Origin of the sequence: Modestobacter sp. VKM Ac-2984, assembly GCF_026967985.1 — a bacterium.
GTDB lineage: Bacteria > Actinomycetota > Actinomycetes > Mycobacteriales > Geodermatophilaceae > Modestobacter.
The window spans coordinates 1-56,997 of record NZ_JAPVBJ010000011.1; the positions used below are offsets into that span (position 1 = coordinate 1).

A 56,997-nucleotide genomic window follows, 5' to 3' on the forward strand; every position below is an offset into this window, starting at 1 on the left:
GCCGGTGACGCCCACGAGCACCCCGCCTCGGCGACGGGACGCCCCTTCGTACCGCAGGTGCAAGAGGTGTGTCGGACATGATCTTGCTTGTTCGGGGGTGCCGCCTGATCGGGGTGACTGACCGATGGGTGTCCTTCGGGGTGAGCACTTTCAAGGGCGCCTGCTCATGTTGAGGCCGACGCGCGTATCGGTTCGGTGCCGATCCGGGTCTCGTGCCCGGCAGCTGTTCTGGACCTGCGGTCGCCTGCGGGCTGCCTCGCTCCTATCGGGTTGGCGCCGCTACGGATTGCCGGCTTCACCCCGGCGGCCGGTCACCGCCGGTCGCGCATAGGAGAGGTCGTCGGATCGCCTGGGCTGGGTGACGCAGCCAGGTGCTGCGGCGACCTTGCTGTCAGGCTGTACCGGTGAAGGCTGACCGGGGGCCAGGCTGGTCTCGTTCGCAGTGGATCATGTATGCGAGCTTTCTCGTTGTGGCGTTGGTCGGTGCGATCACGACCTGGACCATCAAGGGCGAGCCTGGTTGGGGCTTCCTTGGGATGGCCACGGTCATCTGCGTCGGGCTCGTAGTTCAAGCAGTCCTTTGGCTCCGACGGCGACACTCGGCGCGGACCCGCAAATAACCTCCTTTATCAGCGGATTGGTTGTTGTGCGTTCGACGGGCCGGGATGTGTCGCCCGCCGCGGCTACGGTGCTGGCCGTGGCAACTCCTAGACCGCCGTGGCCAGAAGGAGTCATCGACTCGCTGAGTGGGGTGCTAGCACAGACGAACTGGCCGGGGCTAAAGGGGCCAGAGATCGGCCGCCTGCTCGAGGTGGTGAACATCGATGACCCGTGGCCGACAGCCACGAAGCACAAGCGGCTCGGAGCAGCGTTGGTGAACCGTCAGGTACTTGATCAGTCGAGTCACCGACTGATCACCTTCATCGTGCAGGCGATGGCACCCTCGCGGTACATCAGCGATCCCGACCGCTTTGCCGCCCTGCAGGCCGGCGTCAACGAGGTCCTCTCGATGGTGGGGTTGCGGATCAACGACCGCGGCCAGATGGCCAGGGCGACGCAGTCGCGCACCCTGGATGAGGTCGCCCAGCTCACTGGTCGCCTGCGCGGTGAGCTCACGCGTCGCGGCGTACACACGGAAGTGCTCCGCTATTGCGAGCATGAGCTTTTAAGGCGCTCGACCTTTCATGCCGTCTTCGAAGCCGCCAAGGGGTTGTCTGAGCGACTGCGTCAGATGAGCGGAAGCACGCTCGACGGCGCAGACCTAGTGAACTATTGCTTTACCAAGCAGGCGCCAGTCATATGTATCAACAACAACGCGACGCGGAGCGAGGTTAGCGAACAGGTCGGCTTTGCCAACCTGTTGCGCGGTATCGTCGGTACCTTCAGAAATCCGACCGCCCACACTCCTCGTACCGAGTGGTTGGTGAGCGAACCCGACGCGCTCGACTTCTTTGCGATGCTTTCCTATATGCACCGTCGCCTCGATGGCGCTGCGGTTTCCAGGCGGATTTGATGGAGTTGCGAGAATCATGCCCATGTCCAGCCCCTGATCCCCGAAGGTTGAGCGCCTCGGCTCAAGCCACTGATTTGGGTGGGGCCGAAAAAATCGTCGTCCCTCATGCCCCAGCGCCCGTGGCGAAGCACATGCTCGCGGCAGCTCGTCGACAGGCGGCAAGTGGTCTTCGAGCGCGTAGCGAGGGTGAGCACGATGATGCCGCGCTTCACCTCGGCACGATGATCGAGTTACTGGCAAAGTCCTATTTGGTGCCCCTCAATCCAGCGCTGATCGCTGAGGAGAAGAGCGACATCGCGAACATCGTCCGAGTGACGGGGCACAGTCATCGGTTGATTAAGTTGGAGCCGATGAGGACAGTCGGAGTCGAGGCGGCCCTCGTCAGGATTGGTCTGCTGCATCAGACCAACGGGCAACTGCGCCAGCTCGTGGACCTACTGCGTCCCGTTGGCCAGGCCCGGAACGGCGCAGCACACGTCGGGCGGGTCGGAGTCGACCCCGATGTGGTCGCCCAAGCCGCCTTGCGTGGCGCTAAACTGCTGCTTCCGCTAGTAGGAGACAACCTTGAAGTGTTCTTCGGCGACTACGCGGACGCGGCCGCCGTACTCCTGGACGAGCGCGCTACGGTGCTCCACCGGGCGCTCGAGCTCCGCGCTGGGCGCGGGAGCGAGAACTTTGAAAAGCGCTTTGGGCGAGTACCGCTGGACGCCGATCAAGGGCTGGCCTACGGACTCATCAACGTGCCGGCACTCGTCGACGATAGGCATCGGCTTTGGAACTGCCCGGCCTGTCTTCAGCAGGGTCTTCTCAGCGGCGACGTGCAGGTTGACGTCGACCATGAGGTGGCTTCAGAGGACGGCGTTCAGTACAGCTACGTTGTCGGCGCACAGGTCATTTTCTTCGCGCGGCGTTTCAGTTGCCCCTACTGTGACATGTCGCTCGTCGGACCGGAGGAGCTCGACTGGGGGCTCATGCCACTAACCGAAACCATTCGAGAGGCGACCGAACTAGACTTCGAGAGTTACGCCGACGCGATCGTTGAAAGCATGGACTTCGGCTGATGTGTTGCGCAGGGACAATAAGTCGTCCGGCCCTAAGTTAGAGGACGTGCGCATTCGTTGGACGTGACCGCGTCGACCCATAGGAAACGTCCTTTATCTGTGGGTCTGAGGTGCATCCGACTGAGTGCGGGGCTGGTCAGACAATCTTGACAGGGGCACCCGTGCGCTAGCAGCGCACCGACTAGGTGAAATGATGCGTCTTCTTAAGGCAAAGAACAGAGCGCATCTTGTCGCCGTGGCGCTCACCCGCGTACGATCATCGCCCACTGACCGAGGGATCTCGTGAGAACTTCCAAGAACCGTCTCGTCCGCGTATCGGTCTACCTGTTCGCCGGTCTGGCCGCCGCCTTATATTCGATGCTTGCCGAGTCGCCGAGGCTTTGGGTAATGATTCTTGTTGCTGGCGTCGCGACTATTATCGGAGAGTCTGCGGTGTCGTGGTGGGAATCTCGAAAACTGGGTCAGGAATAACCACTCCTGGACCAGAACCCCGACTCTCAAGAGGCCGGGCTGCGTGCCGCCGGCGCGGTGCGCGTGTTCGTCGACCACGGCGAGTCGAGCCGCGTCGCCGACCGGCCGCAACGGAGCGCGAACGAGCAGCGATTCTCCAAGCCTTGTCAGCCGTCGCCGACTGCGTCGGCATGACCGGCCCGCAAAGGTCGTGAGGTGACGGATTCGGGCCGTTGATTTCGGGCATGGGTTCTGGGCCGGTTGACTAGTCGGCCGACCTGCACGAACGTCCCGTGGTTGTGTCGAGGTTGAGGGCGGCTCAAGAACGGGCGGTTCTGGGCCGGGGACTGTCATAGCCTGCGCAGATGGAGCGCGAGGATGGCCTTGGCGGTGCAGAGCGGCAGCGGTTGGTACGCCTCGCCCTGGCTGACTGGCCCGAGGCTGCCGAGGCCCGTGTCGACTCCGTCCTCGTGTCGAAGAGTCGGGCGGTCGTGAACCTGCTCGTCAACGCCGACTACGAGTACTGCATCTACTTCATGCGAGATCGGGATGGGCATGGGAGGAAGCCGGGTCCTCCAGCGGTCATGCGGACCACGCCTACCTGGACGCTCAAGACCAGGAGGCTTGAGCGAGTGAGCTGGATGGCCCACGCCCTTGAGGCACCGCTTGCACCAACGGCACTCTCCCCGTTGATCTTTCGCCGCTGCCGATAGCGCCCGTTACGTCAGGACAGGATGCCAGGTCGGTCCCTACTGGCTCCGCTGGGAGCTAGATCTCAGCGCCCGACGATTGGCTGGTCCGGTGCACCGTGTTGCTAACTCGAGGCGACGGCAGCGGCTGCGGGACCTGCCGGTGGCCGGGCCGGTGGAGCTGGTGTGGGTCAAGCGCCGATGGTTCTGCGACGAGACCCGCTGCCCGCGGAAGACGTTCAGCGAGGTCACCGCCAGGTGCCGGCCTACGCCCGCTCGACCGCCCGGTTGTGTCAAGCGCTGGTCGCCGCGATGGCCGGTCTCCGGCCCGGCGGCCAGCGAGGTCGCCCGCGCACAACGGGTCTCGTGGTGGCTGGCGCAGTCGATGCTCACCGCCGCCGCTGACCTGCTCACCGACCCCGACGACGTGCTCGTGCGTCGGCTCGGGGTCGATGAGCACCGCTACCGGTCGGTGCGGTCTTACCGCGAGCCCGACGGGGCCTGCTGCCGCTACGAACCGTCGATGACCACCTTGGTCGACACCAGCACCGGCCGCCTCCTGGGCGTGGTCGACGGCCAGGACTCCGCCGGCGTCGGGACCTGGTTGGCCGCGCGCAGTCAGGCCTGGCGCGATCCCGTGGAGGTGGTCGCGATCGACCCTTCGACGGCGTTCCGCAAGGCGCTACGTGAGGACCTGCCGGCAGCGGCGGTCAGCGTGGACGCCTTCCACCTGGTCAAGCTGGCCAACGACATGGTCACCGCCGTCCGCCAGCGGGTGATCCGTGAAGCCAAGGGGCGCCGCGGACGCTCGAGCACCCGGCACTGGGTCAACCGGCGGCTGCTGCTGCTGCGCGCCGACAACACCTCAGCCCCCGGGCGCTTGCCCGGCTCAAGGCCACCCTCCGCGCCGACGACCCCACCGATGAGATCGGCGCCGCCTGGGGCATCAAGGAACAACTTCGCGGGCTGCTGACCAGCCGTTCCCTCGCCGACGCCCACGAAGCGAAGATGCGTCTCGGCGTCTCGGTGCTCGCCGCGGACATGCCCGAGACCTACCGCCTCTGGACCACCATCACCGCCTGGTGGGAGGAGATCGAGGTCCTCGCCGTCACCGGCGTCACCAACGCCCGCACCGAGGCCGCGAACACCAGCATCAAGCAGATCGAGCGCACCGGCCGCGGCTACCGCAACCCGGCCAACTACCGCACTCGAGTCCCGCTCGCCAGCGCCGCCCAGACGACAGCGTGAACACCCTTCTCAACTGGACCTTTCACCGAGAACCGCGAAGAGCCCGATTAGTCGCTAACTCGGCCCGGCGTGCTGCGTTAGTGTTTATATCGCGAGCCCCCCAGTAGATTCTTCCAATCTTCGACGACAGTCCGCCTCAGAGTGATACTCGACCGGACTCCCTGAACCTCAATTCCAGGGAATCTCCACCTACCAAAATAGGTCACCTTAGGCGGCTTGGTGAGGTACAAGACTGCTAAATCGACTAAATCTTGCAGTGCCGATTCGACCTGACCGTCCGAAGCCTCGTCGTTAAATGAGAGGTTGGCGTATCCACCGTCCACGCCCAAGCGGATCCAATTATCTCCAGAAGTGGATACCCAACACCACCGTTCGGGATTCGATTGCACCGACAGGTGCATTCCTGCCATGTCGTCGGTTATCCTCACCTCCGAAATAATATTGGGCGTGGGGGGCTGAATTCGTCGCAGGATCGCCCCTGCACTGGCCGGTGTCATTGAGGTACCCAGTCTCCGTAATACCACACGGTGCGCGGCTTGGAGCCTCGGAACGAGGTTACAGCTCCGCGGGAGCGCTCCAAGTGTACGTGAAAAGGTTGCAGTCTCTGTCGCCAAGCGGGCATTTGCTTCCAGTACTTTTCGGCCCCGCCCGCCGATATGCGAAATGCTCCATCCTTTCCCTTGTTTCCCATTCTCAGGACACTGTTATTCTTGACCTTATTCTTGGCCTTTGGAACCACATTATAACCAGCTCGCTTGCTATTGATCCACTTCACTGCAGCACGGACACCTTTAGCACAAAAAGCCCGACACAAGTACGCCGCTACACACCACGGGCAACGACCGTCGATGTCGGTCACGTTAATCGGGTCTGCATTGACGTACTCGTAGTCGTTGGCGCTGCCGCCGTGGACGGGGTCGACGGTGAGGAAGCGGCCGAGGGCGGGGGCGTAGAGGCGGACGCCCATGAGGGTGAGGCCACCGGGGATGCTGGCGTCGCGCTGGTGGGTGCCGAGCCAGCTGTAGCGGGGTGCGGTGGTGCCGGCGGCGGGTTGGGTGCGGGATTCGCCGTATTCGGTGGTCTCGGTGACCTTCATGTCGTTGGGTGTGGCGGCGGTGAGGGGCATGGTGGCGGCGATGTCGCCGTGCAGGTTGGCCAGCTGCATGGTCACGACCGGGCTCTGGGTGCCGGCGAGGGTGACGACGGCGGCGAGGCCACCGAATGAGGCGATGTTGCGGGTGTAGCTGTTGTCGGTTTCCTTGACGACGTCGGGGTTGTCATCGTCGCCGGAGTAGTAGCTGACGGCGGGATTGGAGCCGCCGGTGTCGGTGCGGATGGTGCGGCGGGCCGCGGCGTCGAGGCCGAAGGTGGTGGTCTTGGTGCCTTGGGTCATCTTGGCGACGAGGTCGTCGACGTAGTAGTCGATGGTGACGTCACCGCCCTGGTCGGTGGTGTCGGTGGAGGCCAGGACGCGGGTTCGTCCGAGGGTGTCGTAGCGCAGGCCCGTGCGGGCGCCGGTGGGTTGGAGCCGGTCTGCGGTGTCGTAGCTGTAGGTGTCGGCGGCGGGGACGCTGGTGGGGCAGGTGCCGGCTGGTGCGCCTGCGGTGGCGGTCTGGGTGAGGCCGGTGCGGTTGCTGTTGGCGTCGAAGGTGTACCGGCGGGTGCAGGACGGCCCGGTGGGCAGTCCGTTGGCCCCGAGCTGGGTGGTGTCGGTGACGGTGGCGAGCCGGCCGATGTTGTCGTAGCCGTAGCGGTTGGTGCGGTCGGTTCCGTTGGCGGTGGCCAGTCGGTAGGAGTCGACCTGGTCGAAGCCGGTGATGGTGGCGGTGGAGCGCAGCCACTCGAGCAGCGGACGCCACCAGCGAGGCCGACTCCGCCACTGCCGAGGCGGAGTCGGAGGCAGAAGCAGCGCAGGCGCTGGCCGAAGCCCAGGCCCAGGTCGCGACATTCGGGGAGGCGGAGTTGACCCGTGGCCGAACCGATCTCGCCGCGGACGCGGCGCACTCCCAGGCCTTCGGGCAAGTCATGCACGACTGCTTGTCAGCGGCAGGCATCGACAGCACCGTGCTGGGCGAAGGCCTCAGCGTGTCACCCGAGGACCAAGCGGCGACCGACGCCGCCTTCGCGGCCTGCCAGCAGCAGACTGGCTACCCCGCCGACAGCCGGCTCAGTGACGACGCCTACCGGGCCTTGTACGCCGACTATGTCGCCGTCCATCAGTGTCTGGTCGCCAACGACTACAACCCGACGGCTCCGGCGAGCGCTGACGCCTTCATCACCAGCGGCGGTAGGGCCTGGCTGCCCTATGACGGCCTATCGGCACGAGTCATCCAAACGTCGCAGTCCGTCTGCCCTCTCCCCACGTACTGACGGATGGGAGAGGGGGGACCACTCCAGCAGTCCCTCGGGGCGCCCCGTCGTCAGGCTGGTTCCGATAGGGGCGTTCTGTCGGCTCGCTTCAACGTGCTGTCCATAGCGCGAGGACCAGTCCTGGGTCGCATCAGACGCCGAGTTGCTTGTCGCCGTGCCGTCGCTGGCTGGCATCGGGCTCCTGATGTCTCCCGACGGACGACGGCGCTCGGACGAGGAGGCCAGTCGTGGCGCTAGCTCAGCCCGTCTGGCCGAGTGGTGAGCGGCGCATTGAGGTTCGAAGAAGTGGTGCTCAGTCCGCAGCCAGTCCGCAAGAAGTCCGCAAAGCGGTCGATCTCACTCAGCAGGCCCCAACGTCACCAAATGGCAAAGTGCCAGCTCAGGGGCTTGTCCCGTTGATCATCGTCGACGTCCGAACATCCCGTCGACGTTCCGCTTCAACGTCTAGGCGCCGGCCGGTGCTCGGCTCTGAGCGAGGCAAATAGCCCCTTCTTACCTCGCTGTTCGTGTTGAGAGTGTTGAGATGCCGTGTGCCTCGACATGCCCGCGGATGCCACTGCTCACAGGGATCGCGTGTCATTTCAGTCTGCAAGGTGTTTGGTACCGGCACGCCCTGCTCTTGCTCCCTCAGCGCCAGGAGTAGGGAACACACGTTGGTCAAGCCGCCGATCAACTTCAGGTAGGCCGTTGCGTCGTCGGTCCCTGACTCGGCCACGCAAACTGGCCGCCACGGCCGGCCCGAGCTTGGGGCCGTCTCCACCGTCCTGCATGGCGGTCAGGATTGCGATGGCTCATGGAACGCCGCTCAATCTCTCACTCATGGCAGGACGCTATGAGGGCGCGGACGTTGGCGCTGCCTGAGCGCGCCACCTGGCCAGGGTCACGCGGCGCTGGGTCGGGTCGAGTCCACTGGCATGGAGTGTGTCCCACCGGCCGAGCACGGACACAGCCATCACCGGTCCCACACCGGGATCCCGTCCGCGGTACCGACCCGTCAGCGTGGCACGAGCACCGACCAAGCGTGGTGCTCCACCCGCCACGTCCGGCGGACCACTCCCTCCTCGAGTTCGCCGTCCGCGACCAGGTCGACCGGGTCGCCCGACACGGTCACCTCCCGCCCCCGCACGACGAGGACGTCGTCGCGTTCGACGTGCCGCCCGGTGCTCAGCGCCGCCGCGAAGGTGGCCCGCGCCAGCAGACCTGTCGCGGTGGACACGACGACATCGAGGAGTCCGTCGTCCACCAGCGCGTCCGGGGCCAGGGGGGTGGACCCGCCGACGGTCGGTCCGTTGCAGACGCCGACCATGAGCACGCTCGGGGTCCGAGCGGGCGACGACCCCGCGGCGTGGGGTACGACACCCCGGCCGTCGACCTCGACCCGTAGGTGCCAACCAGCGGTCGTCACGCCGGCGATGACGGCGCCCAGCGGGTACGCCGCCGACCCCAGTCGGTCCTTGAACCGGGCCGCCTCCGCGCCCGCCCGAGCGCCGGCGCCAAGGTGGACGGCATTGACGACCAGGCCACCGGCGTCGTCCCGCACGACGTCCAGCGGTCGAGGAGCTCCCGTCAGAACGACGGCGGCGCTCTCCACCGGATCCAGCGGCAGCCCGAGCGCCTGGGCCAGGTCGTTGCCGGTCCCCCGCGGGATGATCCCGACAGGATCATCCGCGTCCAGGCCTTCCACCGCGTCCAGTGCCGCGACCGCCGCATGGACGGACCCGTCGCCACCGATGACGACCAGCCGCCGGTCACCTCGACCTCTCACCGCCCGCAGCAGCTCCTCGGGGCCTGCGGTCGCTGCCACGGTGACGTCGGCACCCTCGCGGAGGGCGGTCAACGCCGACTCCACCGAATCGTCATCCATGTCTCCCGCGGCACGATTCACCACGGCCAACAGTTGCTGCACGGGAGAGGCCTCCGTTCCCCGCAGATCGCGGCTACCCAGTCGGGCGATGGGCATGAAGGACCTCGCATACGGTAATCACGATGCACGACCTCACCCCCGCCGGCCAGCCGATGCCCCACCTGGCTGGTCTCCCGCTACGCGGCTCCCCGTACCGGACCCATCGGTCGAACCCGAGCACCAGGCTCTCTGGGGCTCCCCTGGCGAGGGCGGCGGTCAAGTCCGCTGGCGTGGCGTGTGACGACTTCCGCGTGATCTCTTGTCTGGTCAGGCGCTGAGCGCTGGGATGGTCGTCTGAGGGGTCACCTCCTCGGTCGTGCTGGCGGTGTCGGTGGCCGGTCGGATGCGGCAGCGGGCGAGGACGTCGAGGCCGAGGTAGCGGCGGCCTTCGGTCCACTCGTCGTGTTGTTCGGCGAGCACGGCGCCGACCAGGCGGATGAGGGAGTCGCGGTCGGGGAAGATGCCCACGACGTCGGTGCGGCGGCGGATCTCCCGGTTGAGCCGCTCGCTGGGGTTGTTGCTCCAGATCTGGCGCCACACCCCCTTGGGGAAGGCGGTGAACGCGAGCACGTCGGCGCGGGCGGTCTGGAGGTGCTCGGCCACGCGTGGGAGCTTGTCGACCTGGGCGTCCAGATCCTTGGCCATCTCGCTGACCTGCGACTTCGACAGCCGGGTGATCCCGAGGGACTCGACGAGCTTCTCCATCCGCCGGGTGGAGACCCCGAACAGGTAGCAGGTGGCGACCACGGTGGTCAGCGCCCGTTCGGCCCGCCGGCGGCGCTCCAGCAGCCAGTCGGGGAAGTAGGACCCGGAGTGCAGCTTGGGGATCGCGACGTCCAGGGTGCCGGCGCAGGTGTCGAAGTCCCGGTGCCGGTAGCCGTTGCGGGTGTTGGTGCGCTCGGCCGAGCGGGCGCCGTAGTCGGCGCCGCATGCCGCGTCGGCCTCGGCTGACACGAGCGCGTCGATGAACGTGGTCGGGCGCGCGGCCCCGACCTGGGCGCCGGTCCGCGGCGGCGAACGATCAGTGCCAAGGTGAGCACCCGACGTGGCGACGGCGTCGGTGACCGCACCACTGCCCGTACCTGGAGGACCTGCACATGGTCGTGGCGCACACCGCGATAGCGATCGCCGTCATCGTCCTGCTCATCATCAAGGCCAAGGTCGACCCGGTGATCTCGCTGATCATCGGGTCGCTCTACCTCGGCCTCGCGACGGGTGTCGGCTTCGCGGCGACGCTGGCGGCGATCGCGACCGGCTTCGGCGAGATCATGGCCGAGGTCGGCCTGCTCATCGGCTTCGGCGTGCTCATCGGGGCCCTGCTCCACGCGGTCGGCGCCTTCCGGAAGATGGTGGCGCTGCTCGTCGACCGGGTCGGGGCGCAGCGGCTCCCGTACGCGTTGACGGCGGCGATGTCGACGATCTTCCCGTCGATCTACGTGGACGTGCAGGTCGTGCTGGCCTCTCCGGTGGCGCGGTCGACTGCGCCGTTCATCGGCCGGACCGGGTTGCCCCTCATGGCCGGTGCGCTCGGTGCCGGGATCTTCGCCGGCTACGTCTTCGTGATCCCGGGGCTGGCCGCGATCTCCATCGCGGGCCTGCTCGACGTCCCGCTCGGGACCTGGCTGGTCTACGGCTTCGTGCTGGGGCCGTTGACCGCGATCGTGACGACGATCGTCCTCCGGCTGCTCCTGCGTGGCCGCTACTGGAACTCGGCCACGGACGAGCAGGTGGACGAGGCGATGGTCGAGCAGGAGAGCGCTGAGCTGGTCGAGGAGGAGAGGTCGACGCCTCCGCTGCTCGTGAGCCTGCTGCCGATCCTCGTGCCGCTGGTGCTGATCGCGTTCGGCGCGTTCGCGGAGCTCCTGGAGTTCTCCAACGACTTCATCGCCTTCCTCGGCGACGCCAACTTCGCGCTCTTCCTCGGCCTGGTCGGGGCCTACGTGCTCTGTCGGCGCACGCTGGGCTCGGCGGGCACGGAGGCCGCGATGAGCGAGGGCTTCCACACCACCGGCGCGATCCTGCTCATCACCGGCATCGGCGGGTCACTGGGTGCCGTCATCGGGGAGACCGGGCTCGACACGATCCTGGCCGGCCTCTTCGCTGCCGACGCCGCGGCGCCGGTCGTCCTCAGCATCCTGCTCGCCTGGCTCATCGCGGCGGTGCTGCACCTGGCGATCGGGTCGGTGTCGGTGGCCGCGATCGCGGCCGCCGGGATCATCGGCCCGGTGCTCGGGTCGATCGACGTGGCGCCGATCGTCATCGGTCTGGCCATCGCCTCGGGCGCGATGTTCGCGCTCCAGGTGAACAGCAACTTCTTCTGGATGTACAAGTCGCTGCTCGGGCTGTCGACCCAGGGGACCTTCAAGACCCTGACGATGGGCACCTCCATCGCCTCGGTCGTCTCGCTGCCGATGGTCATGGCGGTGGCGCTCATCGCATAGGGGAGAAATCGGGCGACCAGCAGGCCGCTGCGCGCGATGCTGTGCCGGTGGACGTGGGGGAGCCGGTCTGGCAGGACCTCGAGAGTCCGCGCGACCTGACCAGGGACGAGCGCCGGTTGATCGAGCAGTTGGTCGGCGTCGTCGGCGAGTCGGTGCTGCAGCGTCAGCTGGCCGCCGCCGTCGTCACTGCCGGCTGCCGCTGTGGGTGCTCCTCCGTTCGACTGCACAGCACTGGCCCACCCGTGGCGGAGGAACGGGTCCGCCACTTCTCGGGCCTCGACCGATCGGACCACTTCTCCGTCGACGCACGCAGTCGCGCTCCCGGGCTCCCGGACGTGCATGTCGTCCTGCACGTCGTGAACGGGCTGATCGCCGAGCTGGAGCTGTTCGCCGGAGAGGAGGGGGTCGCCGTCTCGGCCGCCGAGCTCGCCGACCCGACCGGCATCACCGTGACGTGAGCGTCCCCGCGCCGAACGGGGGCCGGCCAGAGGTCGGCCCCCGAAGGCCTCCGACGGGGTCGCTGCTGCGGGGGGCGCGGTCAGCCCAGGGTCGCGGTCATGACGACGTTCTCGGGCGTGACGGTCGTGCACTCGAGGCTGAGCGGCCCGGCCGACACGGTCTCGCCCTCGCTGCAGGAGACCTCCTGGCCGGCGATGCCGACGGTGGCCTGGCCGTTCTCCACCTGCCCGAGGGTGACCGTCTGGCCGAGGACCTCGACCTCGGTGCCGTCACCGGACAGCGTGACGACGCAGGAGCTGCCGGTGCACTCCACCCCGGACTCCATGGCCATGGCGTCGGTCTCGGTCGCCATCGCGTCGGTCTCGGTGGCGGAGTCCTCCGTCATCGTCGGCTCGCTCGTCTCCCCTTCGTCGGGGGTCTCGATCGCGGTGTCCAGTGCGCTCGTGGCGTCGTCCACGGGCTCGTCGGAGCAGGCGGAGAGCGGAACGAGCAGCAGGCCGGCGGCGGCGAGGCCGGACGCCAGGCGGCGGGTGGGTGTCGGAGAAGTGGCCATGCCAGGAGCGTAATGTGATACAGGTCACTTCGCGCCCGGTGTCGGGAAAGTGTCACGTCAGCGTGACCTGCCGGCCACCTGTGGCCCGCCCGGGGGCCTCCTGCGGCGCGCCTGACTGATGCGCGGCCTCCTGGAGCATCATCCCGGCATGCCGGTCGCCCTGCAGCTCACCGACGTCCTGGCCGCGGTCGAGGACGTCGACGTCGTCGTCGAGGACGACATCGCGGTCAGCGAGGCCCTCCAGGCGCTGGCGGTCTTCCTCGCCTCCATCCTGCTCGCGGTGCTGCTGCGGCGGCTGCTGGTCCGGGCTCTCGACCGCGACGCCAACCGGCACGTCGGGCTGGTCGCCGGCCGGTTCCTCGGGTTGCTCGCGGTCGGCCTCGGCGTCGTCTACGCCCTGGACCTGCTCGGTGTGCAGATCGGCCCGCTGCTCGGTGCGCTCGGCGTGGGCGGCATCGCCATCGCGTTCGCGGCCCAGGACATGCTGCAGAACCTGATCGCCGGGGTGATGCTGCAGATCCGGCGTCCCCTGCGGCTGGGCGACCAGGTGGCCAGCGGCGACTTCGAGGGCGTCGTCATCGACGTCAACCTCCGGACGACGGTGCTGCAGACCTACGACGGCCTCATCGTCTTCCTGCCCAACGCCGAGGTGTTGAAGAACCCGATCATCAACTACACCCGCACCCCGCTGAGCCGGACGACGCTCACGGTCGGGCTGGCCTACGACACCGACCTGGAACGTGCCCGGGCGGTGCTGCTGCGGGCGTGCGCGGCCGCCGACGGCGTCGCGGACACCCCGGCCCCGGAGGTGTGGGTGGAGGAGTTCGGCGACTCCTCGATCAACCTCGCCGTGCGCTGGTGGCACCCCGCGGACATCGCCAGCCGCTGGCGGGTGCGCAGCGGTGTCGCCATCTCGGTGAAGTCCGCGCTGGACCAGGCCGGGATGACCATCCCGTTCCCTCAGCGGGTCCTCTGGTCGGGAGAGCAGGACTGACTGCGCGGAGCCCGCATCAGGGCCGGATGACGACGTCCGTGCCCCGGGTCCGCAGCACCAACCCCTCCTCGGCACCCTCGATCGCGGTCAGCTCCTGACCGAAGGGCAACGGGTCCAGTGGCACCCGTAGCGAGAAGCGCTGGCCGAGCAGGAGCCGGCTGGCCTCCGCGAGGTCGATCTCGGTGTCCAGCGCGGTGGGCGCGATGGACAGCGCGCCCATCTCGGGGGACAGCTGCGCCAGGGCGGAGGCCGAGACGGACTGGCCGAGGAGGTCGACCGTCCCGGTCAGCCGCACCTCCTCGCCGGGCGCCGCGCCGATCGTCACCGGGCGCCCGGTGACCTCCAGGTAGCGGTTGAGGTCGTCGTAGCCCAGGAACGCCTCCCCGATCGACCGCTCGATCCACACCGCCGCCGGGTCCTGGACGAGGAGGTCGTGGAAGGAGACGTGCACGCCGCTGAGCCGGGCCTCCACCCGGTCGACCGACATCGGCCCCGACGTCACCTCGCGGACGGCGACCTCCACGTCGTCGTAGCGGCCCTGCACCGCCTGGAGCAGGAAGAACGGGCCGTTGACCTGCACCGACGGGCGTACGGAGACGCCGGTCGCCTGCTGGATGTCGCGCGCCAGCAGGGACTCGGCCGCCCACCGGGCCAGCCGGTCGGACCCCCACAGCAACAGCAGCGTGCCCAGCACCACCGAGACGCCGAGGGCCACGGTCCGCCGCGCCGGCCGAGGTCGTGGCCGGGCGGCCGGGCGGGTGACCTGGCGGGCGGTCGCCCCGCCGTCGGAGTCCACCCAGCCGTCGTGGGCGGGTTCGCCACCACCGGTCACCGTCCGCCCACCTCCGACCCGGACGGCTGGCTCTCCCGAGCCTCCTCGTCCCGTGCCGTGTCCTCCCGTGCCTCCTGCTCCAGGGTCTCGTCCAGGACCACCTCCGGGCCTCCGATCCGGGCTCCCGCGGCGCCGGTGCGACGCAGCTCGTCGACCGGCACCGACTCGGTGCGCACCCGCCTGCTGGGCCAGCTGGCCGCCCGGCCCAGCAGGGTGAGCACGGCCGGGGTGAGCACCGGGCGGATCAGGAACGTGTCGATGAGCAGACCGGCGGCCATGGTGAAGGCCACCTGCCGGAACGTCTGCAGCGGGATGATCGCCACCATCCCGAAGGTGGCGGCGAGGATCAGCCCGGCCGCGCTGATCGCCCGGGACGTGCTCGGCATCGCCAGCATGATCGCCTTGCTGAGCGGATGTCGCGCAGCCGCCTCCCAGATGGAGCCGACGGCGAACACGTTGTAGTCCGACCCCAGCGCCAGCAGCAGCACGGCGGTCGCGAACGGGACGTAGAAGGCCAGCCCGGGGTCGCCCAGCACCACCTGGAAGAGCAGGACGCTCAGCCCGAGCGCCGCCGCGACACCCAACGCGCTGCACGCCATCAGCACCAGCGGCGCGCAGAGCGCGCGCAGGTAGACGATCAGGATCAGCAGCTCCACCAGCAGAACCGCGGTGAGCGTGATCCGCAGGTTCTCCCGGGTGATCGCGGCGAGCTCACCGGCGATCGCGGTCTGCCCGGTCACCGCCACCTCGGCGTCCGCCAGCCCGGCCTCCGCGGCCAGGGTGTCCAGCTCGTCGCTGAGCTGGCGCAGGTCGCTGATCGCCGGCGCTGCCAACGGGTCGCTGTCGAGGATCACCACGAAGCGGGCGGCGTCGCCCTCGGAGGAGAAGACGACGCCGTAGCCGTCGGGGAGCGGGTTCTGGGCCGGGCCGAGCACCTCGGCGACCCCGGGCTGGGCCTCGATGGCCGCCTGCAGCCGTTCCAGCGCCGGCCGCTGCTCGATGACCGCGTCGCCCTCGACGATGACCTCCGTGGGGGCGATGACGCCCCGGATCCCGGAGTCCTCGAGCACCCCCGCGCCCCGGCTCACCGGGTCGTCGGCCGGCAGGCCCGAGGTGAAGGACAGGTCCAGGCGCATCTGCAGCAACGGCGCCGCGGCGAGGACGAGCACACCGGTGGCCAGCAGTGCCGCCACAGTCGCGCCGCGCCGGTTGACGACGATCCGGAGCAGCCAGCCGTTCCCTCGGCGACTCGGGCGGCGGGGTGAGGGGCGCCGGGTCCCCAGCCCGAAGAGCCGCTCGCCCAGGATCGCCATCAGCGCCGGCACCAGGGTCAGCGACACCAGCACCCCGATGACGACGGTCAGCGACAGCGCCGGCCCGAACGCCTGGAACAGCTGGAAGTCCGCGGCCAGCAGCGCCGCGGTGCCGGCTGCGACCGTGATCCCGGCGACGGCGATGATCGGCGCGTTGGTGCGCACCGCCCGCCGGGTCGCCTCCAGCCGCGGCAGCCCTCGGTCCAGCTGCTGGCGCAGACCGGCGAAGAACAGCACGCAGTAGTCGGTGACCACCCCGATCAGCAGCGCGGCGATCAACGGCTGCAACTGGTCGGGGAGCGCGAAGCCCAGGGCGGCAGCGAGCACCCCGAGGCTGCGGATCGCGACCAGGTAGCCCAGCCCGGCGGTCAGCAGCACCACGAAGGGCGCCACGACCGAGCGGAAGGTGAGCCCGACGACGATGGCGATCAGCACCAGGGTCGCGACCTCGAACAGGTGCAACCGGGCCTCGAGGTAGTCGGCCTGGGCGACCTGGGCCGGGACCACCCCGGTGACGTAGGTCTGCACCGAGCTCTGGTTGTGGAAGTGGGAGGCGTACTCGCGGGCGAGGTCCCTGGTCCGCTCCAGCGACGTGTAGTTGGAGACGTACAGGTAGGTGACCACGGTGTCCGGCGTCGACGTGGGCAGCGGGACGGCGGCGACGATCTGCCCGCGCCCGGGGGGCACGGTGCCGTCCAGGTAGGCCTGGGTGTGGGTGGCTGCCCAGAGCGCCACGTCGGCCTGGGTGAGGAGGCTGAGGCCGTCGGGGTCGTGCACCACCACGGAGACCTGGGAGAGCACCGGCACGTCGAACAGCTCCAGGGAGCGGTCCTGGACGGCGGCCGCCGGGCTGTCCTCCGGGAGGAGGTTGCCGATGTCGGCCCCGCCGCCCCCACCGGCCGTGGGGAGGAACGCCGACACCACCACGGTCAGCAGGATCCAGCCGGCCACCACGAACCAGCGGGCCTTGACGACGGCGTCCCGGTAGCCGCGGGCGGCCCGCCGCGTCGCGAACCGGACCGGTCGGGTCACCCACCGGGCGGCACGGGCCAGCCCGGAGAGCCGACGCGTGACGGCCGTGGCTGGCACCGGGGCCTCCAGCCTCGCGGTCCTACCGATTGAGCTGAGCAGCCGTAGGCTACCGGCGGTTGTGCGCCTGCGCTCGACGGTGAGAGGACGACCATGGCCGATCCCGAGACCGATCCCGAAGACAGGCCCCCCGCCGACGGGACAGGCCCCGGTCGTGCGGTGCGCTGGTGGCTGGCCGCGGCCACCTTCGTGGCCGGGATCTTCCTCGGAGGGCTCGTCGTCGGCCTGCTGAGCGAGGGGTCGGCGCCGGTCCCGATCGCTGCCCAGGACGCTCCCGCCACCGATGACGCCGTCCCGCTGCCGGAGGCCCCGGCGACGGGGGAGACCGCCGAGGTGGTCGTCAACGCCGCCTGCCTGCGGGCCGTCAACGGGGCACAGGACGTCGTCGCCGTCATCGACGACCTGGGTGAGGCGGTCAGCGAGTTCAACGCCGCCCGGCTGGACGAGGTGGTCCGGCGGCTGCAGCCCCTGCAGGGACGGCTGAGCGCCGACATCGCCGGCTGTCAGGTGGTCGGCGAGGTCCAGGAGGCGACACCTTCCGGGACACCTTCCGGGACGCCGACGGGGACGCCCACGGGGACGCCCACCGGGACGCCGCCGGGTGAGCCGACGCCTCCCTCACCGACCACTGTCGCACCGCCCAGCTGATCCGGGACACTGCAGCGCGGCGTCCGGACGGCCGACCGCACCGGCCTGGCCCCCACAGGCAGTGCACCCACAGGCAGTGCACCCACAGGCAGGGCACATCTGGATCACAGCGGCGTGCCGACGAGCCCGGTGAGGTTGGCGGCATGCCACCGTGGAACTCACCCGACACCGATGCGAGCGCACCAGTCGGGAGGGTGCCGGACATGGACCACGGTGCCGCCCCGCCGCGGCGGGACTTCCCGTTCCCCGAGCCCAGCGGTCACCACATGCGGGAGTGGCCACTGGTCTGGGACCCGGAGCGTGGCCACTACGCGCGGACCTGCCCGCACGGCTTCGGTCACCCAGACCCCGACGACGTCGTCCACCTGCAGTCGGTGGGCGGCGTCTCCGGGGTGCACACCTGCGACGGGTGCTGCATCGCCCCGCTCCGGGACTGACCCGGCGGCCCGCCTCGCGGTGCAGGGGTGACGAGGGGCTGGGACACCCTCGTCGTGAGGGGCCCCAACGGTCAGCGCGGCTTCGTGCCCAGGTAGACGGTGTTCGTGGCCGGCCGGTCCTGCAGGGGGTTGGGGAAGCTGACGACCTCGGCGGCGACGTCGGTGAAGACCTCGGCCAGCACGGACAGGTAGCCGTCCTCGGGCGGGTCGTTCGACCACAGGGAGAACACCCCTCCCGCCCTCAGGTGCTGGGCCAGCCGTCGCGTGCCGTCGACCCCGTAGAAGCCGGCGCTGCCGTCGGCGAGCAGGTGCTGCGGTGAATGGTCGATGTCGACGACGACGGCGTCGAACACCCGGCCGGGCGTCGCGGGGTCGAAGCCGGCGCCCTCGGTCATCGCGAAGAAGTCCCCGTGCACCAGCCGGCAGCGGGGGTCGGCGGTGAGCGTGGGGCCGACCGGCACCAGCCCACGCTCGTGCCAGCCGATCACCGGCTCGAGCAGGTCGACGACCACCAGCTCCCGCACCCGCGGGTCGGCCAGGACCGCCTCCGCGGTGTAGCCGAGCCCGAGCCCGCCCACGGCCACGTCCAGCCCGGGCGCACCGGCGGCGGGCCCGTCGAGCCGCGCCAGCGCGAGCCGGGCCACCGCCACCTCGGCCACGGTGAACTGGGTGGACATCAGGAACTCGTCGCCGAGCTTCACCTCGAAGACGTCGAGTCCGGTCACCGGGTCCCGCCGCCGGCGCAGGCTCACCTCGCCGATCGGCGTGGGGCTCCAGTCCAGCTCCTCGATCCGGGCGCTCATCCCGGGACCACGATCATCGACCGAGCCTACGAGGGCGGGGGAGCCGACCAGTCGATCCGGTCGGCCAGGGCGTGCAGCCGGGCGCCGAACCCCGGGTCGATGGAGGCGGCCCAGGCCACCCGGCCCAGCACGTGGTCGCGGAAGGTGGCCGGGTCGTGGCCGCGGGTCTGGGTCGTCCAGCCGTGGACGGCGCAGTTGTGCAGCAGCGCCCGCAGCGCGTCCCGCTCCGGCCGTGGCAGGGCGGGGTGGTCGTTGACCACCGTGCCCAGCACCGACTGCCGGCGGGCGGCGCTGGTCGCCGAGGTCTTCGCCGCGTTCACCCGGAAGCCCTCCTCCTCGACCACCGCGGTGACCAGGGCGGCAAACCGGTCGCGGGCGATCCGCCGGTCCCCGCTGAAGGTCAGGTCGTCGACGTAGCGGGTGTAGGTGGCACCGGTGGCGGCGGCGAGCCCGGTCAGCCGGCGGTCGAGTCGGTGGCAGACCAGGTTGGCCAGCGCCGGGGACGTCGGCGCCCCCTGCGGCAGGTGCGGCACCGCCAGCCGCTGACCCAGCCGCCGGTGCCGTTCCCGCGCCTCGATCCCGTCCGGGGCAGGGATCTGCCGCCACACCTCGGTCGGCAGCACCGTCGTCACCAGCCCGGTGAGCACGTGCGCCACCGGCTCGGGCAGGCCGGCGACGCCCAGCAGCAGGCCGTGCACCCGCCCGGCGGCGACGCTGGCGAAGAACGCCTCCAGGTCCATCCGCAGCACCACCGCGGACCCGGCGTGCGGGGCGACCGCGGTGCGCACCGAGCGGCCGGGCACGCAGCCGTGCGCGGCGTCGTGCACCGGGATGCGGTCGAACACGTGCCGCAGCACCCGCCGCTGCGCCTCCTTGAGCCGCGGCTTGGGGGCGGCGAGCAGCCGCACCCCGGCCGGGCGCCGGACCACCCGCCACCGGTAGTGCCGCAGCGCCTCGCCGGCCGTGCACTCCAGCCGGCGGGCGTCGGCGAACCACGCCAGCTCGCCGGCGTCGACGTCGAGCAGTCGGGCGACCGCGGCCTGGTCCGGGAGGTCGGCGACCGGCCACCGCCGCCAGGCCAGCGCCGTCGGCACCGGTTGCCACCGCACGGGCCGGGGGAGCGGGGGCTGGGACTGCCCGCGCTCCCACCCCCGCGTCGTCCGGACGACGTCGGCCAGCTCCCGCGGCCGGTCGACCGGGGCGGCGGGGTAGACCGTCTGCACCTCCCCGACCAGCGTGCCCACCCAGGTACGGGCGCGGTCCTGGCCCAGCGCCACCGCCACCCGGCGGACCATCTCCCGCCGGCGCCACGGGCCGGCCAGCAACGCGGTCGCGATCGCCGCGGCGGTGGCTGCGGCCTGCCGCTCGGCGGTCATCGCAGCTCCCCGTGTGCACGGCGGGGCGGCCAGCCGCTCCTCGCTGGAGGCGCCGCCTGGTGCGCGGAGCGCACAGCGCGGCTCATGACGCCATGCCCGACCTGCTCACGATGCCCCGGGGTTGCCCCGGGGTGACCGGCTGATGCCGACCGTCCTGCCCGCCCCGCCGTGCACCCGGCCACCGTAGTGGCCGGGCCGGGAGGCGGATGCGGGACACAGCCACCCGTCGTGCCCCAGGATGGGCTGCCCGCAGTACCCGACCCGCCCAGGAGCACCGCTGTGACCTCGTCCTACTCCGGCCAGCCGCCGGCCCCGATGGCCGTCCCGGCCTTCTTCGTCTCGCAGCGGGTCACCATGATGGTCAACCGCTACGAGATCCGGGCCGTGCAGCCCGACGGCTCCGAGGGCCACCTGCTCGCGCTGGCCGAGCAGAAGCGGATGAAGCTGAAGGAGGAGGTGGTCTTCTACGCCGACGAGGCGAAGAGCCGCGCGGTCTTCTCCTTCAAGGCCCGCCAGCGGCTGGACGTCTCGGCCCAGCACGACGTCTTCGACGAGCACGGTGCACCGCTGGGCATGTTCAGCAAGCAGTTCGGGGCCAGCCTGCTCCGCTCGACCTGGACCCTCTCGGCCCCGGGCATCGAGGCGGTCGGCCGGGAGCGTCGGCCGGTCCTGGCGGTCGTGCGCCGGGTCTGGACCGCGCTCCCGGTCGTCGGCGACGTCCCGGTGCCCTTCGTCTTCCACTTCGACTTCGTCGACACCGCGACCGGGGCCCCGGTGCTGATCAGCGAGCGGAAGAAGGCCATCCGGGACCGCTACACCGTCACGGTGCCCGACCCGCGGCTGGACTTCCGGGTCGCCGCCGCGATGGCCGTCGCCCTGGACGCGCTGCAGAGCCGCTGACGCGGGCGGGCGCTACAGGTACCGGCTCTCCAGCTCCGCGAAGAAGGCCTTCGCCAACGCGGTGAAGTCGGCCTCGCGGACGGCGATCTCGTCGCCCACCCGGTACTTGAGCACGGTGCGCGCCGGGTCCAGCCGGACGTGCTTGTCGGCCTTCATCGTGCTGCCGTGCACCAGCGACTCGGCGATCAGCCGCACCTCGTTCAGCGCGTTGCCGTCCGAGCCCTCGATGCCCCGGCCGCGGTACACGAACCAGTTCTCCAGCACCACGACCAGGTCGTTGAAGAAGACGGGTTCGAACTCGCGCAGGGCGGCCGGCTCGGCGGCGGCGGCCAGCTCCCGGTAGGCGGCGACGCGGGCGTCGACCGCCGCGCGCCGTCCCTCGATGTAGTCCAGTGCGTAGGTGCTCTGACACAACACGGCTGCTCCTCCCCGGCTCGCGACGCTGCGCTCCGGCTGGTCCTCTCAGGGTGACACCGCGCGCGGCTGTCCGGAACCGGTCCGGGTGGCGGACCGGTCGGTCAGGCCCGGCTCGTGTCGGGCTGCAGGCTGCGGGGGACCGGCAGCGGGGGGAGGGGCGTCGGGGTCCGCCGGGCGCGCTCTGCGCCGGGGAGCAGCAGGTCCGGCCGGGTGCGCGGCTCGAGCGGGCGGGGGACCAGCGGGGCGGTCTGGGGCAGGCGGAGGTCGGCCAGCTGCATCCAGCTGGTCCGGTGGAGTCCGGAGACGACGGCCTGGACGTGCACCCGACAGGTGCCGTCGGGCTCGTGCCGCCAACCGAGCAGAACCGCGGGCTGCCAGTCCCCGCCCACCAGGAACTCGACCGCCAGCGGTTCACCCAGCAACGTCGTCGTCTCCTGCACGGCGGCGACTGTAGGTGTGCGCTCGGTCACGGAGTGGCAGGCGCGCGTGCGGCGACCCGGTTGGGAAGCGCCCGGGGGCGTGGTGCGTTGACCCGGACAACCAACGCGAAAGGCACCTCCCTCATGCGCATCCCGCTGTCCGTCCTCGACCTCGCCCCGATCGCCCGCGGGGAGACCGTCAGCAGCAGCATCGCGGCCAGCGTCGCCCTGGCGCAGCGCGCGGAGGAGCACGGCTACCAGCGGGTCTGGTACGCCGAGCACCACAACATGCCCAGCATCGCCTCCTCGGCCACCAGCGTGCTCATCGCCCACGTGGGCGCACAGACCAGCCAGATCCGGCTCGGTGCCGGCGGGGTCATGCTGCCCAACCACGCGCCGCTCACCATCGCCGAGCAGTTCGGGACCCTCGACGCGATGTACCCCGGCCGGATCGACCTCGGCCTGGGCCGCGCGCCGGGCTCGGACCAGAACACGATGTACGCGCTGCGCCGCGACCCGAACTCCGCCGACACCTTCCCGCAGGACGTGCTGGAGCTGCAGGGCTACCTGGCCGGCCGGACCCGGGTGCCCGGCGTCGACGCCATCCCCGGCAAGGGCTCGGACGTCCCGCTCTACGTGCTCGGTTCCTCGCTGTTCGGCGCCCACCTGGCTGCTGCGCTCGGCCTGCCCTACGCCTTCGCCAGCCACTTCGCGCCGCAGGCCCTGGAGGCCGCCGTCGCGACCTACCGGCGCGAGTTCCAGCCGTCCGACCAGCTGGCGGAGCCCCACGTCATCGCCGGGGTCAACGTGATCGCCGCCGACACCGTGCGCCAGGCGGAGGAGAACCTGCAGGCGGTCCGCCGGAACATGGCCGTGGGCCTGTTCGGGCGGGGGCGCAGCTTCACCGACGAGGAGGCCGACCTGCTGCTCGAGCAGGGGGCGGGGCAGCACGTCAGCTCGATGTTCACCTACGCCGCGATCGGCACCCCGCGCGAGATCGGCGACTACCTCGAGGGCTTCCGCAAGCAGGCCGACGCCGACGAGCTGATCGTCGCCCACCAGGCCCCCACCACCGAGGGCCGGCTGCGCTCGGTGACCTTGACCGCGGAGGCCATGGAGTCCGTCAGCGCATAGCTGCATCGGGAGAGCCCATGGCCGGGTCAGGCGCTGGGGCGGACGCCGCCGATGAAGCCGCTCCACCGCATCGACGTCACCCGGATGACCGAGCCGCTCTGCGGTGCCTCCAGGATCTGGCCGCCGCCGAGGTAGATGGCCACGTGGTGGATGGTCGAGGGGCTGCTGGTGTTGGTGGCCCAGAAGACCAGGTCGCCGCGCTGCAGGTCCGACCGGGAGACCTTGGGCAGGGCCGAGTACTGGGCCCGGCTGTTGCGCGGGATCGAGACGCCGGCCTGGGCGTAGGCGTAGCGGGTGAGCCCGGAGCAGTCGAAGCCGACGATGCCCGCGTCCACCCCCCAGCCCATGCTGGGCCCGGTGAGCGACCCGCCGCCCCAGGAGTAGATGGTGCCCAGGTGCCGGCGCGCGGCGGAGATCGCGGTCTCGACCGCGGAGGAGTCGCCGGTCCCGGCGGAGGTGCTCGTCCGCGGCTGGGAGACGACGGAGCGGGTGGGTGCAGACGCCCGCTCGGCGGCGGCCCGTTCGGCGGCAGCGCGCTCGGCGGCAGCGCGCTCGGCGGCAGCGCGCTCGGCGGCAGCGCGCTCGGCGGCGGCCTGCTGGGCGGCGTGCTGCTCGGCGGCGGCGCGGGCGCCCTGCAGGCCGAGGAGGGCCTGCTGGGCCTGGGCGAGCTCCTGCTCGAGGGTGGCCTGCCGGGCGGCGAGCCCGGCCGCCTGCGCCCGGGCCCCGGCCTCCATCGCCACGGCGGTGGCCAGCGCGTCCTCGGCCTCCAGCTCCAGCGTCGCGGCCGCGGCCAGGCTCGCCTGGGCGGCGGACTCGGCCGCGCGGGCCCGCTCCTCGGCGGCCGTGACCGCGGTGACGACGTCGCCCTGGTGGGCGCCGGCGGCCTCGAGGAGGGCGGCGCGCTCCAGCATCTGCGCCGGGCCGTCGGCGGTGGTCAGCGCCTCCAACGTCGGGGAGGTGCTGCCCTGCTGGTAGCTCTGCCGGGCGAACGAGGCGATGTTCGTGCGGGCGGTGGACAGCTCGGCCGCGGCCTGGTCGGCGGAGGCCGCTGCGGCGTCGGCCGCGACCTGGGCCAGCTCGTACTCGGCCTGCTGGGCCTGGAAGGTGTCCAGGGCGATCGCCGACTGCGCCCGGGCGGCGTCCACCTCGGCCTGCGCGGTGGCCAGCTCGGCGGAGAGGGAGCCGACCTGCTGCGCGGCGGCGTCCTGCTGCTGCCGGGCCGCGCTGATCTGCTCGTCGGAGGGGTTGGTCGGGGTCGCCGCGGCGACGCCGGGGGCCGCCACCAGGCAGAGGGCGGCCACGACGACCACGCCGGCCATACGGCGCACCGGACGGGTGCCGGTCCACCGCTGGGTCGATGCCTTGGTGCCCATGTCCTCGCGTCCCTCCGCTGCCGTCGTTCACCCGATCAGGTGACCTGACAGAGAGGTCGGACGTTCCCGGAGGGTCCTTGAGCGCCGCGACACCCTGAGTTGGTGAAAGCAACACGACGTCCTGGCCGGGGGGACCGGGGGTCGGCGTGGCACGCGGGAGACGATGGGGGCATGAACGTCTTCACCGACTACGCCGAGACGCACTGGGTCCCGATCAACGGCGACATGGTGACCGTGCAGACCATCGACGCCGCGGGGGAGCGGGAGACGCACGTGCTCTCGGTGCCGGACGCGCTGGCCCAGTTCAAGGTCAAGTACCCGTTCGTGGACGACGCGCAGGCCGCTGCGCTCTTCGCCCAGGGCGGCTGAGACGCTGCCACGAGGCCCGGATCACGGCACACCTGGCGGCATCGGACCGTTGACCAGGGTGTGACGCTCCGCTTCCTCGTCCTCGGTGACTCCCTCGCCTTCGGCACCGGTGCCGCGACGATGCAGGACACCGTCGGCGCGCGGCTGACCCGTGCGCTGGTGCAGGCCGGGCACGACGTCGACCTGCAGGTGGTCGCCGTGCCCGGTGCCACCTCCCTCGACCTCGGCGCCCAGGTCCGCCGGGTGACCGGGCCCGTCGACGTCGCGCTGCTGGTCGTCGGCGCCAACGACCTGACCCGCCAGGTGTCGCCGCTCCGGGCGGCCGCGGCGCTGGGCTCGGCCGTGCAGGAGCTGCGCGGGGCCGGCGCCTCGGTGCTGGTGGTCCCGACCCCCGACCTGTCGTCGGTGGCCTGGGTGCCCCCGGCCTTCCGCGCGGTCGTCGCCGGCCTCTGCGATCAGCTGCGCACCCGGCAGACCGTCGCCGCCGCGCAGGCCGGCGCCGTCGTCGCACCGGTCGCCCCGGAGCTGTCCCGGCGGTTCGCCGCGGACCCCACGCTGTTCTCCGCCGACCGGTTCCACCCGTCCTCGGCCGGCTACGCGCTGGTGGCCGAGGCCCTGGTCCCGGACCTGCTCCGGCTGGCCGCCGAGCGCACCGACGCCGCGGCCTGACTCAGCCGGGATCGCGCGGGGGCAGCCGGCAGGCCGCCGTGCCGCCGGGGAGCCGGTGCCGGTGGGCGGCGACCAGCCGGTAGCCGAACGGGGCGACCCAGCGCACCGGGGGCAGGGACAGGACGGCGCCGAACAGCCACCACGGCCGACCCGCCGCCCGCAGGGCCCGCGCCACCGCCGGCGCACCCCCGGTCACCGCGCCGTCCCAGTCGAGCCACAGCACCTCCGTCTGCGCCCGCTCGGTGCTCACCCCGATCTCCGCCAGGTCGACGAACTGCCACGGGACCACCTGCACGTCGGCCGGCAGCAACCGCCGGGCGACGTCGGCGCAGCGGGTGCAGAAGGCGCAGTCGCCGTCGAAGACGAGCGCGGGTGCGGTCACGGACGTCATCCTGGCCCGGCTGCGCACGGAGGTCGACGACGACCCCGGGACGCCGGACGGGCCGGCACCCCAGGTGGGGTGCCGGCCCGTCCGGCCATCGGGAGGGTGCCTGCGATCAGCTCATCGGGACGGCGCCGGCGCGCAGCGCACCGAGCAGGTCGTGGTTGAGCCGGGAGATGGTCTCCATCGAGATGCCCTTGGGGCACACGGCGGAGCACTCGCCGATGTTGCTGCAACCACCGAAGTCCTCGGCGTCCTGCTGGGCCACCATCTTCAGCACCCGGGTGTCGCGCTCGGGCTGGCCCTGCGGCATGAGCCCGAGGTGGGCGACCTTGGCCGCGGTGAAGAGCATCGCCGATCCGTTCGGGCAGGCGGCCACGCAGGCGCCGCAGCCGATGCAGGTCGCGGCGTCGAAGGCGGCGTCGGAGTTCTTCTTCGGCACCGGGGTGGAGTGCGCCTCGGGAGCCGTGCCGGTGGGGGCGCTGATGAACCCGCCGGCGGAGATGATCCGGTCGAACGCCGACCGGTCCACCGCGAGGTCCTTGACCACCGGGAAACCGCCCGCGCGCCACGGCTCGATGTCCAGCACGTCGCCGTCGGAGAACGACCGCATGTGCAGCTGGCAGACGGTGGCCTGCTCGGGGCCGTGCGCGATGCCGTTGATCATCAGACCGCAGGAACCGCAGATGCCCTCGCGGCAGTCGTGGTCGAAGGCCACCGGGTCGTCGCCGTCGAGGATCAGCTTCTCGTTCAGCACGTCGAGCATCTCGAGGAAGGACATGTCGGGCGAGACGTCGGTGACGTGGTAGGTCACCATCTTGCCCTTCTTGGTCCGGTCGCGCTGACGCCAGATGCGCAGCGTCAGGCTCATCATCGGTGTCTCTGTGCTGGTCACTTGTAGCTCCGCTGTGCGAGGTGGACGTACTCGTACTCGAGGGCCTCGCGGTGCAGCACCGGCGGCTCGCCCTCCGGGGTGTACTCCCACGCGGCGACGTAGGCGTAGTTCTCGTCGTCGCGCAGCGCCTCACCCTCCGGCGTCTGGCTCTCCACCCGGAAGTGCCCACCGCAGCTCTCGTTGCGGTGCAGCGCGTCGACGCACATCAGCTCGGCGAGCTCGATGAAGTCGGCGACCCGGCCGGCGTGCTCCAGGTTCTGGTTGAAGATGCCCTGCTCGCCGGAGACCTTGACGTTGGTCCAGAACTCGTGCCGGATCTCCGGGATCCGGTCCAGCGCCTTGCGCAGGCCCTCGTCCGAGCGCTCCATGCCGCACAGGTCCCACATAAGCCGGCCCAGCTCGCGGTGGAAGGAGGCCACCGTCCGGGTGCCGTTGATCGACAGCAGCCGCTCGCTCTGGGTGCGGACGGACTGCTCGGCCTCGACCGCCGCCGGGTGGGTGGCGTCGACCGCGGGGAACGGGCCGTCGGCGAGGTAGTTGCTGATCGTGCTGGGGAGCACGAAGTAGCCGTCGGCCAGGCCCTGCATCAGCGCGCTGGCGCCCAGCCGGTTGGCGCCCTGGTCGGAGAAGTTGGCCTCACCGATGACGAACAGGCCCGGGATGTTCGACGACAGGTCGTAGTCGACCCACAGCCCGCCCATCGTGTAGTGCACGGCCGGGTAGATCCGCATACCGGTCTCGTAGGCGTTCTCACCGGTGATCCGGTTGTACATGTCGAAGAGGTTGCCGTACTTGGCCTCGATCGCCGGCTGGCCCAGTCGGGCGATGGCGTCGCTGAAGTCCAGGTACACGCCCAGGCCGTTCGGCCCGACGCCGCGCCCCTCGTCGCAGACGTTCTTCGCCTGGCGCGAGGCGATGTCGCGGGGCACCAGGTTGCCGAACGCGGGGTACTTGCGCTCGAGGTAGTAGTCGCGCTCGTCCTCGGGGATGTCCTTGGGGTTGCGGTCGTCGCCGCGCTCCTTGGGCACCCAGACCCGGCCGTCGTTGCGCAGCGACTCGCTCATCAGCGTCAGCTTCGACTGGTAGTCGCCGCTGACCGGGATGCAGGTCGGGTGGATCTGCGTGTAACAGGGGTTCGCGAACAGCGCGCCCCGCTTGTGCGCCCGCCAGGCCGCCGTGACGTTGGAGCCCTTGGCGTTCGTGGAGAGGTAGAAGACGTTGCTGTAGCCACCCGACGCCAGCACCACGGCGTCGGCGAAGTGGCTGGTGATCTCGCCGGTGATCAGGTTCCGGACGACGATGCCCCGGGCCTTCCCGTCGACGACGATCAGGTCGAGCATCTCGGTGCGCGGGTGCTGCTCGACGTTGCCCAGGCCGATCTGCCGCTCCAGGGCCTGGTAGGCGCCGTAGAGCAACTGCTGGCCGGTCTGGCCGCGGGCGTAGAAGGTGCGCGACACCTGGGCGCCACCGAAGGAGCGGTTGTCCAGCAGGCCGCCGTACTCACGGGCGAACGGCACACCCTGGGCCACGGCCTGGTCGATGATCGCCGCGCTGACCTCGGCCAGCCGGTAGGAGTTGTCCTCGCGGGAGCGGAAGTCGCCGCCCTTGACGGTGTCGTAGAACAGCCGGTGCACGCTGTCGCCGTCGTTGCGGTAGTTCTTGGCCGCGTTGATGCCGCCCTGGGCCGCGACGCTGTGCGCGCGCCGGGGGCTGTCCTGGAACCAGAAGTTCTTGACCCGGTAGCCCATCTCGGCCAGCGTCGCCGCCGCCGAGCCACCGGCCAGGCCGGTGCCCACCACGATGATCGACAGCCGGCGGCGGTTGGCCGGGTTGACCAGCCGGGCGCGGAACTTGCGCTCGTTCCAGCGGTCGGGGAGCGGGACGTCGCGCGGGGCGGTGGTGTCGGCGATCGGCTCGCCCAGGGTGAAGAGCTCGAGAGGCATGGCGGTGTGTCCTTCTCTCTCAGTCGATCAAGCCGAAGGCGACGGACAACGGCACGAGCAGGAAGCCGACGGTGATGACCCCGGCGACGACGTAGGCGAGGCCGTTCACGGCTCGCTCACGCTTCTTGTTGGTCTGCCCGAGCGTCTGCGTGGCGGCGAAGATCCCGTGCCGCAGGTGCAGGCCCAGCAACAGCATGGAGACCACGTAGAACGCCGTGATCGGGATGTTCGAGAAGCTGGCGACCAGGCGGTCGTAGGGCGTGGAGTCGTGCCCGACCGGGTTCACCGCACCGAGGGTGAGGTCCAGGATGTGCCAGATGATGAACAGGGCCAGGATCAGCCCGCCCCAGCGGACGGTGCGTGAGGCGAAGCTCTGCTGCACCCGCTTCTTGGTCACGTAGGGCACCGGGCGCGCCCGCCGGGCCTGGCGCCACAGCGAGATGGCCGCCCAGAAGTGCAGGACCACCGCCGCGAGCAGCACCAGCCGGATGATCCAGAGGACGGTCTGGGTCGGCAGCGCCGGCTCGCCGATGGTGCGGATCCACCCGGAGTAGCTGTTGAACGACTCAGCGCCGGAGAAGGCCTTCAGGTTGCCGACCATGTGGGCGAGCAAGTACAGGATCATGATGATCCCGCTGACCGCCATCACGGTCTTCTTCACGACCGAGCTGTCGAACCGGCCGGTCTTGGGGGCCCTGCGCTGGGCCGGCTGCGTCGTCACTGTCGCCACAGGGCCAAAGGTAAGCCCAGTGCCCACATGACACCCAGGTGAACGCACCGTGACACAGCTCATGTAAGGCCACCCTGACCGCTGGACCGGCCCCGCGGGACCCGCACCACCCAGGGGGACAGCGGCCTCGGGGGGTGGAGGAAGATCGGCTCCGACCCAGTCCGGTGCCCCGAGAGGACGACGACGTGCCAGGACCCACCCGCGGCTTCCTCGGCCGCCGCCGCGCGGCCGGAGACCCCCGGCTCCCACCCGGTCAGTACGACGCCGGCAGTGACTGGCCGGTGCTGACGGCCGAGCCCACCCCCCGGATCGCCCCGGAGACGTGGAGCATCGCCGTCGACGGCGAGGTGGAGACCCCGACCACCTGGACCTGGGACGAGGCGCACGCCCTGCCCGGGGCCGAGTACCGCGGCGACATCCACTGCGTCACCACCTGGTCGAAGTTCGACACCCGGTTCGGTGGCATCAGCGTGGACTCGCTCCTGGACGTCGCCCGGCCCACGGCCGAGGGGCGGTTCGTGATGGCCACGTCCAAGACCGGCTACACCACCAACCTGCCGATCGAGGACGTCACCGGTGGCAAGGCCTGGCTGGTGTGGGAGTTCGACGGCAAGCCGCTGACCGCCGAGCACGGCGGGCCGGTCCGGATGCTGGTGCCGCACCTGTACTTCTGGAAGAGCGCGAAGTGGATCAGCCGGATCACCGTGCTGAAGCGGGACCAGCCCGGCTTCTGGGAGCAGAACGGCTACCACGACCGCGGCGACCCGTGGAAGCAGCAGCGGTACCAGGGCGACTGAGCCGGTGAACGACCTGACCCAGGACCCCGGGCCGGACTCCGGCAGCACCTCCGTGACCGCCGGCGGCCCGCCCGCGGGGGGCGCCGCACCCGCCGGCGGCTGGCGGACGGCGACGGTCGCCGGGCTCCGCCGGCCGATCGTGCGCTCGGTGGAGCTGCGGCTGGACGTCCACGACCGGGTCGACCACCTGCCGGGCCAGCACTACGTCGTCCGGCTGACCGCCGAGGACGGCTACACCGCGCAGCGCTCGTACTCGGTGGCCTCGGCGCCGGACGACCCGCTGGTGGAGCTGTTCGTCGAGCGGCTGGACGACGGCGAGGTCTCCACCTACCTCGCCGACGTCGTGGAACCCGGCGACGAGCTGGAGGTCCGTGGTCCGATCGGCGGCTGGTTCGTCTGGGACGGCGCCACCCCGGCCCTGCTGGTCGGTGGCGGCAGCGGCGTCGTCCCGCTGGTCGCGATGGTGCGGCACGCGCGTGCGCTCGGGCGGCTGGACCTGCTCCGGGTCGCGGTCTCGGCGCGCACGCTGGCCGAGCTGCCCTACGCCGACGAGCTGGCGGAGGCGGGGGCGTTGATCGCGCTGACCCGCGAGGCACACGGCATCCGCCCGGCGGCCCGGCTGACCGCGATGGACCTGCTCCCGCTGTGGGAGCCCGGGCAGACCGCCTACGTCTGCGGGTCCGCGGGCTTCGCCGAGTCGGCCAGCCAGCTGCTGGTCGGGCTGGGCCTGCCGCCGGCGTCGGTGCGGGTGGAGCGGTTCGGGCCGTCGGCGCTGGAGCTGCCGAAGCGCTGAGCCGGACCGCGACCCGCCCCCCCGGTCGGCCGCCGGACGCACGGCAGGCCCGGTACGCGTCCGCGTACCGGGCCTGCCGTGTCCGGCCCCGGGGTGGGGCGGTGGCTCAGGCGGCCGGCGGCACCGCGCTTGAGGTGACCAGGTCGGCCCGCGCCCAGACCCGGTGCTGGCCCATCGCCGCGATGAGGTCCGCGGCCAGGGCTGCGCCGCTGTCCGCGCGGAGCACGCCCGGGCCGGCCGTGTCGATGCCGGCGGCGGTGAGCACCTCGGCGCCGTCGCCCCAGGTGCCGAACGCCTTCAGCTGGCGGAACGCCTCGTGCAGCAGGACGACGGCCTTGATGTCCTTCTCCTTCGGCGCGCCGTCGGCGATGACGACCGCGTCGAACTCGATCGAGCGGGCGGTGTCGTAGGTCCGCTCGACGATCTCCACGCCCTCGCCCGAGCCGAGCTCGCCACCGGACGGGGCGATCACCTTGGCCACGACGCCGGCGTCCTCCAGCGCCGTCCGCAGAGCGGTGATCCCGGCCAGGTCGGCGTCCGGGCCGGCGACGATGCCGACGATCCGGCCGTCGACCGGGTAGCTCGTGCCGTCGACCTGGGCCAGTGCGGGGGAGGGGGCCAGGTGCGCGACCGGCTCACCCTCCGGGGCCGGCAGCCCCAGCCCGGCGGCGACCCGCTGGCACAGCTCGGTGTCGATCCTGGCGAGCACGGTCAGTGCCCGCTCCTTGACCGCCTTCTCGTAGACCTTGCCGAGCTCGAAGGTGTAGGCCGCGGTGGTGTGCACCTTCTCGACGTCGGAGAGGCTGGCGTAGAACAGCGCCGCGTGCGAGAAGTGGTCGTCGAAGGACGCCGGGGCGCCGCGCAGCACCTCGCCCTCGACCCTGCGCGGCACGTTGACGTAGCCGCCGTGCTCGGCGTCGGCCACGGCCGGTGCGTCCCCGTCGAGGCCGTTGGGCTTGTAGGCCACCACGCCCTCGTGGAGGGCGTGCTGGTGGAAGCCGTCCCGGCTGTTGTCGTTGACCGGCACGTGCGGCCGGTTGATCGGGATCTGGGTGAAGTTCGGGCCACCCAGCCGGCTCAGCTGGGTGTCCAGGTAGGAGAAGTTGCGGCCCTGCAGCAGCGGGTCGTTGGTCCCCTCGATCCCGGGCACGAGGTGGCCGGTGTGGAAGGCGACCTGCTCGGTCTCGGCGAAGTAGTTGGTCGGGTTGCCGGTGAGCACCAGCTTCCCGATCGGCTGCACCGGGCAGAGCTCCTCGGGGATGATCTTCGTCGGGTCGAGCAGGTCGATGCCCTCGAAGGTCTCCTCGTCGGTGTCCGGCATGACCTGGACGCCGAGCTCCCACTCCGGGTACGCGCCGGCCTCGATGGCGTCGGCCAGGTCGCGGCGGTGGAAGTCGGGGTCGACGCCGGCCGCGATCTGGGCTTCCTCCCAGGTGAGGGAGTGCACGCCCAGCTTGGGCTTCCAGTGGAACTTGACCAGCGAGGTCTCGCCGGCGGCGTTGACCAGCCGGAAGGTGTGGATGCCGAAGCCCTCCATCGTCCGGTACGAGCGCGGGATGCCCCGGTCGCTCATGTTCCAGATCGTGTGGTGGGTCGCCTCGGTGTGCGTCGTGACGAAGTCCCAGAACGTGTCGTGCGCCGACTGCGCCTGCGGGATCTCCCGGTCCGGGTGCGGCTTCCCGGCGTGGATGATGTCGGGGAACTTGATCGCGTCCTGGATGAAGAAGACCGGCATGTTGTTGCCGACCAGGTCCCAGGTGCCCTCCTTCGTGTAGAACTTCACCGCGAAACCGCGGGTGTCCCGGACGGTGTCGGCCGAGCCGCGGGAGCCCAGCACGGTGGAGAACCGGACGAACACCGGCGTCTCCAGGCCCTCCTCCGCGAGCACCGCGGCCCGGGTCACGCCCTCGGCCCTGCCGTAGGCGGTGAAGACGCCGTGCGCCCCGGCGCCGCGGGCGTGCACCACGCGCTCCGGGATCCGCTCGTGGTCGAAGTGCATGATCTTCTCGCGGAGGTGGAAGTCCTCCAGCAGCACCGGGCCCCGGCGCCCGGCCTTCAGCGAGTGGTCGGTGTCGGGGATGCGCACACCGTTGGGCGTGGTGAGGAAGTCGCCGGCCTGGGCGCGGGGGTCACGGCCCTGCTCGGGGCCGTCGTACACGACGCCGGTGGCGCTGACGGTGGCCGGGGCGGACTGGTCGGGCTGGCGCTTCGGGGGCATGCGGGAGCTCCTGTGCTCGGAGGAGGGAACGGCGTCGACTACCCGGTCCCCGGCGCGGGGGAAACGGTGGCCGGCGAGGTGTGACGTCGTCGGCCCCGGGTGTGGGTTGCCCACCACCGGGTAGGTCGCGGCCGGACCGCGGCACCCCGACTGCCCGGCCGTCGTGGCAGGAGACGCCGTGCGCACCACCCGTGACGACCTCGGGGAGATCGACCCCGCAGCGGAGCAGCCCGCCGGCGCCGACTCGGCGCGTGACGAGCTCGGCGAGGCCGACGGCCCGACGGAGGACGAGCTGCAGGAGGCCTTCGACGCCGTCGTCAGCGACGGGGCGCAGCGGCTGCACCGCAGTTGGCGCGAGGTGCTCACCACCGGGTTCGCCGGGGGACTCGAAGTGGCCACCGGGCTGCTGCTGTTGTTCGCCGTGTACGCCGAGACGGGCAGCCACCTGCTCGCCGGGCTCGCCTTCTCCGTGGGCTTCATCGCCCTGCTGCTGGCCCGCAGCGAGCTGTTCACCGAGGGCTTCCTGGTGCCGGTCACCGCCGTGGCCGCCGGCCGGGCGAGCATGGCGCAGCTGGGCAAGCTGTGGAGCGGCACGCTGGTGAGCAACCTGCTGGGGGGCTGGCTGTTCATGTGGCTGGCCGTCCAGGCCTTCCCCCAGCTGCGGGACACCATGACGGACATGGCCGTCCACTTCGTGGACGCGCCGCTGGACCTGCAGTCGGCCGCGCTGGCCTTCCTCGCCGGGATCGCGATCACGCTGATGACCCGGATGCAGCACGGCACCGACTCCGACCCGGCCAAGATCGTCGCTGCGGTCGCCGGCGCCTTCGTGCTGGCGGGGCTGCAGCTGTTCCACTCGATCCTGGAGTCGCTCGTCATCTTCGCCGCACTGCACGCCGATGCGCCGTTCGGCTACGGGGACTGGCTGGCCTGGTTCTGGTACACGGCGCTGCTGAACATGGCCGGGGGACTGTTCGTGGTCACCCTGCTGCGGCTGGTGCGCAGCAAGGACATGATCAAGGAGGAGCGCGCGAAGGCAGGTGCCTGACCTCAGCCGGCCCGCGTGGCGCGGCGGATCGCGGCCACGTAGCGGTCCAGGGCCAGCCGCTGCACCCGCCGGCTGACCGGGCCGCCCAGCCGGGACAGCGGCGTCGCCAGCCGGGAGAACGCCCGCAGCGTGTAGACCACGTCGCCGTCCGGCTCCAGCGTGACGACGAAGGACTCCTCGCCGCTCTCCGGGTGCCCGGGCAGCGTGCCGTACCCGAACCCGCGTCGCCGGGGCTCGTCGACCACCCAGACCACCCGGCAGGGGATGTCCATCCCCAGCCGCCCGAGCCCCGCCGTCATCAGCACGACCGTGCCGGGGGTGCTGGCCGGCCCGTCGGCCCGGACCCGCAGCCCCGCGCCACGCTGAGCGGCCCAGCCGAACACCGCGGCCGTGGCCCGCTCGAACTCCGCCCGGCCCGAGCCCACGACGGCGGACCGCTCGACGTGGTGGTGGCCGGCCGGCAGGGTCGCGTCCTGCGTGGCCCCGACCTCGGAGTAGGTGAACGGCGCGTCGACCAGCTGTGGCAGCGCCGTGCGGCGGAGGAGTCCCACGCCATCAGTCTCCCCGGCCGGGGCCGGGGCCGCCGGTAGGCTGCGCAGCACTGTGCTCCCCGCCGTCTCCGCCACCCGGTACGTCACCCCGCTGCGTGAGGGTGGCTCGCTGCCGGGGCTCATGGAGGCCGACGACCTCGGCACCTACGTGGTCAAGTGGCGGGCCGCCGGGCAGGGCGTCAAGGTGCTCGCCGCGGAGGTGGTCTGCGGGGAGCTGGCCCGTCGGCTGGCCCTGCCGGTGCCCGCGCTCGTGACGGTGGACGTCGTCCCGGAGCTGGCGGTGGGGGAGCCGGACCAGGAGGTCCAGGAGCTGCTGCGCAGGTCCGCCGGGACGAACCTCGGGATGGACTACCTGCCCGGCGCGCTGGACTTCGAGGCCGGCGCCGCCCAGGTCGACCCGGAGCTGGCCGGGCGGGTGCTGTGGTTCGACGCGCTGATCGGCAACGTGGACCGGTCGTGGCGCAACCCGAACATGCTGTTCTGGCACGGGCGGCTGCACCTGATCGACCACGGTGCCGCACTGACCTTCCACCACCACTGGCCGGGCGCGCCCGCCGCCGTCCCCCGCCCGTACGACGCGGCCCAGCATGCGCTCGTGGAGTGCGCCCCCGACGTCGTGGCCGCCGACGCGGCGCTGGGGCCGCAGGTCACCGGCCCGTTGCTCACCGACGTGCTGGCCCAGGTGCCCGACGCGTGGCTGGAGGGAGCGACGCCCGAGGAGACCGCCGAGGAGGTCCGCGCCCGCTACGTCGGCCAGCTGCTGCAGCGGTTGGCCGCCCGCGACGCCTGGCTGCCCGGGCTCGTCGCGGCGGCCGCCGCGGGCGGCGCCGGTCGGCGCACCGCGCCCCGCGGGCAGAACCGCCCCTCGTGGCTCGGCCCGCCGCCACCGGAGGGCGTGAGCCAGCGATGACCGGCCTGGACACCTTCGAGTACGCCGTCCTGCGGGTGGTGCCGCGGGTCGAGCGCGGGGAGTTGCTCAACGCCGGGGTGCTCGTCTACTGCCGGCAGCGGGACTACCTGGGCTCGCGCGTGCACCTGGACGTCGACCGGCTGCGCGCCCTCGACCCCACGGCGGACCCCGCCGCGATCACCGCCGCGCTGCAGGCGGCCGCCGACGTCTGCTCGGCCGCGGTCGCGGCCGGCGCCGCCGGGCGCGAGGCGCTGGGGTCACGGTTCCGCTGGCTGACCGCCCCGCGCAGCACCGTCGTGCAGCCCAGTGCCGTGCACACCGGGCTCACCGCCGACCCGGACGCCGAGGCCGACCGCCTGCTGCAGCTGCTCGTCCTCCCCGTCATCGGCTGAGCGCGTCCGGCTGCGGCGAGCCGACGCCACGCGTCGCCGGTCGGGTGTCGGGGACGACACGCCCGACACGCACAGGGTCCACAGGCAACACTGGATTCGCCGTCCGTTCACCGGTTGGATGACCTGGCCGACCTAGCGTCTGTGGAACGTCCCCCCCGACCAGAGGACTCCCCATGACGGACATCGTCCCTGCCCGCCGCCGGCTCCTGCTGCCGCTCCTGAACTCGGTTCGGCATGGCAGCCGCAGCCACACCACGTGCTTCTACAAGTGCGGCAACGCCTGCGACGCCCCCGTGCCGAACAAGACGGACAACCCGACCATCGGCGAGGTCGTCGAGGGCGCGTTCAGCCGACGGACCATGCTGAAGGCCGCCGGGGCCGGGGCGCTGGTGGTGGCGGCCGGTCCGCTGCACGCCGCCCCGGCGCGGGCCGACGAGGCGGACCTGCTGAACTGGCGGCCGGCGCCCAACGCGCCGCTCACCTTCGAGCCGGTCGAGCAGAACCTCCTCGACGAGCTGGTCACCGCCACGGGCTACACCTACGGCGTGGTGATGCGCTGGGGCGACCCGGTGCTCCCGGACGCCCCGGACTTCGACGTCGACGCCCAGACGCCGGAGGCCCAGGCCATGCAGTTCGGCTACAACTGCGACTACATCGGGCTGCTGCCGCTGGACCGGAAGGGGCGGCGGGCGCTGCTGGTGGTCAACCACGAGTACACCGACGAGCAGCTGATGTTCGCCGGCGTGGCCGACGAGGAGGCGCCGACCACCGAGGTGCAGAAGCGCATCGCGATGATGGCCCACGGCATCTCGGTGGTGGAGCTGCGTCGGGAGGGCAACGCAGGCAACTGGCAGCCCGACCGGCGGGGGAAGCGCAACCGTCGCATCACGGCGGTGACGCCCTTCGAGCTGACCGGCCCGGTGGCCGGCTCGGAGTACGTGCAGACCAGCGCCGACCCCGCGGGCCGGCACGTCCTCGGGACGCTGAACAACTGCGCCGGCGGGATGACGCCGTGGGGCACCACCCTGCACGGTGAGGAGAACTTCAACCAGTACTTCGGGGCGTCGGCCGCGATCGCCGAGGACCCGAAGGAGCCACGGTGGTCCCGCTACGGGATCTCCACCGAGGAGCCCCCGGGCCGCCGGTGGGACGAGATCGACCCCCGGTTCGACATCGTCGCGGAGCCCAACGAGGCGAACCGCTTCGGCTACGTCGTGGAGCTCGACCCGTACGACCCCACGTCCACCCCGAAGAAGCGCACCGCCCTCGGTCGCTTCAAGCACGAGGGCGCCAACGTCCAGATCGCCGAGGACGGCCGGGTCGTGGCGTACTCCGGTGACGACGAGCGGTTCGACTACATCTACAAGTTCGTGTCCAAGGCGCGTTACCGGCCCGGCATCGACCGTGCGTCGCGGGCGCACAACATGACCCTGCTGGAGGAGGGCGACCTCTACGTCGCGCGCTTCACCGGCGACTCGCCGCCGGAGCAGATCGACGGCCTGGCGAGCGTGCCGGCCGACGGGGAGTTCGACGGCACCGGCCAGTGGATCCCGTTGGTGAAGGACGGGCAGTCGATGATCCCGGGGAAGTCGGTGCCCTGGGTGCTCACCTTCACCCGGCTGGCCGCTGACCGGCTGGGCAAGGAGCTGGACGCCAACGGCGACTTCCCCGACCCGGCGGCCCCGGTGGTCCTCGACCCGTCCCAGCTGCCCACCCGGATGGACCGGCCCGAGGACATCCAGGTGAACCCGGTCAACGGCCGGGTCTATGCGGCACTGACCAACAACTCCCAGCGCGAGGTCGCCGACGAGCCGAACCCGGTGTCCCGGTCCTTCGCCTTCGACGTCGAGGACGGCACCTACGAGGAGCGGGCCGGCAACCGCAACGGGCACGTCCTGGAGTGGCTGGAGACCGACGGGATCGCCGGGGACGACTTCTACTGGCGGGTGTTCATCGTGGCCGGTGACCCGGAGACCCCCGGGACGTACTTCGCCGGCTACGACAAGAGCCAGGTCAGTGCGCTGTCCTGCCCGGACAACCTGGAGTTCGACCTGTCCGGCAACCTGTGGATCTCCACCGACGGGAACGTGCTCTCCACCCGGAACCGGGAGGTCGGCACCTACGCCGGGACCAACGACGGGCTCTTCGCCGTGCCGACGGCGGGACCGGAGCGCGGTCACCTCAAGGCGTTCCTCACGGTGCCGATCGGTGCGGAGTGCAGCGGGCCGCTGATCACGCCGGACTCCCGCTCGGTGTTCGTCTCGGTGCAGCACCCCGGGGAGACCGCCGGGTCGACGCGTGAGTCGCCGTCGAGCGCCTGGCCGGACCAGCTGGCCGAGCGGCCGTACCCGCGCCCCAGCGTGGCGGTCGTCTTCCGGACCGACGGCGGTCGGATCGGCAGCTGAGTCGAGGAGGACGGGACCCCGGCCGCGCTCCGCGGCCGGGGTCCCGCCTCAGCGGCCCGGCCTCAGCCGGGGAAGAGCACGTCCACCCGGCGGGCGAGCTCCAGGTCCAGCTCGGTCAGCCCACCGGCAGAGTGGCTGACGACGGCGAGCCGCACCGTCGTCCAGCGCAGGTCCATGTCCGGGTGGTGGTCCAGCTGCTCGGCGACGTCGGCGACCACGCTGATCGCCTCGACCGCCGCGCGGAAGGTCGGCAGCTGCAGCGTGCGTTCGATGCCGTCCGGGCCGCCGGTCCACAGCGGCAGCCGGGACAGCTCGGTGGCGACGTCGTCGGGGGAGAGGCGCGGCGGGCGGGGCACCCGCTCATCCTGGCGCGCTCAGCTCACGTGTGCAGGCCGCACTCGACCTTGTTCTTGCCGGCCCAGCGGCCGGCGCGCGGGTCCTCGCCCGGGGCGACCGGGCGGGTGCAGGGCGCGCAGCCGATCGAGGCGTAGCCGATCTCCGACAGCGGGTTGACCGGCACCTGGTGCTCGGCGATGTAGGCGTCCACGTCGTCCTGTGTCCAGGCGGCGAGCGGGTTGACCTTCACCATGCCGCGCTTGGCGTCCCAGTCGACGACCTTGGTGCCGGTCCGGGTGGCCGACTCGTCGCGGCGGACGCCCGAGCCCCAGGCGGTGAAGCCGGCCAGCGCCTGCGCCAGCGGCTGGACCTTGCGCATCGAGCAGCACAGGTCGGGATCGCGCTCGTAGAGCTTCGCCCCGTGCTCAGCGTCCTGCTCGGCGACGGTGCGCGGCGGCTGGACGTTGTGCAGCGTGATCGGCAGGACGCTGGTGATCCAGTCGCGGGTGCCGATCGTCTCGGCGAAGTGGTACCCGGTGTCCAGGAAGACGACGTTCACCCCGGGGACGGCGCGGCTGGCCAGGTGTGCCAGCAACCCGTCGGCCATGGAGGAGGTGATGGCGAAGGACTCGCCGAACGTCTCCCCGGCCCAGGTGAGCACGGCCAGCGCCTGCTCGACGGGGTCGGTGATGCCCGCGAAGCGCGCATCGGCCTCCGCCGCGAGCTCCGGCGTCGGCGTGGTGATGGCGATCGTCATGGGTTCCGCACCCCCGTTCCGGTCAGCCGCAGGGTGAAGGTCCGCAGGCAGGCACCGCAGTGCCAGCCGGTCGATTCGTCACCGTGCGGGGTCAGGTCCTCTTCGCCGCAGTACGGACAGTGGAACGGTGGCAGCTGCCGCGTCCTTCCGGCTGTGCTGTCTGTCACACCAGCCACTCGTCGTCCGCCCGGGCGACGTAGGCGGCGAACCGCTCGCCGGGCTCACGACGGTCCAGGTAGCCGCGGAGCACCCGCTCGCAGTAGTCCGCCGTCTCGTCCTTGGTGATCTTGTGACCGCGGAACTTGCGGCCGAACGAGGCATCGACGCCGAGGTGACCGCCCAGGTGGACCTGGAAGCCCTCGACGCTCTCGCCCTCGGCGTTGCGGACGATCATGCCCTTGAAGCCGATGTCGGCGGTCTGGAACCGGGCGCAGCTGTTCGGGCAGCCGTTGACGTTGATCCCGATCGGCTCGTCGAACTCCGGCAGCCGGCGCTCCAGCTCGGCGTAGAGCTCCTGGGCGTGCTGCTTGGTCTCGACGATCGCGAGCTTGCAGAACTCCAGCCCGGTGCAGGCCATGGTGCCGCGGCGGAAGGCGCTCGGGCGCACCAGCAGGTCGTGCTCGGCCAGTGCGTCCACCAGGTCCTCGACCCGGTCGTCGGGGACGTCCAGGATGACCAGCTTCTGCTGCGTCGTGGTCCGGATCCGCCCGCCCTGGGTGCCGTACTCCTCGGCCAGGTCGGCGATCCGGGTGAGCAGCGTGCCGCTGATCCGGCCGGTGCGCAGCGCGAAGCCCAGCGCGTTGTTGCCGTCCTTCTGCTTGCTGACCCCGACGTGGTCGCGCTGGTCGTGCTTCGCCGGGGCCGGGGCCGGGCCGTCGGGCAGCTCGGCGTGCAGGTACTCGTCCTGCAGCACCTGGCGGAACTTCTCCGGGCCCCAGTCGGCCATCAGGAACTTGATCCGGGCGTGGTTGCGGGACCGGCGGTAGCCGTAGTCCCGGAAGATCGAGGTGCACGCCGCCCAGACGCCGGTGACCTGGTCGGGGCGGACGAAGACGCCGATCCGCTTGGCGAACATCGGGTTGGTCGACAGGCCGCCGCCGACCCACAGGTCGTAGCCGGCCTCGCCGGCGGAGTTCACCACGCCGACGAAGGAGACGTCGTCGATCTCGGGCTCGGTGCAGTGGTCGACGCAGCCGGACATCGACGTCTTCCACTTGCGCGGCAGGTTGCTGAACTGTGGGTCGCCCAGGTACTTCGCGACCGTCTCGGCCAGCACCTCGGAGGCGTCGATCACCTCGTCCTCGAGGATGCCTGCCATCGGGCAGTTCAGCATCACGCGCGGCACGTCGCCGCAGGCCTCCATCGTGCTCAGGCCGACCGATTCGAGCCGCCGCCAGATCTCCGGCACGTCCTCGATCCGGATCCAGTGGTACTGGACGTTCTGGCGGTCGGTGACGTCGGCGACGTCCCGGCCGAACTCGGTGCTGATCCCGCCGAGGACCCGGAGCGACTCACTGGTCAGCGCCCCGCCGTCGATCCGGGCCCGCATCATGAAGTACGAGTCCTCGAGCTCCTCGGCCTCCAGCACGGCGGTCTTGCCGCCGGGGATGCCCTGCGCCCGCTGGGTGTACAGGCCCATCCAGCGCATCCGCCCGCGCAGGTCGCCGGGGTCGATGCCGTCGAAGCCGGTGTGCGCGTAGATGTCCAGGATTCGCTGGCGGACGTCCAGGCCGTCGGAGTCCTTCTTCATCCGCTCGTTCGGGTTCAGCGGCTCGCGGTAGCCCAGCGCCCACTGGCCCTGTCCGCGGACGGGGCGGTTGCTGCTGCGGGTGGGGGTCGACACGTCAGTCGTTCTCCTCTGCGCCGGCACGGGAGCGTGCGCGACGCGGCCGGGTGTGGGTGCAGCAGGGAGGCTGCGGGGGAGCGGTGGCCGTGGTCAGCGCGCGGCGCGACACGCGGCGCTGGAGACCCGCGCCAGATCGACGTGCAGGCGCTCCACGAGGAGGGCGCCGCAGTCCGTCACGGTTCGATCGTGCCACACGTACGGCCTCGGGGCTCGGGACCGCTGCGGCGGTCACTCCGCGGCCGGGACGCCGAAGGAGCGCCAGGCGCTCTCCAGCTCGATCATCTCGGCCACCGACGGCGGCATGGTGCCGTCGACGACGTCGGCCAGGGTCACGTTCTCCAGCACCCGGCGGTAGGCCTCGCGGGCCGCCACCCACACCGAGGCCAGCGACTCGGCCGCCCCCGGGTACTCGACGTCCTCGGGGCGCTGCCCGTGCACCTCGGCGAGGAACCCCTGCTCGACCCGCATGACCCGGGCGATGGAGATCTCCGACGGTGGCATCGCCAGGCGGTAGCCGCCCTCCCGGCCGCGCTGGCTGGTCACCAGCCGGGCGTGCTGCAGGTCGCCGAGGATGGCCTGCAGGAAGCGGGCCGGGATGCCCTGCGCCTGGGCGATCCGCTCGGAGGTGAGCGAGCCGGGCGCCACGGCGGCCAGTTCGACGGCAGCGCGGACGGCGTAGTCGACCCGGGCAGAGATGCGCACGACGGCCATCCTGCCGTGTCTGGGACGCTGCTCCCCGTGTTCCAGCTGCGGTTCACCACCTTGGTGGAGGCACCTCTGACCGTCGCCTTCGACGTGGCCCGGTCCCTGGGTCGCCCGTGGCCGGCCCCGCTGCAGGAGGTCGTCTCCGAGCGGCCCTGGCGCGACGTCCAGGTGGCGGCCCCGGGCAGCGGCTGGCGGGCCCTGGTCCACACCCGTTCCTTCACCGCCACCGCAGCCGGCACGCTGGTGACCGATCAGGTCGAGGTGGAGGCGGCGCTGCCGGGCCGGCTGGGCGCCCTGGCCGCCCGGGCGGTGCTGCGGCGCCGCGTCGTCCGGGCGATGCAGGCCCACCTGGACGCGTACGCGTCCGCAGCAGCGCAGCGGGCGCGGGAGGTGACCCAGGTGGTCGGGGCCGCGTTGGTCGACGACCGGCGGCGGGTGCTGGTCGCCCAGCGGGGCTCGGGGTCGCTGGCCGGGCTGTGGGAGTTCCCCGGCGGGAAGGTCGAACCGGGGGAGTCGGAGTTGTCGGCGTTGGTCCGGGAGTGCCGGGAGGAGCTCGGCGTCGGCATCTCGCCCCGGTCCTTCCTCGGGGAGGTGCCGCTGGACGGCGTCGTCGCCGGCGGCGTGCCCGGCGCCTCGACCCTGCGCGTCTGGTGGGGCCGGATCACCGCGGGTGAGCTGGTCGCCCACGAGCACAGCGAGCTGCGCTGGCTGGGGTCCGACGAGCTGGAGGAGCTGGCCTGGATCCCTGCCGATCGCCCGCTGCTCCCCGCCGTGCGCGCGCTGCTGGCCGGCGTCTGACGCCCGGCTGGGGAGGACGGGCAGCGCGCACGCTGCGTGAGCAGGGCAGGACGGCGCCATGATCGCCTGTCCCGAACCTGCGTCGCACGACCGGAAAGTCTGCGGTCCAGAGCCCCGTGTTGCCGAGAAGTTCCAGTCCGCTCACGGTGGTCCTTTGCACAGGTCACAAAATGATGACGGCCGTGGACGGCCTCTTCCGGCTCTGCCTAGGGTTCGGCCGTTGCGCTTGTCGGAAAGCGATTCGTCAGCTGGATGACAGCGCGTGTTCATGTACGAGCCCAGTCCGCCCGGCGATCCCCGGTCGGTCAGACCTGATCGTCCCCCCGCACTCGCGGGTCGAGGAGGCAAGCGAACGTGAAGTTGAGCAAGCGCACTTCCATGCTCATCGCTACCGGGCTCACCGGCGCGATGGCGCTCTCCGCGTGCGGCGGTGGCAGCGAGGACAGCGAAGGCGGCGAGGCCAGTGGTGGCTCGGGTCGTGTCGTCTTCGGTGAGTCGACCGATTTCCCGGAGAACCTGTACCCGAACATCGCCGCGGGCAACGCCACCTCGGTGGCCAACGTCCTGATCAAGGTGCTGCCCTCGGCCTACCAGGTCCAGCCCGACTTCACCGTCGAGTTCAACGAGGACCTCTTCACCGGCGAGCCGACCCTCGAGGAGGTCGACGGCCAGCAGGTGAACACCTACGAGATCAACCCGGACGCGGTGTGGAGCGACGGCACCCCGATCACCGCGGACGACTTCAACTTCACCTGGCGGGCCAACCGCAGCGGTGACCCGGCCGACGGCGGCTGCCCCGCGGTCCTGTCGACCACCGGCTACGAGCAGATCGCCTCGGTCGAGCCCGGCGAGGACGAGAAGACCGTCGTCGTGACCTACGAGACGCCCTTCGCCGACTGGCAGGGCAACTTCGAGAACCTGCTGCCGGCCCACCTCATGGACTCCGACGACCCGGCCGCGGTCTGCGAGACGATCACCGAGGGGTGGCCGATCGCGGAGGGTCTGCCGGAGGGCATCTCCGGTGGCCCGTGGCAGGTGTCGAACATCGACGCCGGCGCGCAGGTCATCGTGCTCGAGCCCAACCCCGAGTGGTGGGGCGACGGGCCGCAGCTCGAGCAGCTGATCATCCAGAACATCGGCAACGACCCGACGGTCGCCGTCCAGGGTCTGCAGAGCGGTGAGCTGGGCGTCATCTACCCGCAGCCGCAGCTCGACCTCGTCGAGCAGGTCCAGGCCCTGGAGCCGAACGTCGAGAGCGAGATCAACTTCGGTCTCACCTTCGAGCACCTCGACCTCAACACCCAGGACCCGCACCTCGCGGACCCGCTGGTGCGCCAGGCCCTCGCCTACGCCCTGGACCGCCAGGAGATCGTGGACCAGACCGTCGGGCAGTTCTCCTCCGACGCGCAGGTGCTGAACAACCGGATCTGGCTGAACACCCAGCCGGAGTACGAGGACACCGCCCCCGAGCAGGTCAAGACCCAGAACGTCGAGGAGGCCCGCGCGCTGCTGGAGCAGGCCGGCTACACCGCCGGCCCGGACGGGTTCTACACCCACCCCGAGCGTGGCCCGCTGGACATCGCGATCGACACCACGGAGAACAACCCGCTGCGGGCGACCACGATCGAGGTGATGATCCCGCAGCTGGCCGAGGCCGGGATCAACGCGTCGCTGAACATCAACCCGGACATCTTCGCCGGTGCCGAGTCGCCGACCTCGCTGGAGGGTGGCGGCTTCCAGGCAGCGCTCTTCGCCTGGGTGGGCAACCCGTTCATCACCTCCTCGCAGTCGATCTACCAGACGCCGCAGGGTGACAACATCCAGCAGAACTACAGCCGGATCGGCAACCCCGAGATCGACGCGCTCTTCGCCGAGCTGGCCACCGAGCCGGACCGCGAGCGGCAGGCCGAGCTGGGCAACCAGATCGACGGCCTGCTCTGGGAGCAGATGGCCACCATCCCGCTCTACCAGAAGCCGACCTTCGTGGCGCACCAGGCGAACATCGAGGGTGTGCAGGACAACCCGACCGAGGCCGGTCCGCTGTGGAACTCGGAGACCTGGACGGTCGAGTGACCTCCAGCTCCACCCTGCACGGCTGAGCACGACCGAGCACGACCGCACCACCCGATGCCCGGCGCCGCCCTCGGCGGCGCCGGGCACCGGCTGCCGCGGCCCCCGGGGAGACCGTTCCCGGGGGTCGCGGCGCGTCCGGACCCAGCACGACCTGCGGGGGTCCGGTGAAGGCACGCTGAACTGGTCGTTCGACCGGACAGCTTCCGCTCCCGGCGTAAGGTCACCACATGTTCTTCTTCACGATCCGGCGTCTGCTCGCGTCGGTCCTCGTGTTGCTGGTCAGCTCGTTCCTGGTGTTCGCGCTGTGCGCGGCGAGCTTCGACCCGCTGGAGAGGTACTACACGCAGAACCCCCGGCCGCCGGAGTCGTTCTTCAACAACCTGCGCGAGACGCTGGGCCTGAACGACAACTTCTTCGTCCGGTACTGGCGCTGGCTCTCCGGGGTGGTCACCGGCGACTTCGGCGAGACGATCAACGGCACGCCGGTCGTCGACCAGCTCCTCCCCCGGATGCTGGTGACCGGGCGGATGATCATCGGTGCGATCGTGATCGCCGTCCTGCTGGCGATCATCGTGGGTGTCATCGGTGCCGTCCGGCAGTACAAGGCGTCGGACTACACCTTCACGTTCATCGCCTACATCCTGATCGCCCTGCCGACCTTCTGGTTCGCCGCGCTGCTCAAGGAGTACGTCGCCGGCGGCGTGAACGACCTGTTCGGGGAACAGGTGCTCTACACACTCGGTGAGGAGACGCCGGGGTTGTCGCTGTACGCCTCCGGCTGGGAGCTCTGGTCCGACCGGCTCGGGCACCTGGTGCTGCCCACGGTGAGCCTGGCCGCACTGTCCTTCGCCGCCTGGAGCCGCTTCCAGCGGGCAGCGATGCTGGACGTGCTCGGGTCGGACTACATGCGGCTGGCCCGGGCCAAGGGGCTGACCTACCGCCGCGTCGTCTTCAAGCACGGGCTGCGCAACGCGCTGATCCCGCTCACCACGGTGGTCGCGCTCGGCGTGGGCACGCTGTTCGGCGGTGCGGTCATCACCGAGACGGTGTTCGTCTGGCACGGCATGGGCGAGTACCTGCTCAGCAACGGCATCCGCCAGGAGGACACCAACGTGGTCCTGGGCTGGCTGCTGGTCAGCGCCGTGTTCATCGTCGTCTTCAACCTGGTCGCCGACATCCTGTACGCGGTGCTCGACCCGCGCATCCGGCTGTCCTGACCCGGCATCGCGAGAAGGAACGAGCCCATGGCCACCACTCAGACCACCACCGGACCCGTGGTCCCCGCGACCCCCGGCACCCCCGAGGGGGGCGGGGTCGAGCGCGAGTTCACCGTCAAGGCGCGCAGTCAGCGCCAGCAGATCGTCGGCCGCTTCCTGCGCAACAAGGTGGGCATGACCGGGCTGGTCATCTTCCTGCTGCTGCTGGCGTTCGGGTTCCTGGGCCCGCTGGTGACCGGCATCGACTACGCCGACCAGGACAGCGGCTCCCAGTCGGTCCCCCCGGGCACCGCGGGGTACCTGCTGGGCAGCGACGCGATCGGCCGTGACCTGATGGCCGGGATCATGACCGGGGTGCAGCGCTCGCTGTTCATCGTGCTGCTCTTCGTCGCCATCGCACTCCCGCTCGGCCTGCTGGTCGGGGCGCTGGCCGGGTACTTCGGCACGTGGGTCGACAGCGTCCTGATGCGGCTGGTCGACCTGATCCTCACCGTGCCGCTGCTCGTCGTGCTGATCGTCGTGGCCAGCAACTTCCCGGGCTCCCGCACCCCGCTGGGCGTCGGCATCATCCTCGGCCTCTTCGGCTGGCTGGACCTCGCGCGGATCGTGCGCAGCCAGTTCCTCTCCCTGCGGGAGAAGGAGTACGTCGAGGCCGCGCACGCGATGGGCGCCTCCAATGTGCGGATCATCTTCAAGCACCTGATCCCCAACGCGCTGGGGTCGCTGATCGTCTGGACGACGCTGGCCGCCGCCACCGCGATCATCCTCGAGGCATCGCTGACCTACCTGGGCTTCGGCGTCAACGGCGCCAACCAGACCTCGCTGGGGCGGCTGGTGTCCGACGGTGTGCAGGCGGCGAGCACCCGCCCCTGGCTCTTCTACTTCCCCGGCATCACCCTGCTGATCATCGTGCTGTCGATCAACCTGATCGGCGACGGGATCCGGGATGCCTTCGACCCGAGCAACCGCCGCGTGCGGGCCTGAGGAGCTCCATGTCCACGATCGGGACCACGGGCCCCGCCATGTCCGGTGCCACCTCCACGGGGGCCATGACCCAGGGTCGGACCACCAGCCTCCCCGGCTTCGACCCGAGCGCGCCGCTGCTGGAGGTCACCGACCTCAACGTCCGGTTCCCCACCGAGGACGGCCTGGTGCACGCCGTCCGCGGGGTCGACTACAGCCTGCGCTCCGGTGAGGTGCTGGGCATCGTCGGCGAGTCCGGCTCCGGGAAGTCGGTGACGTCGCTCGCGGTGATGGGGCTGCTGCCCGGGTCGGCGCGGGTCACCGGATCGATCAAGTACCGCGGCCAGGAGCTGCTGGGGCAGAGCGACCGGAGCATGTCGCGGATCCGCGGCAAGGGTGTCTCGATGATCTTCCAGGACCCGATGACGTCGCTGGACCCGGTCTACAAGATCGGGGCGCAGATCGAGGAGACGCTGCGCATCCACGACAAGCAGCTGTCGTCCAAGGCCGCGGAGGCGCGGGCGGTCGAGCTGCTGGAGCTGGTCGGCATCCCGAACGCCGGCGACCGCGTGGACGCCTACCCGCACGAGTTCTCCGGCGGCATGCGCCAGCGGGTGGTCATCGCGATCGCGATGGCGAACCAGCCGGAGGTGATCATCGCCGACGAGCCGACGACGGCCCTGGACGTCACGGTCCAGGCGCAGATCCTCGAGGTGCTGCAGACCGCCCTCCAGGAGACCGGCGCCGCGATGGTCATGATCACCCACGACCTGGGCGTCGTCGCCGGGATCGCCGACCGCGTCCTGGTCATGTACGCCGGCCGGCCGGTGGAGATCGGCAGCGTCGAGGACATCTACTACGAGCCCCGGATGCCGTACACGCTCGGGCTGCTGGGCTCGCTGCCCCGGCTGGACTCGACCAGTCGCGAGCGGCTCACCCCGATCAAGGGCGCGCCGCCCTCGGTGGTCAACATGCCGCCTGGCTGCCCCTTCGCCCCGCGCTGCCCGCTGCACATCGCCGAGTGCGACGAGGCCGAGCCCGAGCGGTTCCAGGTCGGGCCCGGTCACACGGCCGCCTGCATCCGCACCGAACAGGTCGCGGCCGCGCACGGACGGGCCGCCGACATCTTCAGCGAGTCCGCCGACGACGCGGCCCTGGCCGCGGACCGGACCCCCGCCGGGGTCGCCCTCGCCCAGGACGACCTGGACGATGACGGTCCCGCCGTCCCGCCCGGCGACCAGACCTCGCCACGGGCCGGGCTCGGTGACGCCGGCACCCAGAGCGTCGTCAGCTCCCCGCCACGCCCCACGAACGGAGACCGGGCATGACCGCCCCCACCACCCAGCGGCCTGCCGGCGGCGCCCCCGACCGCGGTGAGCCGATCCTCTCGGTGCGCGGCCTGGAGAAGCACTTCCCGATCAAGGGCGGCGGCCTGGTCAAGCGGACCGTCGGGGCGGTGCGTGCCGTCGACGGCATCGACCTGGACCTCTACCCCGGTGAGGTGCTCGGGCTCGTGGGTGAGTCCGGGTGCGGCAAGTCCACGACCGGGCGCGCCATCCTCAACCTCCAGCCGGCCACCGCCGGCTCGGTGGTCTTCCAGGGGCGGGAGCTCGTCGGGCTGGACCGCAAGCAGATGCGCCCGCTGCGCCGGGACATCCAGCTGATCTTCCAGGACCCCTACGCCTCGCTGAACCCGCGGCTGCCCGTCTTCGACATCGTCGCCGAGCCGATGGTCATCCACGGGCTCACCAAGGACCAGGCCGAGCTCCGCTCGCGGGTGCGGGCGCTGGTGGAGACCGTCGGGCTGAACCCCGAGCACACCAACCGGTACCCGGCCGAGTTCTCCGGCGGGCAGCGCCAGCGCATCGGCATCGCCCGGGCGCTCGCCCTGCAGCCCAAGGTGCTGGTCCTCGACGAGCCGGTGTCGGCGCTGGACGTCTCGATCCAGGCCGGCGTCATCAACCTGCTCGAGGACCTGAAGAACGAGCTGGGGCTGAGCTACCTGTTCATCGCCCACGACCTGTCGGTGGTCCGGCACATCTCCGACCGGGTCGCGGTCATGTACCTGGGGCGGATCATCGAGATCGCCGACCAGGAGGAGCTGTTCAGCCGGCCGGCGCACCCCTACACGCAGGCCCTGCTGTCGGCGATCCCGCTGCCCGACCCGCGCCGCGAGCGTGCCCGCCAGCGGATCATCATCAGCGGCGACGTCCCGAGCCCGGCCAACCCGCCCTCGGGCTGCCGGTTCCGCACCCGCTGCCAGAAGTTCGCCAACGAGCTGACCGACGGGCAGCGCGAGTTGTGCCTGACCGTCGACCCGAAGCTCGAGGACCGCGGCGCCGGCCACCTCAACGCCTGCCACTACGCCGAGGTCAAGTCGGTGCTCTGACATGGCGATCCTGACGGATCGCATCGCGGCCAGGTGCCGTCCCCGCTCTCGCTGAGCCGTTTCGTCGGATCCGAGCAGGACCCTCCGGGCCCGTGCTCGGATCCGACAGCCCTCCGGGCGTGGTGGGTGCGCGAAGGCCGCTGTCCGCACTCCAGGAAGATGGACCCTGTGACTGCTCCACGCCGGCTGATGCTCGTGCACGCCCATCCCGACGACGAGACGATCAACAACGGGGCCACGATGGCCCGGTACGTCGCGGAGGGGGCTCAGGTCACCCTGCTCACCTGCACGCTGGGGGAGGAGGGAGAGGTGCTGGTGCCCGAGCTGGCCCAGCTCGCCGCCGACCAGGCCGACCAGCTCGGTGGGTACCGGATCGGTGAGCTGGCCGCGGCCATGGCGGCGCTCGGCGTCACCGACTGGCGGTTCCTCGGCGGGGCGGGCCGCTACCGGGACTCCGGGATGATGGGGACGGCGGCGAACGAGCACCCGCGCGCCTTCTGGCAGGCCGACCTGGACGAGGCGGTGGCGCACGCGGTCGCCGTCCTCCGCGAGGTGCGCCCGCAGGTCCTGGTCACCTACGACGAGGACGGCGGCTACGGCCACCCGGACCACGTCCAGGCGCACCGGGTCGCGATGGGCGCCGTCGAGGCGGCCGCCGACCCCGGCTACCGGACCGATCTCGGGCCGGCCTGGCAGGTCGAGAAGGTCTACTGGAACGCCATGCCCCGCTCGGTGGTGCAGCGGGGCATCGACGCGATGGCCGCCCTGGGGGAGGAGTCCCCCTTCGCCTCGCTGGGCGACCTGGACGAGGTGCCGTTCGCCGTCGCCGACGACGTCGTCACCACCGAGGTCGACGCCCGCGCCCACGCCGGCGCCAAGGAGGCGGCGATGCGCGCCCACCCGACCCAGATGACCGTGGACGGCCCGTTCTTCGCGCTGTCGAACAACCTGGGCCAGGAGGTGCTGGCCACCGAGCACTACCGGCTGGTGCGCGGGGAGCGGGGCCCGGCCGGGGCGGGCCCGCAGGGCTGGGAGGACGACCTGTTCGCCGGGCTGCCGGGGTGAGGCTGCTCCGACTGCTGGGCTGGTCGGTCGTGGCGGTGGTCGTGTCCGCCTGGCTCGCGCTGGTCGAGGTCTTCTGGCTGCCCTGGCGGGTCGCCGGGGTGCCGGTGCCGATCTCCCTGCTCGTCGCCGTGGTCGGCAACCTGCTGCTGGTCGACGCGGCCCGCCGGCTGTCCGGCTCCCGGCTGGTGGCCGTCCTCCCGGCCGTCGTCTGGCTGGTCATCGTGCTGGCCGGCACGATGCGCCGTCCGGAGGGCGACCTGCTGCTGGCCGGCGGCAACGCCGTCACCCAGGCGACCACCCTCGGGTTCCTGCTGGTCGGGGTGGTCGCCGCGGCGTTCGCCGTCGGCCGGGCGCTGGGCGCCCCGCCGGTCAGGCCGGCCGGTGCCGGTAGTGGTAGCGGTGGTGCTCGATGAACCCCGCCTCCCGGTAGAGCGCTCGCGCAGCGGCGTTCCCCGCGGTGACCTGCAGGTAGGTGGAGTGGGCGCCCCGCTCGGCCGCCCAGCGGCCCAGCGCCGCCATCACGGCGGTCGCCAGCCCGCGGCGCCGGTGCTCCTCGGCGACGGTCACCGCGGTGACGCCCAGCCAGCCGTCGGTCAGCGCACCCCGGCCGACCGCAGCCAGCGGGGCCGGTGCCGGGTCCAGCCGCACCGCCGCGAAGACGACGTCCGCGGCGGAGGTCAGCACCTGGCGGGCGCCCGGCGGCAGCGGTGCCCCGCGGTGCCGGTACCCGGCCAGCCAGGCGTCGTCCGGCGTGGGGGAGAGGTCGACCGGGACGGCCGGCTCGGCCGGCCGACCGACGGGTGCGGTGAGCATCAGCACGTCCTCGTCCCGGGTCCAGCCGGCCGCGGCGAAGGCGGCGTCGGCGCGCCGGGACTGGACGCCGGGCAGCTGGGCGGCCGGCCGGAGCCCTCGTTCGTCGTACCACCGGGAGACGGCGGCGACCGCCTCGGACAGCGGCACCCCGGGGTCACCGACGACCAGGGCGGAGTTGGCCCGCCCGGTGAAACCGCCGCCGGCGCGCAGCAGCCAGTCGCCCAGCCGCTCCTCCTCCAGTGCCTGCCAGCCACGTGCAGCGAGCAGTTCCAGCTCCGGTACCCCCAGGGGTGAGCGCCTCTGTCCCATGGGTCGATCCTGCGGTCTCAGCCGGGCAGCGGCGTCGCCGGGGTCGGCAGCTGCTGGGCGAGCCAGTCGAGGAACTGCTCGGCCGGCATCGGTCGGGCCACGTGGTAGCCCTGGGCGACGTCGCAGCGCCACTCCCGCAGGGCCGCCAGTGCGGCGGCGTCCTCGACGCCCTCCACCACTATCGTCATCCCGAGGTCCCGGCCCAGCTGCACCGTGCTCCGCACGATGGCCGCGGCTCGGACGTCGGAGGTGAGCTGGCCGACGAAGCTGCGGTCCAGCTTCAGCTCGTGCACCGGCAGCGCACGCAGGTACGTCAGGGACGAGTAGCCGGTGCCGTAGTCGTCGATGGAGAGCCGGACGCCGAGCGCCCGCAGCCCGGCGAGGACCTGGGAGCTGCGCGCCGCATCGGCCATCAGCACGTCCTCGGTGATCTCCAGGGTGAGCGCCGGGGCGGGCACGCCGGTCGCCTCCAGCAGCATCGCGACCTGGTCGGGCAGGGCGACGTCGGCGAGGTTGGACACCGACAGGTTCACCGCGACCGACAGGTCGTGGCCGGCGGCGCGCCAGCCCTGCAGGTCGCGGAGCGAGCGCTCCAGCACCCGCAGCGCCAGCCGGCGCATCAGGCCGGCCTGCTCGGCGAGGCCGAGGAAGGCGTCCGGGGTGAGCAGGCCGCGCTCGGGGTGCGCCCACCGCACCAGCGCCTCCACGCCGGACACCCGACCGGTGTGCAGGTCCAGCTGCGGCTGGTAGTGCGGGACGAGCTGGTCGGAGTCCAGGGCGCCGCGCAGCTCCTCGAGGGTCTGCAGCCGGTCCCGCGGGTCCGCCTCGCCGTCCGGGGTCCAGACCTGGGCGCCGTCGCGGGCCCGCTTGGCCGAGTACATCGCGGTGTCGGCCCGGGCGAGCAGCAGCGAACGGTCCCGGCCGTGGTCGGGACACACGGCGATACCGACGCTGGCGTCGACGTGCAGCGACATGCCGTCGAGCACGAACGCCTCCCGCAGGGCCGCGCCGATCCGGTCGGCCACCTCCTGTGCCCGGGCCGTGTCGGCGTCGGGCAGCAGGACGGCGAACTCGTCACCACCCATCCGGGCCAGCAGGTCCGTCGGCGCCAGCGGCTCCTGGAGGCGGGGTCCGACCAGCCGCAGCAGCTCGTCGCCCACGCTGTGCCCGAAGCTGTCGTTGACCTCCTTGAAGCGGTCCAGGTCGATCATCAGCACTGCACAGGACCGGGCCGGCGTCGCGTAGACGGTGCGCTCCAGCTCCTCGGTGAAGCGCCGCCGGTTGGCCAGCCCGGTGAGCGGGTCGTTGTGCGCCTCGCGGGCCAGTTGCTGGACGCGCAGCTGCTCGACCGCCCGAAGCTCGGCGTTCTGCACGACCAGGGCGCCCTCGAGCACCACCTGGTGGACCGCCTGGCGCAGCGCCGGTGGCCACTCGGCGGCCCCGCTGGAGGAGCCGGTGACGACCATGCCCAGCAGCCGGTCACCGGACAGCAGCGGCACGGTGAGGTAGGCGGTGAGGTTCAGTGCGCGCACCAGGTCGGCGTCCAGCAGGTCGCTGGCGACGGCGTCGGGGACGAAGACCGGGCGGCGGTCGCGGGCGGTCAGCTGCCACAGCCGGACGTCGCTGACGTCCCGGCCGACCAGCCGGTCGCGGATCACGCCGATGTTCTCCTCGGACCAGCCGACGTGGCGGACCTCGGTGAGTCGACCGGCGTCGTCGACCAGGAAGGCGGCGCTGCGCTCGGCGCCGGTCAGCCCCCGGACGACGGTGGCCAGCACCTCGGCGGCCTCGGCCACCCCGGTCACCGATGTCCCGTCCACGAGCAGTTGGCGGACGGCGCGCGCCGTGCTGAGCGATGCGGCACGGGCCTCGGTGGCGCGGGCGTGTTCGATGACCCCGCCCAGGTGGGCCCCGGCGGCCGAGGCGAGCCGGCGGACGTCCTCGGGGAAGGGGTGGATCGAAGGGCTGTCCAGGGTCAGGACGCCGGACAGCTGCGGGCTGCGGCCCAGGGGCACGGCCAGGCCGGAGGCGATGCCGAACGCATCGACCCACCAGCCGGCCAGCAGGTCGGAGTCCCGGTCGGCGGTCAACGGCCGGCCGGTGCGGAGCACCTCGTCGGCCAGCCGGAGCGGCTCCGGTGCCTGGCGGAACTGCGTCCACGAGTCCGGGTCGCGCCGGCCGTCGGCGTAGCTGGCCATCCGTGGCACCAGGACGCCGTCCTCCAGCAAGAACACGCAGGCGCGGTGCACCTCGCCCAGCGCGGCCAGCTGCTCGCACGCCGAGCCGAGCAGCTGGTCCATCGACCGGGCGAGGGCGGCGCTCTCGATCAGCCCGAGCAGCACGTCGGACTGGGCCAGCCGGCGCTGCGCCGACCGTCGCGTCCAGGCCTCCTGCAGGGCCAGGGCCAGGCGTGGGGCCGCGTGCCGGAGCTGTGCCGCCGAGGCCGCGGCGGCCGGTTCGATGATGAGGGCGCCGACGACGTCGTCGCCCACCAGGAGCGGTTCGCCGTGGGCCGAGCGGACGCCGTACCGGCCCGCCTCGTCGGCGAGGGACTGCGGGGCGTCGTCCTGGTGCATGTTCAGGGTGCGGCGCTCGCCGATCACGGCGGACATCACCGGGGAACGGTCCAGCGACAGCGGCACCCGCTCGGAGGCCGGCACCTGACCGACCGGCTCGCCGGACCGGACCTGCCGGAAGGGGAACGCGACGCCGGTGCTCGCCTCGTGCACCCAGACCGCCACCCGGCTGGCGCCGGAGCTGCGCTGCAGCCGGAGCATCAGCTGCTCCAGGGCGGCGACCGCGTCGTACGGCGAGGGCGGGCGCTCGGCTGCCTGCGCACCTGCAGCGGACGTCGGGACCTCTGACACACCTCTCCATCGGCGGCACGGGTCGGCGCTTGAGCATGTGCGGCAGGTCACCCCCCGATCGGGGGGCACGGTCCGGTGGTGTGTCGGCGGCCCACCCGTCGCGCTGAGCGAGGGGGCTTCGGGTGATACTGGGGATGATCGATCCGCAGTCCCTGGTCCGCCAGGGAGCTCACCGCCCCGCACGTCCCGGAGGAACCCCGTGACCTACGTCATCACCCAGGCCTGTGTCGACGTCCTCGACAAGGCGTGCATCGACGAGTGTCCGGTGGACTGCATCTACGAGGGCGACCGGATGCTCTACATCCACCCCGACGAGTGCGTGGACTGCGGTGCCTGTGAGCCGGTCTGCCCGGTGGAGGCCATCTACTACGAGGACGACGTCCCGGACAAGTGGAAGGACTTCTACAACGCCAACGTGGAGTTCTTCTCCGACTTGGGCAGCCCCGGTGGCGCCGCCAAGACCGGCAAGATCGACAAGGACCACCCGCTGGTCGCCGCGCTCCCGCCGCAGGGTGAGGGCAACTGAGCACGGTCCGGCTGCCGGACTTCCCCTGGGACTCGCTGGGTCCTGCCCGCGCTCGCGCCGCTGAGCACCCCGGCGGTGCGGTCGACCTGTCGATCGGCACGCCGGTCGACCCGACCCCGCCGCTGCTGGGGGAGGCGCTGGCCGCGGCCGGCGACGCCCCCGGGTACCCGACAGCGCTGGGCACCGCGGACGTGCGGCGGGCCGCGGCCGGCTGGCTCAGCCGCCGGCTCGGCGTCGAGCTCGCCGACCCCCTCGGGGCCGATCCGTCGGTGATCCCGACGGTCGGCTCCAAGGAGCTCGTCGCGCTGCTGCCGACGCTGCTGGGGCTGTCCGGCACCGGGACGGTGCTGATCCCGGAGGTCGCCTACCCGACCTACGAGGTGGGCGCCGTCGTGGCCGGGCTCGCCGTGCAGCGCACCGACACCCCGCCGGCAGGGCGCGGTGACGCCGTCCTGGTCTGGCTGAACTCGCCGGGCAACCCGCACGGCCGGGTGCTCACCGACGACGAGCTGCGTGCATGGGTCGGCTGGGGCCGGGCGCACGGCGTGCCCGTCGTCGCCGACGAGTGCTACATCGAGCTGGGCTGGGGCGACGTCCACCCGCGGTCCCTGCTGCACCCCGACGTTGCCGGGCCCGAGCACGCCGGGCTGCTGGCCGTCCACTCGCTGTCCAAGCAGTCGACGGCGGCGGGCTACCGCGCCGGTCTGCTGTCGGGCGACCCGGCGCTGGTCCGCCGGGTGTGGGAGGTGCGGCGGCACCTCGGTCTGCTCGTGCCGACACCGGTGCAGGCGGCCATGGCCGCGGCGCTGGCCGACGACGGGCACGTGGACGCCCAGCGGGAGCGCTACCGGTCCCGCCGCGACCGGCTGGCTCCGGCCGTGCGGGCCGCCGGTGCCCGGATCGACCACTCCGCGGCCGGCCTGTACCTCTGGGTGACCCGGGACGAGGACTGCTGGGCGACGATCGACTGGCTCGCCGGACTCGGCATCGTGGCCGCCCCCGGCAGCTTCTACGGCCCCGCCGGGAGCCGGCACGTGCGGATGGCGCTCACCGCCACCGACGAGCGGATCGACGCCGCCGTGGAGCGCCTCTCCCGCTGAACGGCGTCAACCCGCCAGCGACGAACGGTGGGCGGCCGGGCTGACCCCGGTGGCCCGCTTGAACGCGGTGCTCAGCGCGAACGGGCTGGCATAGCCGACCCGGCGGGCGATGCCGGACAGGGTCAGCGTGCGGTCGCGCAGCAGGTCGGTGGCGAGCGCGATCCGCCAGCTGGTCAGGTAGCCCATCGGCGGCTCGCCGACCAGGTCGGTGAACCGGCGCGCCAGCGTGGCCCGGGCGACCCCGACCGCGTCGGCGAGCGAGGCGACGGTCCACGGCTCGGCCGGGCGGTCGTGCATCAGGGTCAGCGCCGGCCCGACGACCGGGTCGCCGGCAGCGACGTACCAGCCGGGGGCGCGCGCCTCCGGCCGGGCGGCCCAGACCCGCAGCGCGGAGACGAGGGTGACGTCCAGCAGCCGGTCGAGCACGGCCTCCTGGCCGGGCGCCTCCCGGGCCACCTCCGCGGCGAGCAGCCGGGTCACCGCAGCGGTGCCCTCGTCGGCGGGGACGACCACCAGGGGCGGGAGCGCCCGCACCAGCCGCTCGCCCACCGCGCCGGGTTCGGCATAGGTGCCGGTGAGCAGGACGGTGTCTCCTTCGGCGTCGTTGCCCCACGCCCGGGTGCCCAGGTCGGTCATCCCGGCGCCCGGCCCCACGGGGGTGCACCGCTGCCCGGGGCCGACGGTCACCTGCGGCGGCGTCGACGGCTGG

General features: G+C 71.7%; 53 protein-coding genes and 2 pseudogenes (1 of these 55 only partly in view). 30 read left to right on the forward strand and 25 right to left on the reverse strand.

The genetic code is table 11. From position 1 onward, the window contains the following. Window positions 1–751: 751 nt before the first annotated feature. The 4 genes and pseudogenes from O2W16_RS19495 to O2W16_RS19510 all read left to right on the forward strand — a co-directional run bounded on the left by O2W16_RS19495 (window position 752) and on the right by O2W16_RS19510 (window position 4,961). Entirely contained in the window at window positions 752–1,513 is a 762-nt protein-coding gene (locus O2W16_RS19495; RefSeq protein WP_269160494.1) for a TIGR02391 family protein, read from the forward strand. 119 nt (window positions 1,514–1,632) lie between these two features. Beyond that, window positions 1,633–2,574: a hypothetical protein gene (locus tag O2W16_RS19500; RefSeq protein ID WP_269160495.1), complete on the forward strand. Its 942-nt coding sequence runs from the start codon at window positions 1,633–1,635 to the stop codon at window positions 2,572–2,574. 1,251 nt (window positions 2,575–3,825) lie between these two features. Continuing rightward, window positions 3,826–4,548, forward strand: a pseudogene (locus O2W16_RS19505) (transposase); the annotation flags it as partial. Continuing rightward, window positions 4,536–4,961, forward strand: a complete 426-nt coding sequence (locus O2W16_RS19510; RefSeq protein WP_269160704.1) for a transposase — start codon at window positions 4,536–4,538, stop codon at window positions 4,959–4,961. The pseudogene O2W16_RS19505 and the gene O2W16_RS19510, both read left to right, overlap by 13 nt. Window positions 4,962–5,454: 493 nt before the next feature. Here O2W16_RS19510 and O2W16_RS19515 read toward each other — a convergent pair whose 3' ends face one another. Further along, window positions 5,455–6,909 carry an RHS repeat-associated core domain-containing protein gene (locus O2W16_RS19515; protein ID WP_269160496.1) on the reverse strand — a complete coding sequence of 485 codons (1,455 nt, stop codon included), beginning with the start codon at window positions 6,907–6,909 and terminating at the stop codon, window positions 5,455–5,457. Between the two features lie 14 nt (window positions 6,910–6,923). Here O2W16_RS19515 and O2W16_RS19520 point away from each other — a divergent pair, with 14 nt between their 5' ends. Further along, window positions 6,924–7,331: a hypothetical protein gene (locus O2W16_RS19520; RefSeq protein ID WP_269160497.1), complete on the forward strand. Its 408-nt coding sequence runs from the start codon at window positions 6,924–6,926 to the stop codon at window positions 7,329–7,331. Window positions 7,332–8,325: 994 nt separating this feature from the next. Here the strand turns inward: O2W16_RS19520 and O2W16_RS19525 are convergent. Next, window positions 8,326–9,291: a diacylglycerol/lipid kinase family protein gene (locus O2W16_RS19525; protein ID WP_269160498.1), complete on the reverse strand. Its 966-nt coding sequence runs from the start codon at window positions 9,289–9,291 to the stop codon at window positions 8,326–8,328. Window positions 9,292–9,501: 210 nt separating this feature from the next. Continuing rightward, window positions 9,502–10,206, reverse strand: a pseudogene (locus tag O2W16_RS19530) (transposase); the annotation flags it as partial. A gap of 125 nt (window positions 10,207–10,331) precedes the next feature. Between O2W16_RS19530 and O2W16_RS19535 the strand changes: the two are divergent. Both O2W16_RS19535 and O2W16_RS19540 read left to right on the forward strand, forming a co-directional pair. Next, window positions 10,332–11,675 (forward strand): GntP family permease, encoded by a 1,344-nt coding sequence (locus O2W16_RS19535; protein ID WP_269160499.1) that lies wholly within the window; start codon window positions 10,332–10,334, stop codon window positions 11,673–11,675. Window positions 11,676–11,722: 47 nt separating this feature from the next. Further along, window positions 11,723–12,133, forward strand: coding sequence for a hypothetical protein (locus O2W16_RS19540; RefSeq protein ID WP_269160500.1), 411 nt, complete (start codon window positions 11,723–11,725; stop codon window positions 12,131–12,133). Between the two features lie 80 nt (window positions 12,134–12,213). Here O2W16_RS19540 and O2W16_RS19545 read toward each other — a convergent pair whose 3' ends face one another. Beyond that, window positions 12,214–12,687, reverse strand: a complete 474-nt coding sequence (locus tag O2W16_RS19545) for a hypothetical protein (RefSeq protein ID WP_269160501.1) — start codon at window positions 12,685–12,687, stop codon at window positions 12,214–12,216. Between the two features lie 148 nt (window positions 12,688–12,835). On the opposite strand from O2W16_RS19545, the gene O2W16_RS19550 reads away from it, so the two are divergent. Continuing rightward, the gene (locus O2W16_RS19550) at window positions 12,836–13,681 is read left to right on the forward strand and encodes a mechanosensitive ion channel family protein (RefSeq protein WP_269160502.1); all 846 of its coding nucleotides are present in this window, start codon (window positions 12,836–12,838) and stop codon (window positions 13,679–13,681) included. A 16-nt stretch (window positions 13,682–13,697) separates the two neighbouring features. On the opposite strand, the gene O2W16_RS19555 is transcribed toward O2W16_RS19550, so the two are convergent. Next, window positions 13,698–14,513: an LmeA family phospholipid-binding protein gene (locus tag O2W16_RS19555; protein ID WP_269160503.1), complete on the reverse strand. Its 816-nt coding sequence runs from the start codon at window positions 14,511–14,513 to the stop codon at window positions 13,698–13,700. Beyond that, window positions 14,510–16,915: an MMPL family transporter gene (locus O2W16_RS19560; protein ID WP_269160504.1), complete on the reverse strand. Its 2,406-nt coding sequence runs from the start codon at window positions 16,913–16,915 to the stop codon at window positions 14,510–14,512. Before O2W16_RS19560 ends, O2W16_RS19555 begins: the two co-directional genes overlap by 4 nt. 159 nt (window positions 16,916–17,074) lie before the next feature. Here O2W16_RS19560 and O2W16_RS19565 point away from each other — a divergent pair, with 159 nt between their 5' ends. Beyond that, entirely contained in the window at window positions 17,075–17,563 is a 489-nt protein-coding gene (locus O2W16_RS19565; RefSeq protein WP_269160505.1) for a hypothetical protein, read from the forward strand. A gap of 203 nt (window positions 17,564–17,766) precedes the next feature. Then, window positions 17,767–18,000, forward strand: coding sequence for a hypothetical protein (locus tag O2W16_RS19570; protein ID WP_269160506.1), 234 nt, complete (start codon window positions 17,767–17,769; stop codon window positions 17,998–18,000). A gap of 71 nt (window positions 18,001–18,071) precedes the next feature. Here O2W16_RS19570 and O2W16_RS19575 read toward each other — a convergent pair whose 3' ends face one another. Beyond that, entirely contained in the window at window positions 18,072–18,803 is a 732-nt protein-coding gene (locus tag O2W16_RS19575) for a spermidine synthase (RefSeq protein WP_269160507.1), read from the reverse strand. A gap of 26 nt (window positions 18,804–18,829) precedes the next feature. Further along, a complete protein-coding gene (locus O2W16_RS19580) occupies window positions 18,830–20,179 on the reverse strand; it encodes a reverse transcriptase family protein (RefSeq protein WP_269160508.1) in 1,350 nt (449 codons plus the stop codon). 279 nt (window positions 20,180–20,458) lie between these two features. On the opposite strand from O2W16_RS19580, the gene O2W16_RS19585 reads away from it, so the two are divergent. Continuing rightward, window positions 20,459–21,079: a hypothetical protein gene (locus tag O2W16_RS19585; RefSeq protein WP_269160509.1), complete on the forward strand. Its 621-nt coding sequence runs from the start codon at window positions 20,459–20,461 to the stop codon at window positions 21,077–21,079. 12 nt (window positions 21,080–21,091) lie between these two features. Here the strand turns inward: O2W16_RS19585 and O2W16_RS19590 are convergent, their stop codons facing one another. Continuing rightward, window positions 21,092–21,496 (reverse strand): hypothetical protein, encoded by a 405-nt coding sequence (locus O2W16_RS19590; protein ID WP_269160510.1) that lies wholly within the window; start codon window positions 21,494–21,496, stop codon window positions 21,092–21,094. 101 nt (window positions 21,497–21,597) lie between these two features. Beyond that, complete coding sequence (locus O2W16_RS19595; RefSeq protein WP_269160511.1) at window positions 21,598–21,936, reverse strand: hypothetical protein; 339 nt, start codon at window positions 21,934–21,936, stop codon at window positions 21,598–21,600. A gap of 123 nt (window positions 21,937–22,059) precedes the next feature. Here O2W16_RS19595 and O2W16_RS19600 point away from each other — a divergent pair, with 123 nt between their 5' ends. Further along, a complete protein-coding gene (locus O2W16_RS19600; protein ID WP_269160512.1) occupies window positions 22,060–23,049 on the forward strand; it encodes an LLM class flavin-dependent oxidoreductase in 990 nt (329 codons plus the stop codon). Between the two features lie 26 nt (window positions 23,050–23,075). Here the strand turns inward: O2W16_RS19600 and O2W16_RS19605 are convergent, their stop codons facing one another. Continuing rightward, the gene (locus O2W16_RS19605; protein ID WP_269160513.1) at window positions 23,076–24,422 is read right to left on the reverse strand and encodes a C40 family peptidase; all 1,347 of its coding nucleotides are present in this window, start codon (window positions 24,420–24,422) and stop codon (window positions 23,076–23,078) included. A gap of 171 nt (window positions 24,423–24,593) precedes the next feature. On the opposite strand from O2W16_RS19605, the gene O2W16_RS19610 reads away from it, so the two are divergent. Together O2W16_RS19610 and O2W16_RS19615 are read left to right on the forward strand one after the other, a co-directional pair. Beyond that, entirely contained in the window at window positions 24,594–24,791 is a 198-nt protein-coding gene (locus O2W16_RS19610; RefSeq protein WP_166753483.1) for a hypothetical protein, read from the forward strand. A 60-nt stretch (window positions 24,792–24,851) separates the two neighbouring features. After that, window positions 24,852–25,460 carry a GDSL-type esterase/lipase family protein gene (locus O2W16_RS19615; RefSeq protein ID WP_269160514.1) on the forward strand — a complete coding sequence of 203 codons (609 nt, stop codon included), beginning with the start codon at window positions 24,852–24,854 and terminating at the stop codon, window positions 25,458–25,460. Window position 25,461: 1 nt separating this feature from the next. Here the strand turns inward: O2W16_RS19615 and O2W16_RS19620 are convergent, their stop codons facing one another. From O2W16_RS19620 to O2W16_RS19635, 4 genes are all read right to left on the reverse strand, one after another. Continuing rightward, window positions 25,462–25,842: a thiol-disulfide oxidoreductase DCC family protein gene (locus O2W16_RS19620; protein ID WP_269160515.1), complete on the reverse strand. Its 381-nt coding sequence runs from the start codon at window positions 25,840–25,842 to the stop codon at window positions 25,462–25,464. Window positions 25,843–25,957: 115 nt separating this feature from the next. Then, window positions 25,958–26,737, reverse strand: a complete 780-nt coding sequence (locus tag O2W16_RS19625) for a succinate dehydrogenase/fumarate reductase iron-sulfur subunit (RefSeq protein ID WP_269160516.1) — start codon at window positions 26,735–26,737, stop codon at window positions 25,958–25,960. After that, on the reverse strand, window positions 26,734–28,680 hold the full coding sequence (locus O2W16_RS19630) for a fumarate reductase/succinate dehydrogenase flavoprotein subunit (RefSeq protein ID WP_269160517.1): 1,947 nt from the start codon (window positions 28,678–28,680) through the stop codon (window positions 26,734–26,736). Before O2W16_RS19630 ends, O2W16_RS19625 begins: the two co-directional genes overlap by 4 nt. 19 nt (window positions 28,681–28,699) lie before the next feature. Continuing rightward, on the reverse strand, window positions 28,700–29,410 hold the full coding sequence (locus O2W16_RS19635; RefSeq protein WP_269160518.1) for a succinate dehydrogenase cytochrome b subunit: 711 nt from the start codon (window positions 29,408–29,410) through the stop codon (window positions 28,700–28,702). A gap of 185 nt (window positions 29,411–29,595) precedes the next feature. Here O2W16_RS19635 and O2W16_RS19640 point away from each other — a divergent pair, with 185 nt between their 5' ends. Together O2W16_RS19640 and O2W16_RS19645 are read left to right on the forward strand one after the other, a co-directional pair. Further along, complete coding sequence (locus O2W16_RS19640; protein WP_269160519.1) at window positions 29,596–30,207, forward strand: sulfite oxidase-like oxidoreductase; 612 nt, start codon at window positions 29,596–29,598, stop codon at window positions 30,205–30,207. Between the two features lie 4 nt (window positions 30,208–30,211). Further along, window positions 30,212–31,000, forward strand: a complete 789-nt coding sequence (locus tag O2W16_RS19645; protein WP_269160520.1) for an FAD-binding oxidoreductase — start codon at window positions 30,212–30,214, stop codon at window positions 30,998–31,000. A gap of 106 nt (window positions 31,001–31,106) precedes the next feature. Here O2W16_RS19645 and O2W16_RS19650 read toward each other — a convergent pair whose 3' ends face one another. Next, complete coding sequence (locus O2W16_RS19650; RefSeq protein ID WP_269160521.1) at window positions 31,107–33,218, reverse strand: catalase; 2,112 nt, start codon at window positions 33,216–33,218, stop codon at window positions 31,107–31,109. Between the two features lie 178 nt (window positions 33,219–33,396). On the opposite strand from O2W16_RS19650, the gene O2W16_RS19655 reads away from it, so the two are divergent. Then, the gene (locus O2W16_RS19655; RefSeq protein WP_269160522.1) at window positions 33,397–34,266 is read left to right on the forward strand and encodes a formate/nitrite transporter family protein; all 870 of its coding nucleotides are present in this window, start codon (window positions 33,397–33,399) and stop codon (window positions 34,264–34,266) included. 2 nt (window positions 34,267–34,268) lie between these two features. On the opposite strand, the gene O2W16_RS19660 is transcribed toward O2W16_RS19655, so the two are convergent. Continuing rightward, window positions 34,269–34,817 carry a DUF1990 family protein gene (locus O2W16_RS19660; protein WP_269160523.1) on the reverse strand — a complete coding sequence of 183 codons (549 nt, stop codon included), beginning with the start codon at window positions 34,815–34,817 and terminating at the stop codon, window positions 34,269–34,271. 52 nt (window positions 34,818–34,869) lie between these two features. Between O2W16_RS19660 and O2W16_RS19665 the strand changes: the two genes are divergently transcribed. From O2W16_RS19665 to O2W16_RS19675, 3 genes are all read left to right on the forward strand, one after another. Next, complete coding sequence (locus tag O2W16_RS19665) at window positions 34,870–35,727, forward strand: HipA family kinase (protein WP_269160524.1); 858 nt, start codon at window positions 34,870–34,872, stop codon at window positions 35,725–35,727. Then, window positions 35,724–36,119 carry a DUF3037 domain-containing protein gene (locus O2W16_RS19670; protein ID WP_269160525.1) on the forward strand — a complete coding sequence of 132 codons (396 nt, stop codon included), beginning with the start codon at window positions 35,724–35,726 and terminating at the stop codon, window positions 36,117–36,119. The genes O2W16_RS19665 and O2W16_RS19670 overlap by 4 nt, the downstream gene beginning before the upstream one ends. Before the next feature lie 173 nt (window positions 36,120–36,292). After that, window positions 36,293–38,524: a PhoX family protein gene (locus tag O2W16_RS19675; protein ID WP_269160526.1), complete on the forward strand. Its 2,232-nt coding sequence runs from the start codon at window positions 36,293–36,295 to the stop codon at window positions 38,522–38,524. A 62-nt stretch (window positions 38,525–38,586) separates the two neighbouring features. Here the strand turns inward: O2W16_RS19675 and O2W16_RS19680 are convergent, their stop codons facing one another. The 5 genes from O2W16_RS19680 to O2W16_RS19695 all read right to left on the reverse strand — a co-directional run bounded on the left by O2W16_RS19680 (window position 38,587) and on the right by O2W16_RS19695 (window position 42,174). Further along, entirely contained in the window at window positions 38,587–38,880 is a 294-nt protein-coding gene (locus O2W16_RS19680) for a 4a-hydroxytetrahydrobiopterin dehydratase (protein WP_269160527.1), read from the reverse strand. A 23-nt stretch (window positions 38,881–38,903) separates the two neighbouring features. Then, window positions 38,904–39,617, reverse strand: coding sequence for a phosphoadenylyl-sulfate reductase (locus O2W16_RS19685; RefSeq protein ID WP_269160528.1), 714 nt, complete (start codon window positions 39,615–39,617; stop codon window positions 38,904–38,906). 163 nt (window positions 39,618–39,780) lie between these two features. Beyond that, window positions 39,781–41,460 (reverse strand): nitrite/sulfite reductase, encoded by a 1,680-nt coding sequence (locus O2W16_RS19690; RefSeq protein ID WP_269160529.1) that lies wholly within the window; start codon window positions 41,458–41,460, stop codon window positions 39,781–39,783. Window positions 41,461–41,553: 93 nt separating this feature from the next. After that, complete coding sequence (locus O2W16_RS21735; RefSeq protein ID WP_442928922.1) at window positions 41,554–41,658, reverse strand: putative leader peptide; 105 nt, start codon at window positions 41,656–41,658, stop codon at window positions 41,554–41,556. A gap of 33 nt (window positions 41,659–41,691) precedes the next feature. Continuing rightward, complete coding sequence (locus tag O2W16_RS19695; RefSeq protein WP_442928923.1) at window positions 41,692–42,174, reverse strand: RrF2 family transcriptional regulator; 483 nt, start codon at window positions 42,172–42,174, stop codon at window positions 41,692–41,694. Window positions 42,175–42,201: 27 nt separating this feature from the next. Here O2W16_RS19695 and O2W16_RS19700 point away from each other — a divergent pair, with 27 nt between their 5' ends. From O2W16_RS19700 to O2W16_RS19735, 8 genes are all read left to right on the forward strand, one after another. After that, window positions 42,202–42,966 carry a (deoxy)nucleoside triphosphate pyrophosphohydrolase gene (locus O2W16_RS19700; RefSeq protein ID WP_269160531.1) on the forward strand — a complete coding sequence of 255 codons (765 nt, stop codon included), beginning with the start codon at window positions 42,202–42,204 and terminating at the stop codon, window positions 42,964–42,966. A gap of 354 nt (window positions 42,967–43,320) precedes the next feature. After that, window positions 43,321–45,039 carry an ABC transporter family substrate-binding protein gene (locus O2W16_RS19705; RefSeq protein WP_269160532.1) on the forward strand — a complete coding sequence of 573 codons (1,719 nt, stop codon included), beginning with the start codon at window positions 43,321–43,323 and terminating at the stop codon, window positions 45,037–45,039. Window positions 45,040–45,266: 227 nt separating this feature from the next. Next, window positions 45,267–46,256, forward strand: a complete 990-nt coding sequence (locus O2W16_RS19710) for an ABC transporter permease (protein ID WP_269160533.1) — start codon at window positions 45,267–45,269, stop codon at window positions 46,254–46,256. Window positions 46,257–46,283: 27 nt separating this feature from the next. Continuing rightward, window positions 46,284–47,240 (forward strand): ABC transporter permease, encoded by a 957-nt coding sequence (locus tag O2W16_RS19715; protein WP_269160534.1) that lies wholly within the window; start codon window positions 46,284–46,286, stop codon window positions 47,238–47,240. A gap of 8 nt (window positions 47,241–47,248) precedes the next feature. Then, window positions 47,249–48,547, forward strand: a complete 1,299-nt coding sequence (locus O2W16_RS19720) for an ABC transporter ATP-binding protein (RefSeq protein ID WP_269160535.1) — start codon at window positions 47,249–47,251, stop codon at window positions 48,545–48,547. After that, window positions 48,544–49,608 carry an ABC transporter ATP-binding protein gene (locus tag O2W16_RS19725; protein WP_269160536.1) on the forward strand — a complete coding sequence of 355 codons (1,065 nt, stop codon included), beginning with the start codon at window positions 48,544–48,546 and terminating at the stop codon, window positions 49,606–49,608. Before O2W16_RS19720 ends, O2W16_RS19725 begins: the two co-directional genes overlap by 4 nt. Window positions 49,609–49,767: 159 nt before the next feature. Further along, the gene (gene mshB / locus O2W16_RS19730; RefSeq protein WP_269160537.1) at window positions 49,768–50,673 is read left to right on the forward strand and encodes an N-acetyl-1-D-myo-inositol-2-amino-2-deoxy-alpha-D-glucopyranoside deacetylase; all 906 of its coding nucleotides are present in this window, start codon (window positions 49,768–49,770) and stop codon (window positions 50,671–50,673) included. Continuing rightward, window positions 50,670–51,086 carry a DUF6113 family protein gene (locus O2W16_RS19735; protein ID WP_269160538.1) on the forward strand — a complete coding sequence of 139 codons (417 nt, stop codon included), beginning with the start codon at window positions 50,670–50,672 and terminating at the stop codon, window positions 51,084–51,086. The genes mshB and O2W16_RS19735 overlap by 4 nt, the downstream gene beginning before the upstream one ends. Here O2W16_RS19735 and O2W16_RS19740 read toward each other — a convergent pair. Together O2W16_RS19740 and O2W16_RS19745 are read right to left on the reverse strand one after the other, a co-directional pair. Next, entirely contained in the window at window positions 51,043–51,795 is a 753-nt protein-coding gene (locus O2W16_RS19740) for a GNAT family N-acetyltransferase (RefSeq protein WP_269160539.1), read from the reverse strand. The genes O2W16_RS19735 and O2W16_RS19740 overlap by 44 nt on opposite strands. 17 nt (window positions 51,796–51,812) lie before the next feature. Continuing rightward, entirely contained in the window at window positions 51,813–54,662 is a 2,850-nt protein-coding gene (locus O2W16_RS19745) for a bifunctional diguanylate cyclase/phosphodiesterase (protein ID WP_269160540.1), read from the reverse strand. A 199-nt stretch (window positions 54,663–54,861) separates the two neighbouring features. Between O2W16_RS19745 and fdxA the strand changes: the two genes are divergently transcribed. Both fdxA and dapC read left to right on the forward strand, forming a co-directional pair. Continuing rightward, on the forward strand, window positions 54,862–55,188 hold the full coding sequence (fdxA, locus tag O2W16_RS19750) for a ferredoxin (RefSeq protein WP_269160541.1): 327 nt from the start codon (window positions 54,862–54,864) through the stop codon (window positions 55,186–55,188). 11 nt (window positions 55,189–55,199) lie between these two features. After that, window positions 55,200–56,288 carry a succinyldiaminopimelate transaminase gene (gene dapC / locus O2W16_RS19755; protein WP_269160705.1) on the forward strand — a complete coding sequence of 363 codons (1,089 nt, stop codon included), beginning with the start codon at window positions 55,200–55,202 and terminating at the stop codon, window positions 56,286–56,288. A gap of 6 nt (window positions 56,289–56,294) precedes the next feature. Here the strand turns inward: dapC and O2W16_RS19760 are convergent, their stop codons facing one another. Further along, window positions 56,295–56,997 carry the 3' portion of an AraC family transcriptional regulator gene (locus tag O2W16_RS19760; protein WP_269160542.1) on the reverse strand. The gene runs 230 nt beyond the window's last position, so the window shows 703 of its 933 coding nt (coding positions 231–933); its start codon lies off the right edge, out of view; it ends in the stop codon at window positions 56,295–56,297.

Coding starts and splice junctions, on each gene's coding strand:
- O2W16_RS19670 (WP_269160525.1), top strand. CDS start 35,724: ATGACCGGCCTGGACACCTTCGAGTACGCCGTCCTGCGGGTGGTGCCG.
- O2W16_RS19740 (WP_269160539.1), bottom strand. CDS start 51,795: ATGGGACAGAGGCGCTCACCCCTGGGGGTACCGGAGCTGGAACTGCTC.
- O2W16_RS19720 (WP_269160535.1), top strand. CDS start 47,249: ATGTCCACGATCGGGACCACGGGCCCCGCCATGTCCGGTGCCACCTCC.
- O2W16_RS19695 (WP_442928923.1), bottom strand. CDS start 42,174: ATGGCCGTCGTGCGCATCTCTGCCCGGGTCGACTACGCCGTCCGCGCT.
- O2W16_RS19600 (WP_269160512.1), top strand. CDS start 22,060: ATGCGCATCCCGCTGTCCGTCCTCGACCTCGCCCCGATCGCCCGCGGG.
- O2W16_RS19570 (WP_269160506.1), top strand. CDS start 17,767: ATGGACCACGGTGCCGCCCCGCCGCGGCGGGACTTCCCGTTCCCCGAG.
- O2W16_RS19650 (WP_269160521.1), bottom strand. CDS start 33,218: ATGCCCCCGAAGCGCCAGCCCGACCAGTCCGCCCCGGCCACCGTCAGC.
- O2W16_RS19525 (WP_269160498.1), bottom strand. CDS start 9,291: ATGCCCATCGCCCGACTGGGTAGCCGCGATCTGCGGGGAACGGAGGCC.
- O2W16_RS19675 (WP_269160526.1), top strand. CDS start 36,293: ATGACGGACATCGTCCCTGCCCGCCGCCGGCTCCTGCTGCCGCTCCTG.
- O2W16_RS19545 (WP_269160501.1), bottom strand. CDS start 12,687: ATGGCCACTTCTCCGACACCCACCCGCCGCCTGGCGTCCGGCCTCGCC.
- O2W16_RS19550 (WP_269160502.1), top strand. CDS start 12,836: ATGCCGGTCGCCCTGCAGCTCACCGACGTCCTGGCCGCGGTCGAGGAC.
- O2W16_RS19725 (WP_269160536.1), top strand. CDS start 48,544: ATGACCGCCCCCACCACCCAGCGGCCTGCCGGCGGCGCCCCCGACCGC.
- O2W16_RS19715 (WP_269160534.1), top strand. CDS start 46,284: ATGGCCACCACTCAGACCACCACCGGACCCGTGGTCCCCGCGACCCCC.
- O2W16_RS19580 (WP_269160508.1), bottom strand. CDS start 20,179: ATGACCGCCGAGCGGCAGGCCGCAGCCACCGCCGCGGCGATCGCGACC.
- O2W16_RS19535 (WP_269160499.1), top strand. CDS start 10,332: ATGGTCGTGGCGCACACCGCGATAGCGATCGCCGTCATCGTCCTGCTC.
- O2W16_RS19575 (WP_269160507.1), bottom strand. CDS start 18,803: ATGAGCGCCCGGATCGAGGAGCTGGACTGGAGCCCCACGCCGATCGGC.
- mshB (WP_269160537.1), top strand. CDS start 49,768: ATGGACCCTGTGACTGCTCCACGCCGGCTGATGCTCGTGCACGCCCAT.
- O2W16_RS19605 (WP_269160513.1), bottom strand. CDS start 24,422: ATGGGCACCAAGGCATCGACCCAGCGGTGGACCGGCACCCGTCCGGTG.
- O2W16_RS19630 (WP_269160517.1), bottom strand. CDS start 28,680: ATGCCTCTCGAGCTCTTCACCCTGGGCGAGCCGATCGCCGACACCACC.
- O2W16_RS19610 (WP_166753483.1), top strand. CDS start 24,594: ATGAACGTCTTCACCGACTACGCCGAGACGCACTGGGTCCCGATCAAC.
- O2W16_RS19515 (WP_269160496.1), bottom strand. CDS start 6,909: ATGTCGCGACCTGGGCCTGGGCTTCGGCCAGCGCCTGCGCTGCTTCTG.
- O2W16_RS19685 (WP_269160528.1), bottom strand. CDS start 39,617: ATGACGATCGCCATCACCACGCCGACGCCGGAGCTCGCGGCGGAGGCC.
- O2W16_RS19710 (WP_269160533.1), top strand. CDS start 45,267: ATGTTCTTCTTCACGATCCGGCGTCTGCTCGCGTCGGTCCTCGTGTTG.